At 42.5% G+C, this 57671-nt stretch carries 48 protein-coding genes; 27 read left to right on the top strand and 21 right to left on the bottom strand.

The window, feature by feature from the left end; translation table 11 throughout:
- Nucleotides 1–261 precede the first annotated feature (261 nt).
- From WR49_RS07635 to WR49_RS07625, 3 genes are all read left to right on the top strand, one after another.
- Nucleotides 262–507, top strand: coding sequence for a DUF2164 domain-containing protein (locus WR49_RS07635; RefSeq protein ID WP_017058334.1), 246 nt, complete (start codon nucleotides 262–264; stop codon nucleotides 505–507).
- 153 nt (nucleotides 508–660) lie between these two features.
- On the top strand, nucleotides 661–1200 hold the full coding sequence (locus WR49_RS07630; protein ID WP_046223614.1) for a cytochrome b: 540 nt from the start codon (nucleotides 661–663) through the stop codon (nucleotides 1198–1200).
- On the top strand, nucleotides 1197–1766 hold the full coding sequence (locus WR49_RS07625; protein WP_017058332.1) for a YceI family protein: 570 nt from the start codon (nucleotides 1197–1199) through the stop codon (nucleotides 1764–1766). Before WR49_RS07630 ends, WR49_RS07625 begins: the two co-directional genes overlap by 4 nt.
- A 353-nt stretch (nucleotides 1767–2119) precedes the next feature.
- On the opposite strand, the gene focA is transcribed toward WR49_RS07625, so the two are convergent.
- Nucleotides 2120–3571, bottom strand: coding sequence for a formate transporter FocA (gene focA / locus WR49_RS07620; RefSeq protein WP_046223613.1), 1452 nt, complete (start codon nucleotides 3569–3571; stop codon nucleotides 2120–2122).
- Between the two features lie 259 nt (nucleotides 3572–3830).
- On the opposite strand from focA, the gene WR49_RS07615 reads away from it, so the two are divergent.
- Both WR49_RS07615 and WR49_RS07610 read left to right on the top strand, forming a co-directional pair.
- Nucleotides 3831–4736: a LysR substrate-binding domain-containing protein gene (locus WR49_RS07615; protein ID WP_017058330.1), complete on the top strand. Its 906-nt coding sequence runs from the start codon at nucleotides 3831–3833 to the stop codon at nucleotides 4734–4736.
- A 206-nt stretch (nucleotides 4737–4942) separates the two neighbouring features.
- Nucleotides 4943–5437: a DUF1097 domain-containing protein gene (locus WR49_RS07610; RefSeq protein WP_046223612.1), complete on the top strand. Its 495-nt coding sequence runs from the start codon at nucleotides 4943–4945 to the stop codon at nucleotides 5435–5437.
- 131 nt (nucleotides 5438–5568) lie between these two features.
- Here WR49_RS07610 and WR49_RS07605 read toward each other — a convergent pair whose 3' ends face one another.
- Nucleotides 5569–7233 carry an ATP-dependent endonuclease gene (locus tag WR49_RS07605; RefSeq protein WP_046223611.1) on the bottom strand — a complete coding sequence of 555 codons (1665 nt, stop codon included), beginning with the start codon at nucleotides 7231–7233 and terminating at the stop codon, nucleotides 5569–5571.
- Between the two features lie 237 nt (nucleotides 7234–7470).
- On the opposite strand from WR49_RS07605, the gene WR49_RS07600 reads away from it, so the two are divergent.
- The 4 genes from WR49_RS07600 (at nucleotide 7471) to WR49_RS07580 (ending at nucleotide 12874) form a co-directional block, all read left to right on the top strand.
- A complete protein-coding gene (locus tag WR49_RS07600; RefSeq protein ID WP_046223610.1) occupies nucleotides 7471–9210 on the top strand; it encodes a bifunctional metallophosphatase/5'-nucleotidase in 1740 nt (579 codons plus the stop codon).
- A gap of 550 nt (nucleotides 9211–9760) precedes the next feature.
- Nucleotides 9761–10762 (top strand): TerC/Alx family metal homeostasis membrane protein, encoded by a 1002-nt coding sequence (locus tag WR49_RS07590; protein ID WP_046223608.1) that lies wholly within the window; start codon nucleotides 9761–9763, stop codon nucleotides 10760–10762.
- Nucleotides 10763–11075: 313 nt separating this feature from the next.
- Nucleotides 11076–11264 carry a hypothetical protein gene (locus tag WR49_RS07585; protein ID WP_017058324.1) on the top strand — a complete coding sequence of 63 codons (189 nt, stop codon included), beginning with the start codon at nucleotides 11076–11078 and terminating at the stop codon, nucleotides 11262–11264.
- 320 nt (nucleotides 11265–11584) lie between these two features.
- Nucleotides 11585–12874, top strand: coding sequence for a DEAD/DEAH box helicase (locus WR49_RS07580; protein WP_046223607.1), 1290 nt, complete (start codon nucleotides 11585–11587; stop codon nucleotides 12872–12874).
- A 122-nt stretch (nucleotides 12875–12996) separates the two neighbouring features.
- Here the strand turns inward: WR49_RS07580 and WR49_RS07575 are convergent, their stop codons facing one another.
- The 3 genes from WR49_RS07575 to WR49_RS07565 are packed head-to-tail and all read right to left on the bottom strand — an operon-like array spanning nucleotide 12997 to nucleotide 15449.
- Nucleotides 12997–14352, bottom strand: coding sequence for an FUSC family protein (locus tag WR49_RS07575; RefSeq protein WP_046223606.1), 1356 nt, complete (start codon nucleotides 14350–14352; stop codon nucleotides 12997–12999).
- A 13-nt stretch (nucleotides 14353–14365) separates the two neighbouring features.
- Nucleotides 14366–15226: an HlyD family secretion protein gene (locus WR49_RS07570; RefSeq protein WP_046223605.1), complete on the bottom strand. Its 861-nt coding sequence runs from the start codon at nucleotides 15224–15226 to the stop codon at nucleotides 14366–14368.
- Nucleotides 15227–15236: 10 nt separating this feature from the next.
- Nucleotides 15237–15449, bottom strand: coding sequence for a DUF1656 domain-containing protein (locus WR49_RS07565; RefSeq protein WP_046223604.1), 213 nt, complete (start codon nucleotides 15447–15449; stop codon nucleotides 15237–15239).
- A gap of 249 nt (nucleotides 15450–15698) precedes the next feature.
- Between WR49_RS07565 and WR49_RS07560 the strand changes: the two genes are divergently transcribed.
- Entirely contained in the window at nucleotides 15699–16613 is a 915-nt protein-coding gene (locus tag WR49_RS07560; RefSeq protein WP_017058319.1) for a LysR family transcriptional regulator, read from the top strand.
- A 93-nt stretch (nucleotides 16614–16706) separates the two neighbouring features.
- On the opposite strand, the gene WR49_RS07555 is transcribed toward WR49_RS07560, so the two are convergent.
- The 3 genes from WR49_RS07555 to WR49_RS07545 form a co-directional block, all read right to left on the bottom strand.
- A complete protein-coding gene (locus WR49_RS07555; protein WP_046223603.1) occupies nucleotides 16707–17264 on the bottom strand; it encodes a PhnA domain-containing protein in 558 nt (185 codons plus the stop codon).
- 306 nt (nucleotides 17265–17570) lie between these two features.
- Nucleotides 17571–19979 carry a VolA/Pla-1 family phospholipase gene (locus WR49_RS07550; RefSeq protein WP_046223602.1) on the bottom strand — a complete coding sequence of 803 codons (2409 nt, stop codon included), beginning with the start codon at nucleotides 19977–19979 and terminating at the stop codon, nucleotides 17571–17573.
- A gap of 23 nt (nucleotides 19980–20002) precedes the next feature.
- The gene (locus WR49_RS07545) at nucleotides 20003–21244 is read right to left on the bottom strand and encodes an outer membrane protein transport protein (protein ID WP_046223601.1); all 1242 of its coding nucleotides are present in this window, start codon (nucleotides 21242–21244) and stop codon (nucleotides 20003–20005) included.
- 357 nt (nucleotides 21245–21601) lie between these two features.
- On the opposite strand from WR49_RS07545, the gene WR49_RS07540 reads away from it, so the two are divergent.
- Complete coding sequence (locus tag WR49_RS07540; protein WP_046223600.1) at nucleotides 21602–22684, top strand: site-2 protease family protein; 1083 nt, start codon at nucleotides 21602–21604, stop codon at nucleotides 22682–22684.
- Nucleotides 22685–22768: 84 nt separating this feature from the next.
- Here WR49_RS07540 and WR49_RS07535 read toward each other — a convergent pair whose 3' ends face one another.
- Nucleotides 22769–23557, bottom strand: coding sequence for a M48 family metallopeptidase (locus WR49_RS07535; protein ID WP_046223599.1), 789 nt, complete (start codon nucleotides 23555–23557; stop codon nucleotides 22769–22771).
- 167 nt (nucleotides 23558–23724) lie between these two features.
- On the opposite strand from WR49_RS07535, the gene WR49_RS07530 reads away from it, so the two are divergent.
- The 5 genes from WR49_RS07530 (at nucleotide 23725) to WR49_RS07510 (ending at nucleotide 27543) form a co-directional block, all read left to right on the top strand.
- A complete protein-coding gene (locus WR49_RS07530; protein ID WP_017058313.1) occupies nucleotides 23725–24150 on the top strand; it encodes a hotdog fold thioesterase in 426 nt (141 codons plus the stop codon).
- Nucleotides 24151–24239: 89 nt separating this feature from the next.
- The gene (locus WR49_RS07525; protein ID WP_046223598.1) at nucleotides 24240–24473 is read left to right on the top strand and encodes a DUF3389 domain-containing protein; all 234 of its coding nucleotides are present in this window, start codon (nucleotides 24240–24242) and stop codon (nucleotides 24471–24473) included.
- 163 nt (nucleotides 24474–24636) lie between these two features.
- Nucleotides 24637–26328, top strand: a complete 1692-nt coding sequence (locus WR49_RS07520; RefSeq protein ID WP_046223597.1) for an SgrR family transcriptional regulator — start codon at nucleotides 24637–24639, stop codon at nucleotides 26326–26328.
- 30 nt (nucleotides 26329–26358) lie between these two features.
- Entirely contained in the window at nucleotides 26359–27270 is a 912-nt protein-coding gene (locus tag WR49_RS07515; RefSeq protein ID WP_046223596.1) for a DMT family transporter, read from the top strand.
- 21 nt (nucleotides 27271–27291) lie between these two features.
- Nucleotides 27292–27543: a hypothetical protein gene (locus WR49_RS07510; protein ID WP_017058310.1), complete on the top strand. Its 252-nt coding sequence runs from the start codon at nucleotides 27292–27294 to the stop codon at nucleotides 27541–27543.
- A gap of 69 nt (nucleotides 27544–27612) precedes the next feature.
- Here WR49_RS07510 and WR49_RS07505 read toward each other — a convergent pair whose 3' ends face one another.
- A complete protein-coding gene (locus WR49_RS07505; protein WP_046223595.1) occupies nucleotides 27613–28221 on the bottom strand; it encodes a DUF2238 domain-containing protein in 609 nt (202 codons plus the stop codon).
- A 199-nt stretch (nucleotides 28222–28420) separates the two neighbouring features.
- Between WR49_RS07505 and WR49_RS07500 the strand changes: the two genes are divergently transcribed.
- Nucleotides 28421–29260, top strand: a complete 840-nt coding sequence (locus tag WR49_RS07500) for an isopenicillin N synthase family dioxygenase (protein ID WP_046223594.1) — start codon at nucleotides 28421–28423, stop codon at nucleotides 29258–29260.
- Between the two features lie 165 nt (nucleotides 29261–29425).
- Nucleotides 29426–30064, top strand: a complete 639-nt coding sequence (locus WR49_RS07495) for a DNA-J related domain-containing protein (RefSeq protein WP_046223593.1) — start codon at nucleotides 29426–29428, stop codon at nucleotides 30062–30064.
- Nucleotides 30065–30145: 81 nt separating this feature from the next.
- On the opposite strand, the gene mrdA is transcribed toward WR49_RS07495, so the two are convergent.
- The 5 genes from mrdA to WR49_RS07470 form a co-directional block, all read right to left on the bottom strand.
- Nucleotides 30146–32044, bottom strand: coding sequence for a penicillin-binding protein 2 (mrdA, locus tag WR49_RS07490; protein WP_046223592.1), 1899 nt, complete (start codon nucleotides 32042–32044; stop codon nucleotides 30146–30148).
- A 290-nt stretch (nucleotides 32045–32334) separates the two neighbouring features.
- Nucleotides 32335–33990, bottom strand: a complete 1656-nt coding sequence (locus tag WR49_RS07485; RefSeq protein ID WP_046223591.1) for an ABC-ATPase domain-containing protein — start codon at nucleotides 33988–33990, stop codon at nucleotides 32335–32337.
- A 121-nt stretch (nucleotides 33991–34111) separates the two neighbouring features.
- Nucleotides 34112–36019 (bottom strand): sensor domain-containing phosphodiesterase, encoded by a 1908-nt coding sequence (locus tag WR49_RS07480; RefSeq protein ID WP_046223590.1) that lies wholly within the window; start codon nucleotides 36017–36019, stop codon nucleotides 34112–34114.
- Nucleotides 36020–36198: 179 nt separating this feature from the next.
- Nucleotides 36199–37398, bottom strand: a complete 1200-nt coding sequence (fabV, locus tag WR49_RS07475; RefSeq protein WP_046223589.1) for an enoyl-ACP reductase FabV — start codon at nucleotides 37396–37398, stop codon at nucleotides 36199–36201.
- An 81-nt stretch (nucleotides 37399–37479) separates the two neighbouring features.
- Nucleotides 37480–38121 carry an arylesterase gene (locus WR49_RS07470; protein WP_046223588.1) on the bottom strand — a complete coding sequence of 214 codons (642 nt, stop codon included), beginning with the start codon at nucleotides 38119–38121 and terminating at the stop codon, nucleotides 37480–37482.
- Here WR49_RS07470 and WR49_RS07465 point away from each other — a divergent pair.
- The 3 genes from WR49_RS07465 to WR49_RS07455 all read left to right on the top strand — a co-directional run bounded on the left by WR49_RS07465 (nucleotide 38120) and on the right by WR49_RS07455 (nucleotide 43220).
- Nucleotides 38120–38794 (top strand): ABC transporter ATP-binding protein, encoded by a 675-nt coding sequence (locus tag WR49_RS07465; protein WP_046223587.1) that lies wholly within the window; start codon nucleotides 38120–38122, stop codon nucleotides 38792–38794. The genes WR49_RS07470 and WR49_RS07465 overlap by 2 nt on opposite strands.
- A 1-nt stretch (nucleotide 38795) precedes the next feature.
- The gene (locus WR49_RS07460) at nucleotides 38796–41234 is read left to right on the top strand and encodes an ABC transporter permease (RefSeq protein ID WP_046223586.1); all 2439 of its coding nucleotides are present in this window, start codon (nucleotides 38796–38798) and stop codon (nucleotides 41232–41234) included.
- Nucleotides 41235–41765: 531 nt separating this feature from the next.
- Entirely contained in the window at nucleotides 41766–43220 is a 1455-nt protein-coding gene (locus WR49_RS07455; RefSeq protein ID WP_046223585.1) for an FAD-dependent oxidoreductase, read from the top strand.
- A 143-nt stretch (nucleotides 43221–43363) separates the two neighbouring features.
- Here the strand turns inward: WR49_RS07455 and WR49_RS07450 are convergent, their stop codons facing one another.
- The 3 genes from WR49_RS07450 to WR49_RS07440 form a co-directional block, all read right to left on the bottom strand.
- Nucleotides 43364–44314 carry a biotin-dependent carboxyltransferase family protein gene (locus WR49_RS07450; RefSeq protein ID WP_046223584.1) on the bottom strand — a complete coding sequence of 317 codons (951 nt, stop codon included), beginning with the start codon at nucleotides 44312–44314 and terminating at the stop codon, nucleotides 43364–43366.
- Entirely contained in the window at nucleotides 44307–45068 is a 762-nt protein-coding gene (locus WR49_RS07445) for a 5-oxoprolinase subunit B family protein (protein ID WP_046223583.1), read from the bottom strand. Before WR49_RS07445 ends, WR49_RS07450 begins: the two co-directional genes overlap by 8 nt.
- A gap of 139 nt (nucleotides 45069–45207) precedes the next feature.
- Nucleotides 45208–45951 (bottom strand): 5-oxoprolinase subunit PxpA, encoded by a 744-nt coding sequence (locus WR49_RS07440; RefSeq protein WP_017058296.1) that lies wholly within the window; start codon nucleotides 45949–45951, stop codon nucleotides 45208–45210.
- 429 nt (nucleotides 45952–46380) lie between these two features.
- Between WR49_RS07440 and galE the strand changes: the two genes are divergently transcribed.
- Nucleotides 46381–47394, top strand: a complete 1014-nt coding sequence (gene galE / locus WR49_RS07435) for a UDP-glucose 4-epimerase GalE (RefSeq protein WP_017058295.1) — start codon at nucleotides 46381–46383, stop codon at nucleotides 47392–47394.
- Between the two features lie 347 nt (nucleotides 47395–47741).
- Here galE and WR49_RS07430 read toward each other — a convergent pair whose 3' ends face one another.
- On the bottom strand, nucleotides 47742–49877 hold the full coding sequence (locus tag WR49_RS07430; RefSeq protein WP_046223582.1) for a TonB-dependent hemoglobin/transferrin/lactoferrin family receptor: 2136 nt from the start codon (nucleotides 49875–49877) through the stop codon (nucleotides 47742–47744).
- Between the two features lie 224 nt (nucleotides 49878–50101).
- Here WR49_RS07430 and WR49_RS07425 point away from each other — a divergent pair, with 224 nt between their 5' ends.
- Nucleotides 50102–50989, top strand: a complete 888-nt coding sequence (locus tag WR49_RS07425; protein WP_017058293.1) for a LysR family transcriptional regulator — start codon at nucleotides 50102–50104, stop codon at nucleotides 50987–50989.
- Here the strand turns inward: WR49_RS07425 and WR49_RS07420 are convergent.
- The gene (locus tag WR49_RS07420; protein WP_046223581.1) at nucleotides 50978–53662 is read right to left on the bottom strand and encodes a bifunctional acetate--CoA ligase family protein/GNAT family N-acetyltransferase; all 2685 of its coding nucleotides are present in this window, start codon (nucleotides 53660–53662) and stop codon (nucleotides 50978–50980) included. The genes WR49_RS07425 and WR49_RS07420 overlap by 12 nt on opposite strands.
- Before the next feature lie 216 nt (nucleotides 53663–53878).
- Here WR49_RS07420 and WR49_RS07415 point away from each other — a divergent pair, with 216 nt between their 5' ends.
- Complete coding sequence (locus WR49_RS07415; protein ID WP_017058291.1) at nucleotides 53879–54430, top strand: SPOR domain-containing protein; 552 nt, start codon at nucleotides 53879–53881, stop codon at nucleotides 54428–54430.
- Nucleotides 54431–54610: 180 nt separating this feature from the next.
- Nucleotides 54611–55606, top strand: coding sequence for a D-alanine--D-alanine ligase (locus tag WR49_RS07410; RefSeq protein ID WP_046223580.1), 996 nt, complete (start codon nucleotides 54611–54613; stop codon nucleotides 55604–55606).
- A 138-nt stretch (nucleotides 55607–55744) separates the two neighbouring features.
- Here the strand turns inward: WR49_RS07410 and WR49_RS07405 are convergent, their stop codons facing one another.
- Nucleotides 55745–56713, bottom strand: a complete 969-nt coding sequence (locus tag WR49_RS07405; RefSeq protein WP_046223579.1) for a tyrosine-type recombinase/integrase — start codon at nucleotides 56711–56713, stop codon at nucleotides 55745–55747.
- A gap of 100 nt (nucleotides 56714–56813) precedes the next feature.
- Between WR49_RS07405 and WR49_RS07400 the strand changes: the two genes are divergently transcribed.
- Together WR49_RS07400 and yciH are read left to right on the top strand one after the other, a co-directional pair.
- Nucleotides 56814–57182, top strand: coding sequence for a DUF3319 domain-containing protein (locus tag WR49_RS07400; protein ID WP_017058288.1), 369 nt, complete (start codon nucleotides 56814–56816; stop codon nucleotides 57180–57182).
- A gap of 3 nt (nucleotides 57183–57185) precedes the next feature.
- Nucleotides 57186–57497 carry a stress response translation initiation inhibitor YciH gene (yciH, locus tag WR49_RS07395; RefSeq protein WP_046223578.1) on the top strand — a complete coding sequence of 104 codons (312 nt, stop codon included), beginning with the start codon at nucleotides 57186–57188 and terminating at the stop codon, nucleotides 57495–57497.
- Nucleotides 57498–57671 lie beyond the last annotated feature (174 nt).

Here is a 57671-nt window from a genome sequence, read left to right as displayed (position 1 = left end):
ATTGATGGGCAATAGTACGGTAATTGTTGTGTCTTTACCTATTAGCAAAGTGTGAGTTCTTGATCTCTCTATCAAAATTAGCTATTCCTAGCCGTTTTTATGGATAGCACTGGCACTTAGCTGATCTGTATTCTAAATTATGAGGAATTCTAATCAGTTAGAAAGACTATAGCTAATTAGGAAATGTACATTGGGTTAGCGAAATTATAGTGTAGTCAGCTGATCTTGATTGACTTATTTACTCTTAACTTGGAAGTATTCATGACCATTCAATTAGATTCGAAACAAAAGTCTGAGCTAACCCATGCCCTTCAAAAGTACCTGCAAGATGAGCTTGATGTAGAACTTGGTCAGTTTGATACTGAGTTTTTGATTGATTTTATAAGTAAAAAGTTTGGGGCCATTTACTACAACAAGGGGGTAGAAGACGCTCAGAAAGTAATGGAACGTAAAATGTTAGACATATCAGACGAGCTCTATGAAATTGAGCAAATCGTTGAAATTTAACCTCTATGGCCAACTTGTTCAAAAAAGTTGAATAACTCGTTTAATTTGGAACGATGTAATTAATGTAAAGCTTGGTAAATAATATGTTACACAAACTTGGTGTAGGGTACGCTTTTCGAAACTACACTACTCGTTAATATTCGGAATAGATTCATGGACAATAACGTTAGAAATTACAACCCCTTAGCAAGAGCGATGCATTGGGTATCAGCCCTCGCGATTTTTGGACTATTTGGTGTAGGCTTGTGGATGGTTGATCTTTCATATTACAGCGAGTGGTACAAAACAGCGCCAGATTACCACCGTTCGGTAGGTATTCTTTTGGCTCTCGTTACTGTTATCCGCTTGCTTTGGAAGTTAGTTACCGCGTCACCTAAAGTGGAAGGTAAAGGCTACGAAGTTGCAGCAGCGAAGGTTGCTCACGGCTTTATGTACATCAATTTAGCGGTTTTATTTATTTCAGGTTATTTGATTTCTACATCAGATGGCCGCGGGATCGAAGTATTCAATTGGTTCACTGTACCAAGTATGGGTGAACTGTTTGCAAACCAATCTGATCTCGCAGGTACGGTTCACTACTATGCTGCATGGGTACTGATCATCATGGCATCAGTGCACGCCTTAGCGGCGATAAAACACCACGTTATCGACAAAGACGATACGCTACGAAAAATGATAGGAGCTTCAAAATGAAAAAGTCAATTATCGCTACAGGATTAGCATTTGCTATGGCAATGCCTTTCGCTGCGAACGCCGCTGATTACGTGATTGATACAAAAGGTGCGCATGCTTCAGTTAACTTTAAAGTTAGCCACCTAGGTTACAGTTTTATCCAAGGTCGTTTTAACACATTCTCAGGTGATTTCTCATTTGATGAAAGCAACGTTGAAGCATCAAAAGTAAACGTAATTATTGATACAACAAGCCTTGATTCAAACCACGCAGAACGTGACAAGCACATCCGTAGCTCTGACTTCATTGATGCAGGCAAATTCTCAGACGCAACATTCAACAGCACAAAAGTGGTTGATAAAGGTGACGGTAAACTAGAAGTAATGGGCGACCTTAAACTTCACGGCGTAACTAAGCCTATCGTTATTGAAGCTGAATTCATCGGTGCTGGTCAAGACCCGTGGGGCGGTGAGCGTGCTGGCTTCGTTGGTACAACTCGTCTAGAACTTGCTGACTTCAACATTCCAGTAATGGGCGCTTCAAGCTATGTAGATATGGAATTACACGTTGAAGGTGTAAAGAAATAATCTAGCTATAAATGCTGACTGGTATCAACCTTTATGTAGTATCAAAGTTCAGTAGATACTTAGAAAGCGGCAGTTAGAAATAGAGAAAGGCGCAAAGTTATCACTTTGCGCCTTTTTATTATGGTAAATGGTCACGCGTTTAGATCTGTTTTGTGTCAAATCTTTAGTTGCGCTTTAAGCCACCATTTACTTTTAGCCAGTCAACGTTGCCATGACTTATTTGTCTAGGCGAACAACTAATCCCTAATTGTTCAACCTTGTCCTAGTTACTAACCACTTCCTAGTCAAACAGTCGTTGGCTGCACGCTTCCTAGTTAAACCGTTGGTTACAAGTTAAATAAACCATTAACCAGTTAAGCCGTTTCTAGTTCCGCTTTTGGTACTGCGTTTAGGCGGTCACCGTAGATTGGGCGAAGTGCTTGCATCACCTCAATGCGAGTTAGAACCCCGACCATCACACCGTTTTCCAATACCGGCAGCATATGTGGTTGGCTCACTTTCATCGCTTTTGCACGCTCTTCTAGAGAAAGAGAAGTCAAGCGAGTTGCGAAGCCCATACTTGTCGTCGGGTACAGTTGTTCTTTGTCGATACAGAGGAACTCAGCCACATCAACCAACTTGTCGTTTGCGTCGATAGCTACAACATCACGGCTCATTAGGTCTACGACTTTCTGGCCTTTAGTTGGGATGTAGTCTTGGCACCAAAGGTCAACCATTACATCGTGAACAGAGAAGATACCCACTAGACGACCTTCAACATCGCAAACTGGAGCGCTAACAAGTTGAGCATCTAAAAGTGAATCAATTGCCACTGATGTAGGCATTTCTACGCTTAGTGTAATTGGTTGAGTGTTCATGATTTGCTTGATAGTCGTTGCTGTATTCATAGTGATTTCCTTAACTGACGTAATTTCTGTTGTTTGTGTAATTGTTGTAATTTTTGCTGCTGTAAGTTGTGGGCGACGATAAATGCTCCAATTGGCTAAGCCGACCAATACTGCACCACCGACTATGTTGCCGATTGTTACTGGCACCAAGTTTGCGGTGACAAATTTCATGATGTTTAGGTCTGCGTACTGGGTTGGTGCTGCGCCAATTTGCATCCAAAAACTTTCTGGTGCGAATGTTTGAATCGTGATGCCTAGTGGAACCATGAACATATTCGCCACACAGTGTTCAAAGCCTGAACTAACGAACATTGCTACGGGTAATACGGTCATCATCGCTTTGGTCATGGCGTTAGCAGAACTGAACGTTAACCAAATGGCTAAACACACCAATAAGTTACAAAGCACACCCAAAGCAAAAGCTTGAACAGGGCTGTGGTGTAGCTTGTGTTGGGCAATATTTAGAGCGTTTAAACCCCATTGCCCGCCATCTAATTGATACAAGCCTGCTGCACTTACTAGAGCCAAAAGGAACATGGCACCGATAAAATTGCCGACATAAACCTTGCCCCAAATAGACAGCATCTTAGTGAAAGTAATCTGTTTGTTAGCCCATGAGATGCTTGATAAAACTGAGCTGGTAAACAGCTCACCACCGCAAATCACAATCAAGATTAAACCCATACTGAATGCAAGACCGCCGGCTAAGCGACTCAACCCCCATCCAGCATTAGCGCTACCCGTGGTTACCGTGATGTAGAATAAGAAAGCCAGCCCTATAAATGCACCAGCCATGATCGCCAAACTCACTGTCATGCTGCTGGTTTTATTTGCTTTGCTTAAGGAAAACTTCTCTGCTTCCGCCATCATTTGTGCTGGTGAGAACAGTTGATAGTTTTCAGAAGTACTGGTTACCATATTCCCCCCTTGAACAATCCGTCATGTGTAATTCCTAGTGTTAATGACTCGGTTAATCCGTGATGTTTTGCAGGCTTCGTTGTGTCCTGCCATTCCAGATTAGGGAGTTGAGGAGTTGAGGTAAAATTGATAATTTTTAGAAACCACATCAAAATTATTGATATAGATTTGGTTACGCGTAGAATGAAATTGATTGCTCATCGGCTTAAAAAAAAACGAGCAGCAGGACACAAATAATTAAAAGCATTAAGGATGAATTTTGCGTTATTCATTAAAGCAACTCGCGGTATTTGATGCAGTGGCAGATTCCGGGAGTGTTAGTCATGCCGCAGACAAGTTGGCGTTGACTCAATCAGCGACAAGTATGTCTCTTGCACAGTTGGAAAAAATGCTCGGCAGGCCTTTATTTGAAAGGCAGGGTAAGCAAATGGCTCTTACTCATTGGGGTATGTGGCTAAGGCCAAAAGCGAAGCGTTTACTGCAAGATGCGCAGCAAATCGAAATGGGGTTCTACGAGCAGCATTTACTGAGTGGAGAGCTCAAATTAGGCGCGAGCCAAACCCCGGCAGAACACCTCGTTCCTGACCTCATCAGTATTATTGATAACGATTTTCCAGAGATGCGAATCTCGCTTGGGGTACAAAGTACCGATGCCGTTATCGATGGCGTATTAGATTATCAATATGACTTAGGTGTGATCGAAGGTCGTTGTGATGACAACCGAGTTCATCAAGAAGTGTGGTGTACTGACCATTTAACGGTCGTTGCATCCGCTCATCACCCTTTTGCGAAACGTGAACGTGTGAGTTTGGCGCAGTTAGAGCAAGCGAAGTGGGTATTGCGCGAACATGGTTCGGGTACTCGCAAAGTTTTTGATAGTTCTATTCATCATTTAATTGGTGATCTTGATGTGTGGCGAGAGTATGAACACGTTCCTGTTTTAAGAAGCTTAGTAGCAAACGGTCCATATTTAACGTGTTTACCTTATCTTGATGTCGAGCAGTTTGTTGAATCAGGTCAGCTTGTTACTTTGAATGTCCCAGAGCTTGAAATGGAGCGTACGCTTTCATTTATTTGGCGTGCTGACATGGCAGAAAATCCACTTGCCGAGTGTATTAAGCGCGAAGGTAAGCGCATGATGAAAGGCAAACCGTCAGTTCTCTAGCGATAAATTGATAATAATCATTGATAACTAAATATGTTGAATAAACGATTCCGGTCTCTATATAGTGATATGGGAACATTCGTGTACATTATTAATGTGATCACGATCAGCCAAAAGAAGGCGTTCTTACCATAATATGCTTACTTGATTTTAAGTGAGGCTAAATCCGGTTGCGTTCAATTGCGTAATTAGGCTTTAGAAATAGTATGAGTACATTAGTCGCGATTTCACTAACAACAGGTATTTTGTCAGGTCTGTGGGGATGGATTGCTGTCTCTTTGGGATTATTGTCATGGGCTGGCTTCTTAGGCTGCACCAGTTACTTTGCATCGCCAACAGGCGGCGTTAAAGGATTAGCAGGTAGCTTATTGACCAACATGACAGGCGTGTTCTGGGCAATGGTGATAATCGAAAGCTCGACCTTCGTAGGGTTAGAGGTTTTAGGCTATGTGATTACTGCTATTGTCGCTTTCTTTATGTGTATTCAAGCAAAACAAGCGTGGCTCGGTTATATCCCAGGAACTTTCATTGGTTGCTGTGCAACGTTTGCCGCAGGTGGCGATTGGCAACTTGTAGTACCATCTTTACTGCTTGGTGGTGTGTTTGGATACTTAATGAAAGCGACGGGGCTATGGCTTCACGAGAAATCAAGCAAATCTTCGGAAGTTGTTGAACAACACGCTAAGCAAGCGAAGGCTTAACTCGTTAAGTAGGTGCTGCTCTAGTGACGGTGAACTCTTGCAAGATAACCCCCAATTAATTTGTATAAATAGTTATACAGGCACACCTATTTTGGTGTGCCTTTTTTATTCCCTGGGGTAGGAAAATGATATTACGTGTTTCCATTAGCCATTGTAATCACACGTTTTAATGTCCACCTTAGTAGTATCGGAATACACTCTTGTCCCCGGCTTTCACAATTAGAAACGATGGCAAGAGCAAGGTCTGGTTTCGCGTGTTTTTTGAGAACTCTAGCGACGACTTTTTTCGGTGGGATAGGGTGATCGTAAGGTATCTTAACCATGTCACGAAAAAAGTTCTCAAACCCGTTCATATACAAATAATGTTCGATATCTTTATCTGGCAATTCAGTTAGACGGTGTCGTGCTTGATCGTTACCAAGCTTTGAGAGGACCGTTGCCGCATACTTTTTTCCTGCGGCATCACCATCGGTTACTACGTGCCAGTCTATACCAAATTCTTGTGCTACTTTGATGAGTGCTTTAAGCCCTGATTGAGCAAATTCGATTATCTGGACACCTTCTGCTGCAAGATTATACCCACATTGATTGGCTAACTCATTAAACAACCAAACTTCAGTTTCACCTTCTACCAGCAACCAGCATCGAGCAAATAAAGCACCAGGGCGGTGGAAGCGAAGATGGAAACCAATTCGTCTTAGTTCATCTTTGCTGAAGTGATTCATATTGAGTTTGTTCGCGATGGTTTTGTCAGACTGACGAACCAACCTGCGGATCGATTGAAGTGGTACAGCAGATAGTAATTCGCCACTGTTAGTCGTGAGCATTTTCTGCATGGGTAATTTTTGCATTAAACTCCAAGCTCTAGCTAAATGCGTTGGGTGCAAACGACCTTCTGGATCTTCAAGGATCAAAAGAGGGCGGGCACACCGTCTTAAGTCAGTCGGCCCCTTAGCTTGTAGATAGGCATTAAGTAAACCCATAAACAATAAGCGAGTTTGCTTACTTTTGGTCTCTTCGACAATCTGATGAATACTCTTTTCATTTGCTCCTGTAGAGTAACGTAAACCATCCCGTGGCTTCCTTGGATTATTGCGAGAAACGCTTTTAAATGAAAAATAATGCTCTATGAGGTTTTGCATCGACTCTAAGCTACTGCGCATTTCGCCTTTATTGACGTGACCGGGAATTGCCATAAGTCGACGGCAGGTGTTATCAATCCGTTTCTCTATTTTCGCCTGGCGACCATTGCCATTGTTGCCATGAGCCACGTTGCTGACTGCTTTGTGATGGAAAGGGCGATTAAAGTGTCTTGCATCTCGTAAGCGAATTACAGGGTGCAAGGTCATTAACTCTTGGGCAAACTTCTCTGAGTGGTGAAGCTTGAGCGGGTTTCCATCTAAGTCTAAAAATGCGTAATGTGTTGTCGTTTCATACTGTTCTAACGTTGCGCTGATTCGATAATAGATACGGTTGACACCAAATTCATCTTGAACCCAAATCGGTTTAAGTTTGCGATAACGACCCGCTTTAAGCTCGTTTTTGTCGTTGGCTTTTAACGCGAGAACAATTTGAAGGTGTTGAAACTGTGGGTGTGAAATCGAATAATCGACATGGAAATCAGTCATTTCGAATTGATATGGTACTCCGTCAGAGGGGAGAACGACGGAAAGGGCATCTAATAATGAAGACTTACCCCAAGTATTTTCACCAATAAGCGTGGTTAGTTCGTCAAACGCGAGTGACATACGCTTGACACCCCGAAAGCCAGAAATCTCAATTCTTTCTAGTTGCATAGACTTACTCCTAACGGAATGCTCTGCTAATTGTTTGAAAGCTAACAAATATCTTTAATCATAATCTAAAATTACTAGGCCGGTATGCCCACTGGTCACAAAAACTATTCTTTGTTTGTACGGTTCAAAATGAGATTTATAGCTATCTTGAGTATTTTTTTTCCGTTCAGTTTCATAAAATTCACGATTCTGTCATTATTCTCGACCTAGTATGAAGGGACAAAGAGAGAAGAAAATATGACTAAAAAGAACAAGCCAATAAAAATAGTGTTGGCACACATCAATGACACCCATTCATACTTTGAACCAACCTCATTACAGCTATCACTTAAAATGAACAACCACATCATTGAACCTTATGTCAGTACTGGTGGTTTTGCGCGAATTTCAACTCGATTTAAGCAAATTGAGCAAGACGCTAAACGTCAGAAGTTTGGTACTCTGTTTTTACACGCTGGAGACTGCTTTCAAGGCACTTTGTACTTTTCATTGTTTAAAGGAAAGGCTAATGCTGATTTGCTCAATGCGTTGAATATAGACGCAATGACGCTTGGTAATCATGAGTTAGACATGGGGAATGAACCGGTTGCGATTTTCGCGAAAAGAATTCAATTCCCACTGTTGGCTGGTAACTGGAATTTATCGAATGAGGATATCAATAAAACTCATACCCTAGCGGACAACGCAATTGTTAAGCCTTACCTAACTGAGACTCGAAGTGCTTCTTTTATAACGAAAGAGTTTGATGGCGAGAAAGTCGCCATATTCGGCTTAAGCATCGATAAGATGGCGAGCATTGCTAACCCAGATATTGATACCCCATTTGAAAATGCATTAGAAACCGCTAAAGCCACGATAGAACAGATTCACCAGGTGGGCATCAACAAGATTGTGTTACTGAGCCACCTTGGTTATGAAGCTGATTTGGAATTAGCAGCAAATGTAACAGGAATCGGCGTGATCGTGGGTGGCCATAGTCACCGCTTGCAAGGCGACTTCTCTGATATCGGTTTAGTGAAAGACGATGATTACGGCGTAAAAATTGGCGACACCTATGTTGTACAAGCGGGTTTCCATGCAATGAGCATAGGTCACTGTGAAATAGAGTTCGATACAGAAGGTAAAGTCACTCACTTTAATGGTAAGAACGAACTGCTATTAGGACGTCGGCTATTTATCGACGCAAAATTGAGTGAAGTTGGACAAGACGATGCCCACGATATGGCATGTGAGTTCTTGAACAACCATACTAATATCGTGGTGTGCAAAAAAGATCCTGAACTTCAAAGTATCTTGACCGATAAGTACCAACCTCAAGTTAGAAAGTTGCAGCAACAAGTTATCACTTACGTCGAGAATAACTTGCGCCATGTACGAATTCCCGATGAACAAGGCCCAAGTCAACTAGCACCGTTAGTCGCACAATCATTTCACTACCTAATGAATAAAAAAGGGCATGAAGTCGAGTTTGCTATCCATAATTCTGGAGGAGTCAGAAACTCGCTAAATAGTGGTGATGTCTCGGTTGCCGACATTGCCGGAAAATTACTACCGTTTGCCGTACCTATTGGTATGTACAAAGTGAGAGGAAAAACGATTGCCGACATGCTTGAAGGGGCTATTAACAATGCTTTGGACAATGGAGTGATTGGTACTGGGTCGGGTAGTTTCCCTTATACTCATAACTTGAGGTTTTGTTATTACAAAGAGGCACCGCTAGGCCATCGTATTCACCACTTGGAAATTTATTCAGAATCTTCCGGGTGGCAAACCGTGAACCGCGATCGAGTGTATAAAGGTACTTCTTCTGCCTATACCATGAAAGGGAAGGAGGGCTATGACGCCGTTTTAGGTATGTTAGGTAACGGAACTGTCACGACAGATTCAATGGCAGACTGTTTCATCGAGTTTCTTCAGGATCATCCTGAGTCATTACAACAACATGAAACGATGAATTGCTTAGAATGTTCTAAGTAATGCAAAGTAGTATGTCACTATTGATTGATTTATAAAATTGGCACTATTTATGCGTTATTCCTGCAGGTGTGTTTCCTGTGGGGGATAAAAATGGATAAGCAAGATTGGTTGGATGCGGCAGCGGTTGTTGGTTGGGTATCGGTTTGGTCTGCATTGGTATACTTAGTACCTATGGCCGGTTTATAAAAGTAGTCGGTGATTAATAAGTGCTCGCTGTTGAGTAACAGTGGAGTCAGCATTTGCAATGCGTGCAACATCATCAGCATATTACAGACATAAAAAAGGAGCAGATAGCTCCTTTTTTGCTTTTTATGTCAATTTTCTATAGACGAAATACGACGAGATGATTATGATCGTCGCGTTTGGGGAGTAGTTAGCGCAAGTTTACATATCGTCATCTCGTTAGGCCAAGTGTCTATCCGGTATGTAAAGGTGAAATCCCATATTTCACTTCAACGAGACCAACGCAATCACAGTCAAGATCCGTAATGGAACCTGATATGCTTTGTTTGCGGAAGGTCTTTATACAGTTCTTCCGCCCGGAGGAATAATGAACTCAACTCAATCTCTATTATCTACCAACAGTGAATCCTTTTTTTCCTCGCCGATTATGACGACTTATGCGGGCTTTTTTCTGCTGACGATTATTCTCGTATCTATTGATATCTATCAGACTCGTGGCGGTAACGTCACCATTAAGAAAGCGGCAATCTGGAGTGTTTTCTGGTTTGTACTTGCGTTTTTGTTTGCTGGCTCTATTTACCTATTTTGGGACATTTATGCGCCGAACAGTGACTACACAGCGCAAAAAGCAACAGTGTCATTCATTACGGGTTACTTGTTAGAGAAATCACTGAGCGTAGATAACTTGTTTGTCTTCGCGATGATCTTTGCTCAATACCAAGTTCCTGAGCATCTACGACCTCGTGCGCTACTGTGGGGCGTGATTGGTGCATTAATGCTTCGTGCAATTATGATCGCACTAGGCGCACAGCTATTGGCGGAATACCACTGGGTACTTTACGTGTTTGCTGCGTTCTTGATTGGTACGGGTATTAAACTGGCATTAGACAAGGGCGAAGAAGAGAGTGTGAATACACTGCCTGAAAAGCTACTTCGTAAAGTGATGCCGGTAACCGAGGGTTTCCATGGCCCTGCATTAATGGTTAAACAGGGTGCTAAATGGGCATTCACTCCAATGATGTTGGTGATTGGTGCGATTGCAGTCATGGACGTGATGTTTGCATTGGACTCTATCCCTGCAATCTTTGCGGTAACACAAGAACCGTTCTTGGTATTAGCGGCAAACGTATTTGCGTTACTTGGCCTTCGTTCGTTGTATTTTGTACTGCAAGGTATGATGGACAAGTTCATCTACTTGAAACCGGCACTGGCATTCATAATGGTGTTCATCGGTGTGAAAATGCTATTGGTTGACAGTGAGTGGGCTATCCCAACGTATTGGTCTCTAGCGGTGCTGATTTCGACTATGATGATTGCGGTTATAGCGTCGATTTATGCGAAGAAGCCAGGCATTGAACAAGTAAATTAAAAACAAATATAACTTATCGAAAAGTCGATAATGAACACGTGGCTGATGAAGTGGAAAATTTATTTATGTAAATTTTCTGTGACATTGGCCACTGTTGTTTGTGGGGTATTTGTACTAAATGCATGATTTAAACACTATATTGAATTGATACTCACATAGCGTGCATATCTATTTTATGGCATTGTTAATGGTTTGTTTTATTAGAAAAACTAATTCGAATATCCAATTTTAGTCATTTTTTAACCTGCAAAAGATCACCTATTATTATTGTCATCAGAACGAAACACACAAACACATTTATAGAGAGGCAATCATGGCTCAAGCAGTACAAATGAATACTATCGCTGTTCCTAACTCTATGGATAAGAAGACCTACGCGGTTAACTTCAAAGGATTGATTGCACACATTTTCGATATTCTTTTCGTAGACAACTCTCCACGCAGTTACTACGCAAGCGACTTATCTGGTCACATGCAACGCGATATCGGTATCAACCGTTAATTTTAGCGTAAACGCATAGAATTAAAGAAATACAGAATTTAAAACGCCAGCTTCAGAAGCTGGCGTTTTTGTATCTGAAAGAAGGGGACCTGAATTTGAGTGCACGTTTACAAAATTGGTTCTCAAAAGAGGCAAGCGACATAAACGTGAAGCTGATACCGTGTTCACAACTCACTTGAAATCGATTACTTCATATCTTGGACTGCTTTGTTGGGGCTTAATCGCTTAAACCTTTGGGAAAGGGGGCAAATTAGTTACGTAATACTGCTGAAATACGTTAATATAGCGCGCTATTATTTTAGCTTTGAGTTCCGCAATTAATGACTAACACCACGACACCAACCAACTTCTCTGATCTTGGCTTAATCTCACCTTTGATGGCTCGTTTATCTGAGCTTGAATACCAACAGCCAACGCCTATCCAAGCGCAAGTTATTCCAAGTGTGTTAGCAGGACGCGATTTAATTGCAGGCGCAAATACCGGTTCAGGTAAAACCGCAGCATTTGCACTTCCACTGTTACAAAAGATTCATGAAGATGCACCTCTGGACCGTCGTTCAGGCAAAGGTAACTTTGTTTCTGGCCTTATCTTGGTTCCTACGCGTGAACTTGCTAAGCAAGTAGCAGACAGCGTTAAATCTTACGCTGTGCATTTCAATGGCGCGATTAAAACGGTTTGTTTGTTTGGTGGTGTATCAGTAAATACTCAGATGCAGGCGCTACGTGGCGGCACAGATATCTTGGTGGCAACACCGGGTCGTCTACTTGATCTCATTTCAAGCAACGCAATCAAGCTAGACAAAGTAAAAACGTTAGTGCTTGATGAAGCTGACCGAATGCTAAGCCTTGGTTTTACAGAAGAACTCGACGCGATCTTGAAACTATTGCCGAGCAAGAAGCAAACCTTGTTGTTCTCTGCGACGTTCCCTGAGCAAGTTAAAACATTAACTCACGAACTATTGAATGATCCGATTGAAGTGCAACTTCAAAGTGCCAACGCGAGCACATTGGTTCAGCGTGTATTTGAAGTAGAAAAAGGCCGTAAGACAGCATTGCTAGCGCACCTAATTCAGCAACACGAATGGCGCCAAGCTTTGATTTTCGTCAATGCGAAAAACAGCTGTGAGCACCTAGCAGATAAGCTATACAAACGCGGCATCATTGCAGAAGTCTTCCACGGCGATAAAGGGCAGGGTTCACGTACTCGTATCCTTGAAGATTTTAAATCTGGCGAGATCGACGTTCTGATCGCAACTGACATCGCGGCACGTGGTCTGGATATCGAAAAGCTTCCAGTAGTAATCAACTTTGACTTACCGCGTAGCCCATCAGACTACATGCACCGTATCGGCCGAAGTGGTCGTGCAGGTGAAGTTGGCCTTGCGTTATCGCTGATCGATCACGAAGACTACCATCACTTCACCATCATCGAGAAGAAGAACAAAATTCGACTTGAGCGTGAGCAAATCGAAGGCTTTGAAGTGGATGAAGAAACAACCGCTGAACTGGTTGCAGCATTGAAACCCGTTGCGCCACCGGCTGGCACAGGTAAAAAGAAGAAAAAGAAAAAAGCACAAACTAATCAAGATGTGTGGCTGAACAACAACTGATCGAGAGTCAGTAAACAAGACATTCAAAAGGCGCTTAATTGCGCCTTTTGTGTTTTTATTGTACCGATATACATCGCTGCTTTGCTAAACGCTTAGAGCTTAGACTTGGTGAGTAATTCCAATTAGCAATTGGATTTTACTCTAAATAGATCAGTGAATAGCTTGGAGATCATCAATAAGATTAGGATAGTGGTTAACATCAGCAATGGTGTTTCAATCTGGTATATTGGCGTGAGGTTGAGAGCACCAGATGTCAGAACAACCAACAAGTTAATGCCAAGTATTCTATGAATCATAAGCTTAGGTGTTGCGAACACCTTCCATATCACCACGCAATTAATGAAATAGAATAGTGCTAACTGCCATAGCTCACTCATCATCGGCATAATAAAGATGTATTGAAGCAAAATAATAGTTCCAGTACCTAGCACACCGAAAAAAGCATCCTTGATAACACTGGGTGGCATCGTCGGTAACACGGAAGAAAATACTCCTGCAATCATTGGGAAGATAAAACCACCCGGTACTGGTAAATATATCCAAATCAATAGAGACGTTACAAACATTGATACACCTTGTAATACTTTTCTCCCATCCTCATTCAGATGCTGAACAAAGGTACGATGTTCGTAATGCCAAGTGAAGTCTCGACTCTTACAGGCTACATTCGACACATCACCAATCAATGACAACTTCGGTGCGATTAACTCTAGTCTCTCCATATTTTTAATCAGACTTGACCAGTCAATAATGGGCTCGAGCTCATCAGAAGCAAGCTCAAGTAGTCGAGCCTGAATGTGAGCCATTTCATTAATGCGTAAACGCCAGTCTTTAATGTTCTCTTTGAGATGATAACTGCCATTTAATGGTAAATCTAAAAGCTGATAAAGTTTATCAATATTAGCGATATTGGATTCTAAGGCTTCTATATCTAAGCTTTCTGTATTGCGCATTGCTGTAATCAATGTTTCTCTACTCACTTCAAAGCGCTGCACAAAGTTTTGCTCCGTATTTACAGGCCACACTAAGCGATAAATAATGGAGAAAGTTATAACGCCAAGCAGCGTTTCTTGTATACGTAAGACCGCAAAGTAGAACGTTACTTGGCTATCGAAACCGCCCATACAAGAGATGATCGAACATACAGCGAACCCTATCGAGAATATGTATCCATACTTTTCGTCACTCGACATGAAAATACATACTCCTAGAAACAAAGTAAAAAACGTTAGGAATAGAAAGCGATCTTGTGAAAACATCGCAATTAAGAAAAAGGCATAACCAGTCCCTAGCAGGGTTCCCATTAACCGGTTATGACCTTTGTTAATTGAGTGGGCAAAGCTTTCGTTCAATGCCATTACTGCAACGGCAATCGCTGCCCAATAGGGTTTCTCCCATTGGAACCATAGAGCGAGACAAATCGCGATAACAATTGAAAGGGCGGCTTTAATTGCTTCTTTTGTAGACGTACTGAACATAAGCATCACCCAATTACTTGATAATTTTGATAGAGGCAGTCATGCCAACGCGCAGTTGTATGTCTTTGGGTACCTTGTCCAGCTCGACTTTAATAGGAATGCGTTGAGCAAGACGTATCCATTGGAAGTTAGGGTTAACATTAGGCAACAGATCATTGCCTGTGCTGCCATCTTGTTTAGCAATACCAAATCCAATGCTTTTAATATGACCCTTCAATTGAACGTTTTTGTACATCATGAGTGTGACCATTGCTTTATCTTGCGGATTTACCCCTACGAGATCGGTCTCTTTAAAATAACCTTCAATCCAAAAACTATCTTCATCGATTAATGCTACAACTGGCGAGTTTGCAACCACTTGAGAGCCTTCACGTAAGTTTAAGTTAGTAATGTAACCGTTGGTTGGCGCGTAGACTTTTGTGTATTCAAGGTTCAAACCCGCTTCTTCAACGTTGGCTTTTGCTAGTTCGACGTTTGCGCTGCTTGTTTGAACGGCATTGTTTAAGTTGTTGAGAGTTAGTACGGACACGGCACCTGGTGTTCTTTTCTCTAAGTTCAACGCTCGTTGCTCTTCGTTCTTTGCTTTGGCGAGCAAGGCAAGCGCCTGTTTTTGTGTTGCGAGTGCTTTTCGATAAGCCGCTTTATAGATGCTAGGGTCTATTTCAAAAAGAAGGTCACCTTTAGACACCTTAGAGTTGTCATCCACGTGGATTTTGACAGCTTGCCCAGTGACTCGTGGAGTAATAGAAACGATGAAGGCACTGACTTGTCCATCTCTTGTCCAAGGGTTACTGGTATAAGATTGGTAATAGCTATAAACCACAAAGCCTGCAGCAACGAACAATAGTAATGTGATGAGATAACGTTTAATCAAGGAGAAGGCCTTATAAAATGGGAATGAATTGGCCAATAACGCCAGTAAAAATAACGATTAAGCTCAATTCCGCTAATGCAGGAAACGCGACATACTTATGTAGTCCGAGCCTAACTGCGATTGAGCCTGTTAAGACCGTCAACATATAAGCGAGTGCGATAACCAGTAACAGCGGTGGAAAGTAGATTTCCCCCCACACGAGTTCATGTGGCATTGTGTTCATTGTGTTGTTCTCTATTCGCTCCGATAGATATGACGATAATGCAGTTGGTGTAATTTCAATAATCGCTTATAGAGGATTGGGTCCATCAAAAGTCGCCGAATTATGGTCGCTATAGATGAGGGTCGGTTGCAAATTATACAAATTAAGCTCGTTTAGCCTGTCGAATTTGACTTTATTCTTGTCAAAAAGTAGTAAACTGATCTTTTCGTCATAGATGAAATTGATAATCAAGGAAGCCAGTACAATAGAATGAATTTTAGTATTGAACAACTTCTCGCGTTTGTGACCGTTTATGAGCAATTGTCATTTAGTAAAGCAGCAGTAAAGCTTAATAAGCACCGAACAACCATTGGACAAGTTATTACTAACTTGGAAGATCACCTCGCCGTCACTCTTTTTAAAAGAGTGGGTCGCTCTGTTGAGCCAACCGACGATGGGCATCTGCTCTACCACTATGCAAAACAGACGATTGAGCAAGCGAGGACTTTTGATAAGGTTGCGTTAAGCCTGTCTTATGGTGGATTGGAGAACATTACTATTGCTTACTCGAGTGTCATTCCACAACGCGTACTCGTTGATATTCGTAAGCAGTTAAAACTCGACTTTCCGATGATGCGAGTAAATTTTTTGGTTAAGAATAAGAACGAAATTAAGGAAGGGATACAAAGTGGAGAATATCACTTTGGACTTGTGAATGTTCACCATAGTAGGGCAATGCATAGTCTAGATTCTACATTCCTAGGGCACTTTGAGTTTTACCCATTCGGGCAAAGAGGCGGAGAGCTCTCTAATGTAAACAGAGATGAGGTCTTAGTGGCACTCAGGAATTCTAAACAGTTCGTATTAAAATCTCTAATTGATGAAGGGCTGTCTGAAAAGGTTATCGTGAGCTCTGACTACGAAGAAATTGATCAGCTCGCGTTAGTTATTAAAATGCTTGAAGAGGGTCTAGGATGGGCACTACTTCCTAAGGCATTTTTTACTGATTCTGAATTTTCGAAACACTCAATCGAGCCGATTTATTCTGCGCAGATGGTGGAAGGGTTCAAGTTTGGTTTTGCCTTATGGTGTCCGCATTCAAAACAGATCTGCGACATAAAAGGCTCTTTGGTGTCAGTTATCAAACGCTATCGAGAGCACCTTATTGATAGCTTTAATGGGTAAGAATGTTAACTGCTTTAATTTGTTGGCAATTTAGAATGTAAAAAAGGCGCTCATTAGCGCCTTTTCATTTTCTATCACTTTCTTGAAGTAAGATTACTTCTTACGACAGAACTCAGCGATTACGTACATTGATTGACCGCCGTTTGTTTTACCAGAAACAAGCTTAGGATCGTCACCAACGCTGATACCACGGATAACAGTACCTTGCTTAATCACTTGGTTAGTACCTTTGATTGGCAGGTCTTTGATTACTGTTACGTCGTCACCTTTCTTAAGTTCAACGCCGTTCACGTCAAGAGGCTTGTCATCAGCAGACATGCCGATTTGTGCCCAAACTGATGTTTCTTCTTCAAGGTACATCATGTCTAGCGCGTCTTGAGCCCAGCTTTCCGTGTTCAGACGAGTAAGTTGACGCCACGCCATTACTTGAACTGGCGCTTCCTGGCTCCACATGCTGTCATTTAGGCAACGCCAGTGGTTGATGTCTTTAGGATCGTCGATCTCACCAAGACATTTGTCACATACCATGATGCCGTGATCCACTGTTACGTGGCTGTGTGGCGGTACTGCGTATGCAGTAAGAGAAGAATCAGAACCACATAGTTCACATTTAGATTGGCAGCGTTCTAGCATCGTAGCTTCAGAAGACATAATGGACTCACATTAGTAATGTTTTTTGGTGGCGGTATTATCCACTTTATCCCGAAAAATAAAAGGGTATTAAAGAATTAAAAGCGAGATCCTACAATATTCTAACTCAAGAGGATCCGAGATGTAAGATATTAGCTGATACCGCAAGCGGCAAGAAGTAGTGAAGTAGCAATTAAGGTCGATACGCGCATAGATATTTTTGTCTTAGAACAAGTGAGTTAGACAAAGAAGAAATATTAGTGGGTTTGAGTAGCGATGAAATGAAAAGCCCAGTCCGAAACTGGGCTTTGGTATAGCTAGATATACTTACTTAAGTACTGAGGTATTGGTGATACCAATTAGCAAATCATCCACTAGGAAGTCAGCATTTTCCATCTGCATTTCTACATGATGGTCTAAGTCAGCTAGTGTTCCCCCAGGGGATGCAAACGTACTGTGTGTTGCTGTCGCATCAAACTGAACAAAGCTAGCAGAAGGAGATACCGTCGTGCTAGCACTGTTCACTATTGTTAATCCAAGTTTAGCCGCAAGAGGTTCAGTACCCGCAAATGGTGCTTTTGCAACATTGTTTGGTACGGTATTGTCACCATCTACTTCTGTCATGAAGAATGGTGTTGATAGTGAGCCACTTGAGACAAGGTCACTTGCATTGGTAAATGGATCAACTGTATCCAGCGTAGTTTGCGCAGCATAGATAAAGCTAGAGAAACCAGTATTCAGTGCCGCTAGTTGGGCTTCGCTCGCTACTTGTTCAAATGCCTCATAACACGCTTTGTCAGACAAGTCTGCACATGATGCATCTGCATAGCTCGCGTAATCTGTTGAAGCTGCGTACGCTAGGTTATGCTTGATTTGGGGTCCAAAGTTAGGCGACCCAAGTAGCAGGTTACCAATTTGACCACCCGCGTTTTGGATAGATGCACCGCTGAACGTGTAAAGTGCATCAGCTGTCGGGCTACCCAACGTATTGTTTGCGGCTGCAACTGCTGAAGTGCCAACGATACCGCCAAGCGAATGGCCAAGCATTTTAACTTTTGAACCAGCCATTGGATTGAAGCCGCTAAGTGGGCTTTTAGCTAATAAGCCAGCTTGCGCAGAAACGACCAAGCTTGCTCGTAAACCCAGTACATCGAGTACGCTTTGGCGAAGGTTATCACGCGCCACTGCAAGGTTAGAAAGATTCAGGTAAGCCAGTACATCTACGTTGGCGGAGCGTTGATCATCTAAACTACGAGTACCATGGATTGGTAGATCGATTGCAATAACAGCAACACCTGCTTTTACCATATTAAACGCAAAAGAGTACGCATTTTCTTTTGCTGATGTAATACCGTGTTGATAAATCACGACATCTGTAGGTGTGCCAGTTTGCGGTGTAAACAACAAGAACTCGACGTCTTCGAGTGATTTGACCACTGGTACAGGTGAATAACGACTGATAATACGGTCACTATCCAGCTGTGTTCCGTCCGTTAGATACAGAGTCGAACCAACAAGCTTTAACTGCTCTGTCGGTTCCGTAGCTAACTTAGTGACATCTACAGGGTCATCGGCAAATACACCTGTAGAAAGCTGTTGAACCATATTTGCCTGTTCGCTTTCATCCGCTAGTGCAGCACTGACTTTTGCAAGGCTAGGCATTGCAGAAACCATTGGTTGCATGTTCCAGTCAGCACCTTTCTGTATATAATGAGGCAGTTTTGCCACACCTTGCGTCACATTCACCGCAACAGCGGCGCCAGCATATAAGCCTTTGATTGCTGTTTTAGCTGCATCCAAGTCACTAACGTACTTGTTAAAGTCTTCATCAGCATCAAGTGCTGTAATAAAATCTTGTGTCGTCCCCATTGTCAGAGTATATGCAGTAGAAAGGTCAATTGCACCTTCATTTGCGTCGTTTTTGTACACAGTATTTAACGTATTAGCACCAGTAGCAAAACCGGTTGCCGTGACGCCTTTTACTGCGGCAAGCGTATCGCCTACAGATTGTGTGCTGAACCATGATGAGTAAACAATATCAGCAGGGTTGACACTTGCGAGTCCAAAAATACCCTCAACTGCTGTCGTGGCTGCCTGTACTGAAGCTAGGTCACCAGTCTCATAAACGATCTCTTTCGTTTTACCTGTTGCGTAGCTTCCTGATGTACCAATAGGATTTCCGTTTACGTCTTGAATCGCTTGAGTTACCGCGAAGATGTACTCGCCAGATTCGTCCAAAGAGTTCATAAATTGAATGTATAGAGAATTACCGCTCGCTTGTACAACATAGTCCGTACCCAGCGTAAGTACTTTTTCGATTGGGTTTGAAGCGCCATCCCAATCGGTAAGACGTTGGTTTATTTTAATAACGCTGACACCAGAAGTAACAAGGCCGTCAGCAAAACCATCGCCATTGAAGTTAAGAACGATTGGCATAGACGTAGACCAACCATCCATTGTGTTCATGGCTGCGAGGGGATTGGTCAACGCATCATCACCACCTGTTGGAAGGCCAAGTGTTCCGTCTGCGCTATCCATCAATAAATAAGATGGTGCAGGAACGTCTGCATCTGCACCTTGCAATGTAAAGCTAATCGATGTGTTGCGGTCAAGAAGCGCTTGAACCTCTGGTTCAAACGTAACGGTATCAGAAGTGCCTGAACTAGAGGTATCGTCACCACAACCTGTAAGTAGGATTGCAGAACAAAGCAGCGATAGTTTAAACGTATGTTTCATTGGTTTTACTCCGTTAATCCTAATTAATTGAAGGTGTAGTTCATTTGTACGGAACTGATGTACGCTGTACCTTCTGAATCAAAGGTGATCTCTTGATCTGCGGCATCGGTTTCAGTAAATGAACCAGACTTACTTTTAATGAAAGCAAAACCAGCATCAAAGGTCAGGTTTTCTGTCATTGCGTAAGTCACGCCTGCGCTGTACCAAAAACGATCGCTATCAGGGATACTCAATGTAGCTTCACCGGCTTGTTCGTCATAGGCGATACCCGCACGAAGTGTCCATTGATTGTTCAGAGTATATGTACCACCGAAGGAGTATCTGTTGTTGTCTTCGTATTTTTCAGGTTTGAAGAGGCACACTCCACCAGCACAATCTTTACTGGTTGCTTTTAATTCTTTAAATGTGCTCCAGTCTGTTTGTTGCCAGCCGTAGTGGATCGCCCACGCTTCGTTTAACTGATGGAATGCCGAAAGTTCGATAATAGACGGAAGAGAAATCTGCAAACGGCCATCTACTTTTGCAGCGTTGGCGATACCAGAGTCATAACTGCTGAATTCACCGTCATCAAAGTCAAGGTCCACTTTAGAGCGATAACCAAAGCCAAAACGGTTGTTTTCATTCAGCTCGTATAACGCGCCAATGTTCCAACCCCAAGCAAACGTGTCGCCCTCCATACCAATAAGGTTGTCTGACTTCTTGCTGCCAGGGCCAAATAGCGGGGCAAGTGAGCCTTTGTGGCGAGTTAACTCTGCGTGTGCATATACCAAGTTAATACCACCACCCACACTGAATTGTTCATTAATGCGGTAAGCTACATTAGGGTTGATATTGACTGAAAGGAGTGAAGTATCGCCAGCCATATCACCAACAGAAATATCATCTGGGTAATCGGTTGCAACACCATAAGTTGTAAACATACCGATACCCCAAGCCCAGTTATCATTGATAGGGCTGATATAATAGGCTGCTGGAACGACTTGTAGTGGTGCTACATCTTTTGAGTGTTCGTTATTGTCCACGTCATACACATTAACCTCTGGATCAACGATAGAAACCGCGCCTGAAAATTGGGCTGTATCAAATAGGGTCATTGCGGCGGGGTTTCTCGCTAGTACACTCGCGTTATCGGCTACAGCGCCTTCACCTGAGAATGCGCGCCCAAGACCTGAGGCAGAATGCTCAGCAACTTGGAAGCCAGCCGCAAGTGAATTGCATGCAAATAGCACAGAAAGCGAAACGAGAGAGCGTTGTATTGTTTTCATCCTTGACCCTCCTAGGGCATCGAATTTCGTTATTATGGTTTGAAAACACACTGAGCATTGTTGGTGTTGAAGCTCTAATGTAAATGGCATGTTAAAATCATGTTTAATATAAAGTCAAAGAAATAGTTGTGATTTTGTGAGGTTATGTTTTAAAGGGGCGGCACTTTAACATCGATAATACAAATATAATCAATAGTTTATTAATGATTGGAGGTGTGACCAGAGTGTTTATGCATCGTTGCGGTACGAATAGTGCTCAATAGCTCAATATGTAACAAATTTGTTTGTGTTTACCGCTAATCGCTAAATCGGCATAATGCTCTTTTATTTAGAAAGTCATTAAATTGGAATTTTAGTTTGGAATTACTCGCGATAGAGTTTCTTGGTAAACCACTTCGTTTAGAAGGGTCAATGGCAGGGTGGCAACAGTTGTATTGGGACAATACTTTGGTGTCCCAATTAGACGCAACCACAGATCAAGATGACGCTCGAACCCATGCATTTACTCTGCGCGCAGGTGAAGAAACGTTGCAGTGTCACGTTGAGGCGGCAGTTCAGTGGCAACCGTTTGAGATGACCTATAAAGCGACCGTGAATGGCCAAACCGTTACCGAAGGCAATAGAAACACCAAAGATATCGAGCAACAAACCCCGGTTGTCGCACCAAAACCAGAGAAGCGTTTTAGCTTAATCGGGTTGGTGTCGCTGGGAATGAAAGCCCTCAAGAGTGCCAAGTTAATCAAGGTGGTGCTTGCCTCTGCGAGTTTAGCCGCTTACTCATGGCTATTTTCAATTCAGTTCGCTTTAGCCTTGATTGCTTGTTTAATGTTCCATGAATATGGGCACATCAGAGCAATGAAATACTTTGGAATGAAGACCAAGGGCATTTATTTGATACCATTCCTTGGTGGTTTGGCATTATCTGATGAAAAGATTAATACACGCTGGCAAGATGTGGTTATCTCAATCATGGGACCATTGTTTGGCTTGATATTGTCATTGATATTTATGGTGTTGTACTGGGCGACTGGCGAAATGTTCTTCGCGGGGCTTGCGGTATTTAACGCTTTATTAAACCTGTTTAATCTATTACCGATTTTGCCTCTCGATGGCGGACATGTACTAAAAAGTATCAGTTTTTCGATGAACAGTGTGCTTGGTATTGTCCTGTGTGTTGCAGCCGCTATTGCTGGCGTGGTACTGAGTTATCAGTTGAATTTGACCCTGTTTGGCTTCTTATTGATTATGGGCAGTGTGGAAATACTATTCGAATGGAAAGGGCGTTACCACAGTCACTTGTTGCCATTAGACAAATACGGTCAAGTCGTGTCGTTTGTTTGGTATGTGGGTCTAGTGAGTAGCTTGATCGGTGTTATCTGGTATTTTGCATCTACTGGTGATCAGCTATTAAGCCTACCATTGCAAATTCTTGGCACTTAACAAGAATCAAAAACAAAAAATGCCCTAACCAATATGGATAGGGCATTTTTGTATTCGAAGTTTAGCGTCTAAACAAATGTTAGATTACGCTTTGCAATTTGGTCTTGGTGAACCCGATTGAGGTAACGTCTTTATCGTCGCCTGTAGATCTTTGATACGTGTACTGTGGGAAGGGTGCGTAGACAGCAATTCTGGCGGTTGGCTACCACCTGATGCTTTCGCCATGTTTTGCCACAAGTCGACGCTCTGTTTAGGATCGAACCCTGCCTGAGCCATATATTCTAAACCAACAACATCGGCTTCTGATTCCTGAGTTCGGCCATACGGTAGAATAACCCCGTATTGAACACCTAAACCTAGGGCTGCCATTGTCATTCCTTGGTACTGTTTGTATTCTGATGCTCCTAACGCAACACTGGTAATTGATAAACCAGTATTAGCGATTTGAGACTGAGATAAACGCTCATTACTGTGGTCCGCCAAAACGTGTGCAACTTCGTGTCCGATAACCGTTGCCAGTTGGTCTTGGTTTATCGCAACATTAAGCAAACCCGTGTATACGCCAATTTTTCCGCCAGGTAGGGCAAACGCATTCACTTGGTCGCTATCAAACACAACAACTTCCCATTCACTAAAACCTTGTTTAGGAATATATTGAGTGATGCTGTTCGCTACGCACTGTACATAAGCGTTAGTTTTGGCATCTTTGCTGATGGGTTGTTCTTTTTTCATTTGTTCAAAAGACTGTGCTCCAAGCTGAGACATATCTTTATCTGAAAAAAGAAGTAGTTGGTTTCTTCCTGTCGGGGAAGCGCTACACGCAGTTAGGCCTGCAAGAGTGAAAAGCGAGGCAAACTTCGTCCATGACGTCATACAATATCCTCTGTGTATTCGGTTTTTATGCATGTTAACATCAACTTGCGTAATAACTAATAGCTGTAAGATAACTATTGTCTTTAAGACCATTATTATCGCTAGAACACCATTAGTGTTAATCAAAGAGGCTCACGCACTAACAAAGTAATAATTAAGGAACCCACATGAGTATTTGGAAAAAGCCCGTTGATCTAGAGATCTTCAACGCGACCTCAAAAAATACCTTAATTGAGCACCTCAACATTGTTTACACTGAGGTTAACGATAACTCCTTGGTGGCAACCATGCCGGTTTGTCATTTCACCCACCAACCACTCGGTATGCTTCATGGCGGCGCATCGGTAGTTTTAGCCGAAACGCTGGGGTCACTAGCAGCAAACTTCTGCGTACCCGATGGTTACTATTGCGTAGGGCTAGACATCAACGCTAACCATGTAAGATCAATGCGCGAAGGGCACGTTATCGGCACTGCCGAGCCTATTCACTTGGGCGTATCTACTCAAGTATGGCAGATAAACATCACTGATGAACGTCAACGCTTGGTTTGCACAAGCCGTTTGACCATCGCAGTGAAAAAGCATAAACGTTAGTTCTGCGAGCAAGGTGAGGCATAGTAATCATCCTAACCACACCTGATTAAACCTCATTTACACACTGTTTATTTTAGTTAGAGAAATCCATGGTCATAACGTTTAAAAGTGGAAAAGTCATCGCAACGGCGCATGAGTTGGTTGTTCGTTTGGATGGAGAGTATCGAGTCACATTGCAAGCTCAAGTTGATGCAATTCAGCTGATCGGAAAAGGGGCAAACGTGATTTCGGATAATGGCTCTGAGTGCAAATGGTCAATAAAATTAGACAACGAACAACAGCTTCGTGACATCGCCAATGAAATCGGCTGCGATGTGATGTAATTACTGGTTATAACTGCGTTTATTTCCGCTTTTTCCTCTCTATAAAGGCCACTAAACTAAACCATATTCACAATATCTCCGTAAAATAGCATAAGTCCGATTGATTTTGGCTCATAAAATAGGGAAACTGAATTCAATATCCTTTGAATAAGTTTTCCTCTTTATGAGCAGCCCAAGACTTCGCGTTCAATTTGAAACTCTGTTTGAATACTTCGATGGTAAAGATTCTGATGTTCAGCTCGACGACATAACAGATGTGCTCTGTTGTACGCGTCGTAATGCCAGAATGGTACTGAACAAGCTTGAAGAAGAAGGTTGGGTAGAGTGGTTACCTGCAGCGGGTCGCGGTAAATTGTCTCAACTTATCTTTAAGCAAAATCGGTGCGATGTTAGTGAAAACTTAGCACGCCGCTACTTAGAAGAAGGTAAAATCGGGCAAGCGCTATCGGTACTTGACCACAATGCCGCAAAGCTTACTCAAGTTATTCAAAATTACCTGGGCGTTCAGTACCAAGAAGGTGAACAAGTTATTCGTTTACCTTACTACCGTCCGCTCTCCATGCTCAATCCAACCAAATCGATGCGACGTTCTGAGCAACACATCGCTTGTCAGGTATTCAGTGGGTTAACTCGCTTAGATGAGAACGATCAGCTACAGCCTGATCTCGCGCATTCATGGCAAAAGATTAACGACAATCAATGGCGATTCTTCTTGCGGCCGGGCGTCCGTTTTCATAATGGCGAACCGCTATTGACGAGTCACGTCGTGGACACGCTGCTTTTACTCGAACCGCTCAATATGTTCTCTCATATTAAAGATGTCTCATCACCTGCAAATTGTGTGGTTGATGTCTTTCTAACGCGTCCAGATAAATATTTCCCCCTCGCGCTCACCGAATCAGTCGCAAAAGTGACTCTGCCGATGATTTTACGTGGTGAAGATTACGATATTCGTCCAATTGGTACTGGCCCATATCGCATTGAAAAGAATGACGAAAAACAACTCGTTCTAACGGCTTTCAATGGATACTTTGGTTTTAGGCCGTTGATCGATCGGGTGGAAGTTTGGGTTGTTGATGAAGCCTATTCGTCGATGGTTTACCCAAGCCTTTCTAAACCAATAATGGCTGATCGTGGTGATAGCGATGAAGTAGAGCTTGATCCGGGCTGTACGTATTTGCTGTTGAATAGAAAAAAGGGCATTGCACAAGATCCAGCATGGGCAGAGTTTCTGTCGAACGCGTTGAATGCCTCTGACTTGTTTGTACATATTCCAAAAGAGACAGTTATAGACTTGGGAGTGTTACATGCTTACGGGATCAAACCCGGTTGGTATGACATCAAGTTAAAGGTACCTGTTTGTCCACCAGCAAGTGTTAAACCAAGCATAAAATTGGCGTATCAATGCCAACACCCAATGTTCCCAACACTTGCTAAAGCCATTTTCACTGTATTGAAGCAATACAATGTTGATGTTGAACTTTTCGGTTACGAAACCGATCCTCCACATGCCGACAATGTTGATATCTGGATTAACCCAATGGGTATTGCCAACAACCGAGATGACGCGTTGGCCTGCTGGTTGATGGATTACAGCTTTCTGGATGAATCGAGCCCTGCGGAAGATTTTGATCAGTGGTGCCATATGATTGATCGTTGGCGATCCGGTGAGTTTGAACAATTCCCAGCAAGACAACTTGGTAAACAACTCGTACAAAGTAATCAATTGATACCGATGTTCCACTGTTGGTTAGGCGTAAACAAAGACCAATGCGGTACACTGCAAAACGCTAAGTGTAATGCATTAGGGTGGTTCGACTTTAGCCAAGTTTGGGTAAAACCTGAAGTTGATTGAAACCCGAGACAACTCGATTAGGACAACACAATGCAAACCGTGATTATTACATTCATTACGCTGGTGGCATTTGCGGCCAATTCAGTATTGTGTCGTTGGGCTTTAGTGGATCAAACGATTGATCCTTTGAGTTTTTCGATCGTGCGTATGTTATCGGGAGCACTCACTTTGTTGATTTTATTAACCTTATCTTCAAACGCTAAGCGCAAACAAGTTAAAGCATCAGACAGTAACACATCGATCTATACCAAGGTTCGCACTCAGTTTGATCTAACCGCGATATTGACTCTACTGGTTTATATGTTCGGCTTCTCGTTTGCTTACTTAACGCTAGGAGCAGGGCTTGGTGCTTTGGTGTTGTTTGTCGCGGTGCAATTCACAATGATTGCTGCACACCTGTTAGCTGGTAACAGAATGTCATCGCTTGAGTGGGTTGGGTGTTTATTGTCTGTTGCGGGGCTCATTTACTTATTAATGCCGACAGAGTCGACAGGCTCATCGGATCTAATCTCCATAATATTAGTGGCTTTAGCTGGGGTTGGGTGGGGCATTTACACACTGGCAGGCAAGAAATCGACAAACGCACTTCAATCGACTACGGCCAATTTTGGTTTTGGTTCGTTAGTCATTCTTGCATTGTTAAGTCTCCTAGCCTTCATTCCGAGCGTCACGGAACAAATATCCATAACCAAACAAGGTTTGATTTACGCAGTATTGTCGGGAGCCGTGGCCTCTGGCGTGGGTTATAGCTTGTGGTATTACGTTGTGAAGAAACTAAACACCGTTGCTGCATCCATCGCGCAACTCTCTGTTCCTGTTATCGCAACACTTGGTGGGGTCTTACTCTTGTCCGAGCCGGTCACTATGCAATTTGTTATCTCTTCGACCGTCATTTTACTGGGGATAAGCTTGATTCTTGTCGCCCCTAAACTTAAGAAATAAAGAGTTAAATCATTAACTGCTATGGCTAAACCAAACAAGAAACAACCGACCAAAACGGTCCAGATTTTCTGCGCAAAATGTAAGGCACAACTTTTTAAGTACCGGAAAGGTGGTAAAGGTGCACTCGTAAAGTGCTTTAAAGAACGCATCGTCGAAGATTACACGACTGAGCCATGTACTTGCCCTGATTGTGGTATCGAGTTCGCACGCGATACCTTAGTTCGAGGCACGCCAGCCTACAAATTTGTTGGCGGTAAAGTAACGATGAAATAAAAATGCCACGACACTAATTGTGTGTGGCATTTCAGACCTGTTATTGAAGTTCTGAATCAAAGACTAGTATCAATGAACTCTAACTCGCTCTTGAAGCTTGAGAAGTAACAACGAGACTATCGCTCCAGTTGTATCGCAAAGCATGTCTTTCTGAGCATCCCAAATATCACCTTGTGACCCAAGGAATGCGATACCTTCATCGCCACCTGCAATTTCCGCGTACCACCACTCAATAATCTCATAACCTGCTGCAACACTCATGATGGCAAACAGAGCAAAGAAACACGCCAACACTGGTTGAGCTAGTTTCTTACGAATCAAATATTCAGCGAGCGGGTAAGCATAAAGACCAATAGCAAAATGAGCGACTCGATCAAAATTATTGCGATCAGAGCCTATCATGTTGTTAAACCAATCAAAGGGCACTTCTGCGAAGGTGTATTTGGCACCAATTGTGTGTAGAGCTAGCCAAATAAACATTAAAACGTAAGCCGTCTTTGAAAAGGTGAGCTTGGTAGAAAGCCACCATATACCGGCAAGAATACCAAGGGCGGGGGTGATTTCTGCAATCCATACCGCTCTTGAAAAAGGTTCAATAGCAGAGAATAGAAATACAGTAAGGTAAAGAGCTGTCAGTGACAGCAAGGGGATATTTTTAGCAAGAGGCGTTGTTGTCATATCAATCTCTCGTAGAATTTTTAGATATAGTTACATAATAATGAACGCTGTTCAATTGGGTTTGATTTACCAAACCTGTTGAAAATAAGCGTTATAGCCCAGTATCTAGACAAACGATTGCGAGAGTTTCACAAAAGTTTGATTTACAGCAAAGCGAACCATAAAATCCCTGAATCACTACATAACAAGAAAGAAAGCCATGAAACTGGAAACTGTCGATTATCTTGCTGACGACGCAGCGGAACAATTTGTTCGCTCCCTACGTGAAACTGGATTTGGCGTACTAAAAAACCACCCGATCCCAAAAGAGCTTGTTGAGTCAATTTACGAAAACTGGTACCAATTCTTCATTTCTGAAGAGAAAGAAAACTTCCACTTTAATGTTGAAACACAAGATGGATATTTTCCCCCTTCAGTGTCGGAAGTTGCAAAGGGACACACTGTAAAAGATATTAAAGAGTACTTTCATGTTTACCCGTGGGGTCAGGTTCCTGAACAGCTGAAAGAACAGATTCTAGATTACTACCAACGCGCAAACGCATTTGCTCAAGAGCTTCTAGGCTGGGTTGAAGCGCACGCACCACAAGAAGTACAAGAGAAGTTCTCAATCGCACTTTCTGAAATGATCAATGGTAGTCAACAGACCTTGCTTCGCGTACTTCACTACCCACCAATGCAAGGTGATGAAGAACCAGGTGCAATCCGTGCTGCTGCTCATGAAGACATTAACCTACTGACTATCCTTCCTGCATCGAACGAGCCTGGCCTACAAGTTAAAGCACAGAATGATGAGTGGTTAGATGTGCCATGTGATTTCGGCAACATGATCATCAACATTGGTGATATGCTTCAAGAAGCATCAGGTGGTTACTTCCCATCGACAACTCATCGCGTAATTAACCCATCGGGTGCGCGTCAAGAGAAATCACGTATTTCTCTACCACTTTTCCTTCATCCGAAACCAGAAGTGGTACTCTCTGAAAAGTACACGGCGAACGAATACCTAATGGAGCGATTAAGAGAACTTGGTGTTATCTAATTCGTCTTAATTGTATATTGTAAGGAGCCAGCGTAAAGCTGGCTTTTTTGATTTTCACACATCTAACTGTGTGAAATTTAATTTGTTTGAACCTCGACAAGTGACCATGAATCGATTTCAATTAACAAGTTACTTCAATATATACGTCAATAGGCTTACTTAATTATGTCTGACAAAGCAGCTACATCAAATCATCAAGGTATTAGGTCCACTTTTCAGGCACATATGGAGAATCCTTTGCTTTGGCCTATTCTGGAGGTGCTTAAGCAACAACCGAGTGGATGGAAAGTGCATACCTTGGCGGCGCATCTCAACGATCTCGGCTTGGTGCCAGTCTTAGATCCCGTGCCTGAAAAAGAGCTATTCAAAAAAAACTTCTTAATCATGAATGCCCTCTATCAGTTGCAAGACACCTTATACCCTGACAGCTGGCTTCAGGTTCAAGCCATGGACATTGAATTGATGAACGGACGTTATCATGGCAGCACTCATACAATCGATCTTGAAGACCCACTGCGTGATTACTATGTCAATTGGCTTAACTATGAAGCTGATGAGGGTGAAGTAAAGCGACTGTTGAATGAGTTTTGGACGCGCTACAAGAAGTTTGTCGGTGGCAGCGAAACGGATATGGACAGAAGCAATGCGCTCAGTTTATTCGAGTTACCACTGGATGCGACTCAACAAGATATTCGAAAGCGATGGAGACGCCTTGCACTGCGTTGGCATCCGGATAGAGATGAGGGCAATACCTCCAAGTTTCAGACGCTCTGTGAAGCATGGCACGTACTACGAAGTTCATAATTGAAAAGCACTTACCTGCGTGAGTTACCTCTAATAGAAAGCCCCCCATTGTGAGTGATACCAATGGGGGCTTTGTTTTCACTACGAGTGATCTTTTCTTTCGCCACTTTTATGCTCAAATGCGTAATCGAGTACCTTACGAATGTATGGCGCACCCACTTTTGAGCCACCGTTACCATGCTCGATAACCACTGTCGCAACATATTCAGGGTTATCATAAGGTGCAAACGCGGTATAAAGCGCGTGGTCGAGTAGGTGACGTGCTAGCTTCTTCGAGTTATAGACCTGATCCTTTGCCAAGTCGAAAACCTGTGCCGTACCCGATTTACCACCGCTTACATACTCAGCGCCCTTGAAGGCTCTTCGACCACTGCCTCGACTGCCATTGTTTACCAGTCTCATTGCATTAATTGGTACGTCCCAAATCTCATCGGGTACCTCTTCAATTGATTCCATCTGTTTTGGCACAACGGGGGTTTGCGTATCAAAATCTTCACCGTGATCTAGTGTTGCTCTTAAAATATGTGGAGGCATTACCTTGCCATGATTAACCAAAACAGAGGTCGCTTTAGCCAATTGCAGAGGAGTAGAAGTCCAATAACCTTGTCCAATACCGACAGGAACAGTATCACCTTGGTACCAAGGCGTGCGATAACGCATCATCTTCCAATCACGAGTCGGCATATTGGCGTTACTTTCTTCATAGATATCGATGCCTGTCGGTTTACCAAAACCAAAACGGTTCATCCAAGTAGAAATGCGGTCGATGCCCAAATCAAAGGCCGTTTGATAGAAGAACGAATCTACAGATTCTTCAATCGCTCGAGTTACATCAACAGGCCCGTGTCCCCAACGTTTCCAGTCTCGCCAAGCTTTCGAGTTTGCTTTGGAACCGGGAATTCGCCATATACCATGGTCGTTACGCACTGTGTTTTCCGAAATGACATGTTCTTGTAAGCCTGCAACGGCCATAAAGGGTTTGACGGTCGAAGCGGGCGGGTACACGCCTAAGGTTGTTCTATTCACCAGTGGGCGGGCTGGATCGTTTAATAAGGCTTGGTAGTCTTTACTAGAAATACCATCGACAAAGAGATTAGGATCATAGCTAGGACTAGATGCCATCGCCAATACGCTGTTGTCTTTTGGGTCGAGAATGACCGCGCTTCCGGTTCTGTGATTAAGTTGTTCAAAGACGTATTTTTGCAGCTCAAGGTCAATATTTAACACGATATCTTTGCCAGCAACAGGCGGCACGTACTCAATGGTGCGGACTATTCGCCCACGGCTATTTACTTCGACCTCTTGATAACCTTTGATGCCATGAAGTATGTCTTCGTAATATCGCTCAACGCCAAGCTTACCGATGACGGTCGTCGCTTGATAATTTGCTTCTATACCTTGTTCTCCCAACTTTCTAAGATCGCTATCATTGATGTGCGCCACATACCCTAAGATATGAGTAAGAACCTCACCATTTGGATAAAAGCGTTTCAAACTGGTATCGATAGATAGACCGGGGAATTGATATTGATGAACGGAGAACTTTGCAATCTCTTTTTCAGTTAGGTTCTCCAATATAGTCACAGATTTAAAACGACGTGTGTTGTGATAACGTTTTTTGAAACGAGTAATCTGTTCAGGGTCACGCGGGATGAATTTCTGGAGTTTTTCGAGCATTAAGTCAACGTCATCAGTTTGCTCTGGAATCATGGTCAAATCAAAGACGAGTTGGTTTTCCGCCAGTAACACGCCATTGCGATCATATATCAGCCCACGAGCAGGAGCGATAGGCAGTACTTTGATTCTGTTACCATCCGCTCGGGTTTGGTAGCTTTCGAAGTTTTTTACTTGGAGACTATATAGGTTTCCAACTAAGACGAAGGTGAAAATAAAAATCCCAATAAATGCGACGATAACTCGGTTTCGAAACAAGTTTATTTCGCTTTTATGGTCACGAATTCTTACGCCTTTGTGGTTCATCAATATCTCGACTTGTTACATTTAGTTACACTTTCCAAGGCTGAACTTTATCTGAATATCACTAGGGCATTGTAAAAGCTGTGTCATGATTTGGATTGTCTGGGATAACTTAGTTAATTGAAAGATATCGGCTTAAGTCACACCCAATAAGTAAGCTGTTAACGACGTAAAAAATAGCGTTATTGATGTATTAATCGTTATAGAGTTTGTATTGCAAGGAGGGACACCATATAAAAACGGCCCTCATTAATGAGAGCCGCAAGTTGAAACAGTGCTACCTTGTAGACAACCTAGTCAGAAGATTTGAACTGAGACTTACGCATACGGTTCAAAGCAGCCATTATGTCCAACGTTCTTGGTTTTGCTAAATCACCGTATTTCGGCATGTTAGCGTGCCACTCGTTTTCTAAAATGGTGTTGAACTCTTTCGCTGGATTATTTGACCAACCTGGCGTTTGTGCAAACTGAAACCAAGCCCAACCGATCGCATTTACCTCTGATGTTGACTCAAGTTGCTCTAATGCAGAAAGGTCTGCGAACTCTTTACCAAAACGCAGTGATTCTTTGCCCTTCGCGCTAACACGGAACTTGCCGTCCATAAGAATGTTCATCAGTGATACGCGGTTCAATGAACGCGGTGCAAACATCTCTAAAGCCGTTTCACATTCATTAGTACGTTGAGTAGGGTGCTGAACAATCACATCTTTTGCTTTTTCAGTCACGTCTACCGCTTGGTAGTCGTGCATTTGAATTACAGTGTTTGCTACGTCTAGGTAATCACCAGAACCACCCATTACCACGATGGTTGAGATATCCATCTCTTCACGTAGTTGCCCGATACGATCAACAAGCGGTGTGATTGGCTCGTCCCCTTTAGAGACTAAAGCCTGCATACGCTCATCACGAATCATGAAGTTAGTCGCTGACGTATCTTCATCGATAAGTAGAGTTTGTACACCGGCTTCAATTGACTCTTGTAACCAAGCCGCTTGAGACGTAGAGCCAGACGCATCTTGAGTACTGAAATCACACGTGTCTTTCTTCATTGGTAAATGGTTGATGTAGTTTGACAAGTTCAAGCTGTGTACACATCGGCCATCTTCCGCACGAATCTTCATCGTATCAATGGCAGTCACAATACCCTCGCGACCATCACCAGGAATATGGTTGTAGATAGAACGTTCAACAGCGTTCAATAGCGTCGATTTACCGTGGAAACCACCGCCAACGATCAAAGTGATGCCTTTAGGAATGCCTAGGCCAGTCACATCACCTTGGTTTGGCGTGTTTAGTGTTACGCTCAATGATTCTGGCGCTGTAAAAGGAACTGCATCTTTCATTGGAAGATCACAGTTACCCGCGATACGGGGTAGCACACTGCCGTTAGCAACGAATGACGCTAGATTATTTTCGTTTAATTGAGCACGTAGCGCTTCTTGGTCTTCAATAGCTTCACAATGTTCGATCATCGCATCGATGTTCAGTTCACGCTCAAGCGTTGCACGGCGAATAAACTTCGGTAAGTAGAAAGTGATGATGTTGAGCGCTTTCTTAGCAAGAATGCTACGTCCATCTGCAGGTAGGTTGATACGGAAACGAAGTTCGATACCGTGCTCAGTGAAGACAACCGATGTACTGTCTAAAACCGTTTGGCCAGTCAAAGCGATAGAGATGGAAGATTCTTGTTTAGCGAATTCAGAGAAGCTACGTGCAATAAAATCACGAGCCGCTACTTGGTATTCGTAAGACTTTTCTTTAAGCCAATCTAACCCAGTTAACGACCACGCGCGTGTTGCGCGAAAACGAGAAGCTGACGCGTACGGGTCACCTTGAATGTGGTCGATGTGTAATTCAAAATCAGCAAAGTCGTATTGACCTTTAATTTGTTGATATGCACGGTAGTTTTGTTTTTCGAGCTTTTTAAGCTTTGCAGTCAACTGATCCATAACGAGGAATGCCTATATAAGGGGGAAAGATAAAAACAGAAAGGCGGCGATTATAAAAATCACCACCTATAGAGTAAAGAGAAAGTAGGCCTAAATCGAAAACTAACTACTCTTTCGCGCTTTAAGCGTATCGAGTTGTCCCTAAATAGTTTTGATTGATTAAGCTGTGTTCGAATTCTTTACTCGGCATCGGTTTACCATAGAGGTAGCCTTGGCCTATATCACAGCCTTCATCAATAATAAATTGTTCCTGAACTTCGGATTCTATGCCTTCAATAATCACTTTTAAGTCTAATTTCTTAGCGATTTGAACAATCGAACGAACTATTTCAGAGTCTTCATTTGAGTTCAGCATCTGATCTATGAAGCTCTTATCGATTTTAATTGAGTCAAATGGGAATTTTTTAAGGTAACTGAAAGAGGCGTAGCCTGTACCAAAATCATCTAGTGACAATGTAACACCAATGTCGTGTAATAGTTCTAAAGTGTTTTTAGCAACAACTTCATCTGCGATAAGGCCACTCTCGGTAACTTCGAGTTCCAGGAAGCTAGGCTCAAGGTGGTAAGTTTCTAATAAATGGACAACTTGTTCCGCAAAGTGCGCATTCTTAAGTTGTATCGCTGATACATTAACGGCCATCTTGAAATCATCAACGTATTCAGACCACTCTTTGGCTTTTTCGATGGCATGACGTAGAACAAAGCTACCAACTTCAAAAATCAAACCATTTTGTTCAGCCATGTGTATCAAGGTTTCGTTGGAGATATCACCTAAAATCGGATGGCGCCAGCGTAGTAAGGCTTCTGCACCTAACCAACGATGAGTCAAAGGGCAGACCTTAGGTTGAAAATAGAGCATGAGGTCATCATTACGAACGGCTTGTAATAAATATCCTTCTATCTTATTGATGTGGCTTTGTTCTTCTGTGTGAGACTGAGCGTAGTAAGCAAACTTTTGTCCGGAATCTTTACAGGCGAGCATCGCTTCTGAGGATTTTTGGAGAATGCTTTCTGCATGATCTTCTTTATCAGTAATCGCAATCCCAATAAATGCATGCAAATGAACTTTGTCATTTTCGATTAAGAATTCTGAATGGCCGACCTTAACTAAAGTTTGGCAGAGCTCTTCGAGGCGGTGGTGTACATCCTTAACGCTAAAAGCAAGAACGAGATCGACAGAAGTAGGGCGTGCAGTTAATACCTCAATATCGGCAATGTTGTTTATTCGTTTTCGGTACTCGACAAGAACTTGATCTAAGGCATTATAGCCATAACGTGCTTGTATACGTCTGCCATTAGTAAATCCAATATGAATTACAGCAAACGAACAACCAGTCAGCCTTCGTTGTGATAATAACTTTTGATTTAAACGAGACTCAAATGCATTTCGGTTCAAAAAACCGGTTCCGAGATCGTGATTCTTTTGGAAGTTTATTTTTTGTTCGGCGGCTCTGCGTTTATCAATTTCTAGGTTTAATGAATAGTTAAGACTGGCGAGATCTTTAGTTCTACTATAGACGCGGTTTTTTAACTCACGGTTCACTTGAGTAAGCTTAGCGTGCTGAAATAAAGTTTTGAGCTGAGACTCTATCGAAGTACGGAAGCTTTCTAATAACTTGATATAGGTAGGAGTATAGTGGTTCTCTTTAGAGTCCAAAATACAAATAGTGCCAAAGAGTTCACCATTAGGCCAAAGTAATGGGATACCACAGTATGAGACTAAACCAAGCTCTATATCTGGGTTATTTTCCCATTGAGGGTCACTTAAAGCATTGGGCACAATCAACTGTTGCTGAGACTGCATCACGCTTTCGCAATAAAGCCCATTCCCTAAGGTTTCTGAATCCCCTTTAGTGTAGGGATTGTATTGACTGTTACTGGTTGAAAATACTTCTATAGAATTGGCATGAACGCGCATGATCAGTGCTGCTGGCGTTTGAGTCAGTTCTGCCAAAAGGTCGACGATGTTCTGCCAGCCAGACTTCATGTCGTCTGGAATATCTAGATCGAGAGTTTGTATTTTCTTCATATGACTCCGAGTCAATTATGCTGAATGCATCAACACATCCTGTGTTAACCACAATGAATCCAAAAAACCTATAAATATATCATTTAATAAGTATAAGAAAAGTTATAGAAAAAAACCTCTGCAATTAAGCAGAGGTTCTCGAATGTGAATACGTGTCTCAGTATTAAGATAATTTTATCTTAAGGCACTAATTTTATGAAATCAGAGGTGTTAAGTTGCTGACTATAGTCTACCGATTGTTGGGCAAAACCATTTAACTGCAAAAACTCTTGTTTGAACCCTTGATAGTCGCCCAACGCTTGAAAGTTGCTTTCATCCATGCTTTTAAGAATTTCTGTAACATGAGATTGAGTCTCTTCATCAAGTTCCAAGTCATCCATTCGAATTAAGCGCTCACCATCAAGCGGTATCTTTTCTTGGCCATACAGTTTAGAGCTAAACAAGCGCTGCATTTGTTGAATACATCCTTCATGTGTCCCTTTGTCTTTCATTACTTTATACAAAGCGAGCAGGTAAGGGCTTAACCCCGGAATAAATACGCTGGCCTTAGTGACCAGAGCTTTACAGACCGTAGCATAAGCATTACCACCAAAGTTCGCTAATTCAAGATTGAGCGCATGGCTTGTTTGATGAAGGTCTATCTTGGCGCGGCCTAAAGTACCATCTAAGTAAATAGGGTGAGTTACTTCTGGACCAACATAAGAAAACGCAATCGTTTTGCATCCTGGAGCGATAGATTCCGCGTTGATTAGCTCGTCTATCCAGCTTTCCCAATCTTCTCCGCCCATGACTTTGAGTGTACTTTGTGCTTCTTCTTCCGTCGCCGCTTCGAGAGTGTTGGTTACCCAGCTATCGTGTTCAAGTGAAATCGTAGCTCCGGTGACACTTTCTCCGATTGGTTTAATAGCAGATCGCCAAAACTCCTCGGAACCCGGCTTAGGTCTGACGGCAGTAGCTAAGCTGTAGATAATCAGGTCGACTTCACCTTCGAAGTAGGTTTCGATGGCTTCGACAACTTGAGATCGAGTCTCTTGGGAGAAGGCGTCACCAACGATGTTGACAGCGATACGTTGTTCTCGTTCGGCTTCTTTCTTGAAGTAGATGTTATTGTACCAACCGGCAGTCCCTAGCGATTTTTCATTAGGACCACGTTCGAATGAAACGCCGATGGTGTCAGCTTTTGCCCCCCCAAAGGTAAGGGCGATACGAGCGGCAAGGCCGAAACCAGAGGAAGCACCGATGATCAGTACTCGTTTAGGACCGTCTTTAATTTGAGCAGCACTCTTAACAAACTTAATTTGTTGCTTTACGGCTTCTTGGCAGCCTAATGGGTGCGCGTTTTTGGCCACCACACCCTTGATAATAGGTTCGATCAGCATAAATAACCTTGCAGTTTACAATGATATGCACTCAGATTAACGTAAAACTGTGTAAAATTTATTGAGCTAGACCATTAAAACCTAAAGATACTGATATAATTCTCCGGCGACGAATTCCGCAATCCAAGGTTGGGCCTCTGGTTTTGGATGGAGTCCATCGTTCATCATCCACTCTGGTTTAAGAATGATATGTTCCAGAAAAAACGGAAGAAGTGGTACCTTTTTTTGATCGGCAATAGACGCAAACACGTATTCAAATTGCTGGTTGTAACGCTTACCGTAATTAGGCGGGATTCTAATTTGCATAATAATAGGTTTGGCACCTGCGGCCTTTATTTGTTCAATGATTTTGTCTAAATTTGCAGACATCAACTTAGGTGGAAAACCGCGAAGCCCATCATTCGCTCCTAGTTCAATGAGAACACTGTCAGGAGCATGCTCTTCAAGAAGTTGTGGTAGACGAGCTAAGCCGTTGCCAGTTGTGTCACCAGAAATACTTCCGTTAACCACGGTAACCTCTTTATTGTGCTTCGCTAGCGCCTCAGGTAACAAACTTGGCCAGCTCTGTTTGATATCCATGTTGTAACCAGCACTCAAGCTATCGCCGAGGATCAATAGAGTCGCTTTTGGAGTTAACGTAGGATTTCTGACTAGCTCACTATTTTGGGCTAGACACGCGGTTGAAATAAAAATAAAGAATAAAAAGGAAATTAGTCGAGTCATGCATACATCCATCATAAAAGCAGAAGCTGTTTCTAAGACAGTGTCTACTAAACACGAACATTTAACAATCTTAGAGCATGTTGATATCGATATTCGTGAAGGCGAAACTGTCGCTATTGTTGGAACGTCTGGTGCAGGTAAATCGACCTTAATGACGTTACTCGCAGGTCTTGATGTACCAACGAAAGGTGAGATTAGTTTATTAGGGCAGCCACTCTCGCGACTTGATGATGAAGCAAGGGCTAAGATCCGCAGTGAATCCGTAGGGTTTGTCTTTCAAAGCTTCTTATTAATCCCAAGCCTTTCTGCGCTACAAAATGTCACGCTGCCTTGTTTGTTGAAGGGAGAAGACGAAGACACCGAACGTGCAACTGCTCTGCTTGAATCAGTAGGCTTGAAAGACAGGCTTGATCATTTACCGTCTCAGCTATCTGGTGGTGAGCAACAGAGGGTCGCTTTGGCCCGCGCGTTCATGATTAAGCCTAAGATCCTATTTGCAGATGAACCAACGGGTAACCTAGACCAACAAACAGCAGCCAAAATTATTGAATTGTTGTTTGAACTAAACTCATCACACGGCACAACACTGATCTTGGTAACGCACGATCCTAAGCTTGCACAACGTTGTCAGCGAACTCTCAAAATGCATGTCGGTCAGATAGAGGAAGTCTAAATTGAATTCACCAAATGGACTGAATAAGCGATTATTGTCATGGAGCATCGAAGAAATTCGACATGGTCAACTTTGGCCAGTGTCCATCGCTTTGACGTTAATTATTGCCTGTGTATTCGCGTTGTCAGCGTTGGCAGAGCGTATGGAGCAAGTCATTGTTAAACAGGGTAAAGATGCTTTAACAGCAGACAGTGTGTTTATCTCAGCAAATCCAATTCCACAACCTTTACTCGACCTCACTCAGGTTGAGCAGTTGGAAAGCTCTGAACTAACCCGTTTTTCCACCATGGCATTCAGTGATAACTCAATGCAGTTGGTGACGGTGAAAGCGGTTGAGAGTAACTATCCATTGCGCGGTGAAATGATATTAGAGGGCGCTAATGATGCGTCTCGTAATCATGTTGAACCGGGTGAGCTTTGGCTGGATGAACGTATATTTGCACAGCTAGAAGTTGAAATGGGTGACAATGTCACAATTGGTGATGCGGATTTAACAATAACAGGGCGCATCACTCAAGAACCCGGGTTGAGCTTTAACCCATTTCAGCAAATGCCTGCGGTATTGATACATAAAAGTGATATCGATGCGACTGGTGCCATTCAACCGGGAAGCCGTGTGAGTTTCAGGCTATTTTTGAATGGTGATGATGACAAACTAAAAGCTGCACAAGACAGTATCGAGCTAACACCAAGTGATCGCTGGCGCACGCAAGATTCAGCAAGCCGCACCAACGAGATGTTTGAAAGCACAACGCAATACCTGTCACTCACCGTCGCCATCGTCGTGATCATGGCTGCAACGACTTTAGTGCTCACTTGCCAGCACTATGTGGCGAGTCGTCGTAAAACCATCGCGATGCTAAAAAGTTTGGGGGCGAGCAAGCCGTGGATCATTAAATGGCTTTCGGTTCAGGTATCTCTATTAGTCGTGATTGGCGCCGTGTTAGGTATTGCGATTGGTATCGGTTTAGAATTTTTGCTTCGAATCCCACTGGGTGACTTATTGCCATCGCCACTTCCGAGCTATGGCATCGAGCCCGCTGTGTTAGCTATTCTATCAAGCATTCTGATAGGGGTGCCTGCATTAGGTATACCATTAATCGGCTTGGTCAACACATCGGCTATTAGTGTTATCCAATCAAGTCATAAGGCACACGACAGCTACAAAAAATTCGCATTGTTGCTTGTACCTATTATTCCTATGATGTTGATGTATGGCGACAATCTGTTGGTATGGATTGTGTTAGCCGGTATTGCGTGTCTGTTCTTAGTGTTAGCTATTGTAAGCACGGCTGTTCTGCGCCTGTTTGGCAAGCTACCAACTACAACATCAATGCGCTTAGCGTTAAGCCGAATCAATCGAACTCCGCTAGCAACAGGTATTCAGTTTGGCTCGTTAGCTCTTTCGTTGATGCTATTGTCGATTATCTGGTTGGTGAGAAGTGATCTGCTATCAGATTGGCAACAAACGTTACCAGAAAATGCACCCAATGCTTTCGCGCTTAACATTGCTGATTATGAGAAAGAGAACTATCTAGCGACCATTGATTCGAATCAAGTAGAACGCACCCAAGCGTTTCCAATTATTCGAGGTCGGCTCACCACGATCAACAAGGTAGAAGCGGCTGAATACAGTAATACGTCAGACAAGACCGATGCTCTTCGACGTGAAATCAACTTCACTTGGGGCGATAGCTTGCCTGAGTACAATGAAGTACTCGAAGGAAGCTGGACACAAGAGCAAGGCGTGTCTGTTGAATCTGATGTTGCAAAAGAGCTTGGCTTACAAATTGGTGATGAACTCACATTTACGATAAACAGCCAAAATGTTGCAGCCAAGGTTAATAGCATACGAAAAGTTGAGTGGCGTGAAATGAAGCCAAACTTTTATTTCATATTTACTCCAGATGTATTGAGCTCGATTCCGTCAACTTGGTTGGTGAGCTTTAGACTCGAAGATAAACACAATCAGATGCTCAATGAACTATCTCGAAATCACCCAACAGTGAGTTTGATGGATATTCGTAAGATGGGCAGCAAAATCCAAGAACTGCTTAAACAGATTGTTTGGTCAATCACTGTACTTGCAGCGCTTGGCGTGGTTGCTGGACTGTTACTTATCTTCACACTGTTACGATTGAGCTTATCTCAAAGGCAGCAAGAAATTCGTTTGTATCGCACGTTAGGCGCGAGTAAGAAACGGATTCTGAATACGATTTGGTGCGAGTATGGGTTAATGGCATTAGTGGCGGGCTCTATCGCGGCGTTCGGTTCAGAGCTCAGCGTAGCGGGAGTGATGAGCTTTGGCTTCGAACTGCCCCCTTCGTTTCACCCCACGTTGTGGGCTGCTTTACCTGTGCTGACTTTTATAATGCTAGCCGCCGTAGTTAACAGCTTGATTAAACGTTTATTAGCCCCGGCAAGTAAGGACTTCAGCTAGACATACTGCTTACCACTGACACAACTTGTAAAATGGACTAATTGTGAATGTTTATACTTAGTCACAAACGAGTTATAGAAACCATCATTTGGTCTTTTTTATTTAACCAGCGAGTACCGTGAAAAGGAAATTTCACACTTTAAAATCATTGGTTTTCAGCATTTTTTAAAACTAATTGTGCAATTATGCCGATTTAATGAACAACGGTTAGTCCCTGTAAACAAAGGGTTTGCGCAACTTAGCAAGAACGTTATCAACAGTTATCCACAAAAACGGTGGATAACTTTAGGGATAAGTTAATACCTGTGTTTTAAGAGTACTGAGACAGCCTTTATGTGGCGTCACTTAGGGCAAATATGACTGTTAGAATAACCTTTAAAACTCTATCTGGGGTAATTGAGTCAAGAGGTTATTTATATTTTTTACATAGATATTAATTAACGCCAAGCTTAGACCTTGATAAAAATGTGTTTTAATTCATCGCAGAACAAAAGTAGAATAGCGTCAGTTAATCTTATTCTACAGAACACGATGAACCACAACAAAACGGATAAAAATCAAGCTTCTATTACCATTGTTGGTGGTGGTATTGCGGGGACAACAAGCGCTATTCACTTTAGTGAGTTGGGCTTTAATGTCACTATTTTGGAAAAAGGGCCGAGTTTAGTTAATGGCCCGCCAATTTGCCATTTACACGCTGGTGGCAATTTGTATCGAGATATTTCTGTAGAGCAATGTCTTCAATTGCTCATACAGTCAATTGATACTGTCCGCCTATTTCCTCACACGATCAATATTCGACCGACAGTCATTGCGGTTCCGCATAGTGATGGAGGGGAACCGATGGATCTTCTTCCTCGCCTTAAGGTGATTAAGGATGCTTATGCTGAGCTTGTTAAACAAGATAAAAGCAACCAAGTACTTGGTGACCCTGATGAGTACTACAAGCTCTACAGCAAAGAAGATCTGTTGGAGATAGCTGAAAGAACTCAACCACTAAAACCAATGTCACTCGATGATTGGTGTATCCCTTTTGCTAAACATACTGATTTAGACACGCTCAAATATCCTGTCGCCATGGTTCAAGAGTATGGATGGAGTGTATTTCGACTCTCTGCGACCGCTCAACTATCTTTAGGCCAGCAACCTAATTGTACGGTATTAACCAACAGTCGCTTAGAATCCGTTGAAGCTATAGAGCAAGGTTGGTCTTTGACTTATACAGACCATGAAAATCAAAGCCATATTTTAACAACCGACTATTTGATTAATGCGAGTGGTTTCGAAACCGGTATTGTTGATGACTTTGTCGGCTCTAAGCAGCAAAGGCTTGTTGAATTTAAAGCTGCGTACGTCACAGAGTGGCCTTACTCACAAGAATGTAAAGAAGAGTGGCCCGAGGTTATCTTCCATGGGCCGAGAGGCACACCGCAAGGCATGGCTCAATTAACGCCGTATACTGACGGCGTGTTTCAACTCCACGGTATGACGGAAGGGATTACTCTGTTTGAGGGAGGGTTGGTTTCCTCTTCAACAAACTCATCACAACCGCTGTTGCCGTCTAAGCTGTTAAAGAAAATCGTATCAGGTTGGAGTGAAGAGCAGCTTGAATTGAGAACTCGCGCGGCAATTACCCATATGTCTCAATTCATTCCAAGTTTTAGCTCTGCACAGGTTGGCGGCAAACCTTTGTTCGGTGCACAACAAATACCAGGAACCGACCCTAGCCTTAGGGCGTCAGATGTTTCATTTTGTGGTGAGCGTTATGCTCGACTTGAAGTGGTTAAAGCGTCTTCAACATTAGAGGCCGCGCAAAAAGTTGCTGAGCAATGGTTTGATATTACTGAAGCCGTATCGATTGAAGACGCCCACTCCATGACAATGTCACTCAATGTGAACGATATTGAAAACAGGGCGATAGGCTTGACCAAGGAGCGAGGTTATCCAGACGCGCTTGCTAAGGTATCAGGACAAGAACACTGTTAAAAACGCTCTAATTCGCTTAATACCTAATACAAGATCTCAAAAAAAAACACAATCCAGCTTACGATTTACAGTAAGCTGGATTTTTTCAATTTAACATCTTATTTGGCTATTTTAATCGAGGAGTATCCATCCAAAGATGTGTATCAATAACCAAAAAACTTCGCCCACTGACACCACAAATCTTGTAATCCCAATCGCTCGCCTTTACTAAAAGATATCTCATGGCCAGGTTTAGCTTGTGCTAAACGCGGTAAGTCGATTCTTGCAACGCAGCCAATCTTAGGATAACCACCAATAGTTTGTCTGTCATTGAGCAACACAATAGGCTGCCCATCTTGTGGGATTTGAATAGCACCAAGTGCAATGCCTTCAGACAGTAAGGAGCTATCAGGAGAAGTAACAGGTTTACCATTGAGTCTGTAGCCCATTCGATTCGAGTTTTGGTCAACGATATATTGGGCATTGTAAAAAGTCTCTTTTGCTGACTCTGAAAATAGCTCGCTCTGATAGCCTTCAATCACGCGTAAATTGACTGGCAAATTGTAATCGGGTTTGTATCTAAAGGTAACGCTCAGAGCCTTAAAAGGGGTAGAGAGGTCATGTTGAGTAAAACTTATCTTTTGGCCTTTTTGGCAAGGTTGCCCGTCTTGCGTGAGACCTCCAATTTTTTCACGTGTTACGGTAGAACAGCTATTGAGCGTAAGAGGAACGTCGAAGCCTCCCTTAACCGCTAAATATGCGCGTAGCCCGTTCTTAGGTAGTCCGAATGATAGCAGTTGTCCTTTAAAAGCTTGGAAAGAGCTCCAATTATCCAGCGGGCTACCGTCAAGTGTTGCTTGTAAATCCCCCCCACAGATTGCCATCTCGCAATCGAAGTCAACTTTTAAAACACATTGCCCAAGGGTTATTTCTAACGCAGCTTGGTTAACGGTATTTCCTAGCAGGTAATTGGCCCAACTATAAGAGTAACCGTCAACAGGGCCACCTTGTGTAAGTCCGAGGTGAGCAACGCCAAAACGGCCAAAGTCTTGGATCAGACTCAATGGGCCGGGTTTGATTACGGTAAGGGTTGGATTAGCCTTTAACTTACTCATGAGCGCCACCTCCACTAATCTCCATAGACCTAAGCTCCATAAACTCCTGTTTTGATATCGATTTGAAACGCACACTGTCTCCGACATTAAGTAGGGATAATGGACCTGGTGTGATATCTGCCTTCTTCAATTGGCTATGGGAAAACAGTGATAAAGGACAGTTACCAATAATGTTCCAACCACCTGGTGAATCAGATGGGTAAACCGCGGTTTTGGAGTCTGCAATCGCGATGCTGCCTTTAGGAACGCTTAAACGTGGTGTTGAGTGACGAGGTAAAGCCAGTTCACTAACCACATCCGACATAAAAGCAAAACCGGGAATGAATCCTATCGCACTGACACTGTATATCTCTGAGGTGTGATATTGGATGATATCGTCCAGAGATAAGCCTTTCTCTTGATATCTACCTAAATCGAGTGCTGTTTCAGATGCATAATAAGCGGGGAGCTCAATAATATTCGTCGTGTCGGTGGTGTTTGAAAATGAGGGTAAGGCCTGAGTTAACAGTGAGCTTAGCTGGGTTATCAGCTGCTGTTCTGAAATTCGATAAGGTAGATAATCAACTAATATGGTGTGGTAAGCCGGTGTCACATTCATCAACACGGGCGTTAGATTCTGGCGAATAACATCAGAAAAGTGCGCCATATACTGAGCATCGATAGCACTAGAGTGAGGGTTTAAAGGTATTAGCGTAACGAGAACACTGCATTCAGCAACGGGCTCTATATTGAATTCAATCTGATTTTTCGTCATTTCCTTTCCATACATTTATTCCAACTTCCATGTTTAGAGCAGTATCAGCTTGTAAGTTGTTCTTAGCCAACAAGTAGAAATTCGCTCAAGTCACACTGATATAAATTGAAAGCAGTGATATTAATTAAAAGCAGTGATATTAATTAAAAGCGTTGAGGTCTTGTCGGATTTTTCTAATTAATGCGATGGCTTGAGGGTTATCTCCGTGTACACAGATGGTATCAGCTTCAATAGGCAGTCGTTCCCCCTCAATTGTTGTGACGGAGCCATAGTTAATGATTTGCATGACTTGATTATAGATATCGTCTTGATGCACGTACACCGAGCCTTTTTGTGTGCGAGGTGCTAACTGCCCGTTGTTCAAGTAAGCTCGGTCTGCAAATGCCTCAAACAAAAGGGGTAAGTCATGATCATCAGCGATGTCTAAATATTGTTGATTGTCAGACGAAGAAAGAATCATGAGAGGGATATTAAATTCAGCCACCGCTTGAGCGACTGCATTAAAAACATCAGTGTTCGCCATCATATCGTTATAAAGGGCACCATGAGGTTTCACATATCCAACCGAGGTATGATGATAGCGGCAAAGGGCTTGTAAGGCCCCAACTTGGTAACATACTAACTCACTGATCTCATCCATAGTATGTGGAATGGAACGACGTCCAAATCCAACTAAATCTTGGTACCCTGGGTGAGCACCGATTTGAGTATGGTAGTGTTGAGCAAGTTTGATGGTTTTGGACATTACGTGTGGATCCGACGCATGAAAGCCACAAGCGATATTTGCCATATCGACCCATTCCATGACCGATTCATCATCACCCATTTTCCAATTGCCGAAGCTTTCTCCCATGTCACAATTAAGCAAAATCTTCGTTGTCACTTATGTAGTCCTTTTAAGTTGTGTTAGTTAGGAGCTGCCGACCTTAAAGACGTTCGTATAATTAGCACAATTAAACAGTGATTTAACTCAAAGTTTTAGCACTCCCACCCATTAACACCTCATTAATACAATATTAAAACTTCAATAAAAAATGTCAGGTCACACTAATAATAAAGTAGCGCATCCGGCTTGAAGGTAAATACTCTGAACTATTAAATAATTCTCTTACATAAGAAAGGCAAAGAGGCACGATCTCATTGAGGAAGTAACCGTGGTCTAAGGGGAGTAAGCTATCGAGCAAAACACATAAGAACGGTCAATTCGTGTTTTCTTATGAACATCAAAAGAGATCGAGGTTTGTGGCTTCGCTCTAAATTGCGGTATCATAGGCTATAAGTTGAATATTTCTAATAAAAAGGTCTACTAAACATGAATGTTTTAGTCACAGGTGGCATGGGCTACATTGGCAGCCATACAAGTATCCAGATGATTAACGCAGGAATGACGCCTGTACTTTTCGATAACTTGTACAACAGCAAGCCAAGCGTTCTTGATCGCATTGAGAAAGTATCTGGCGTTCGCCCTAATTTCATTGAAGGTGATATTCGCGATAAAGCACTTTTGACTGAAGCGATGAAGCAGAACAATATCGAAGCGGTTATCCATTTTGCAGGACTAAAAGCAGTAGGCGAATCGGTTGCTAAGCCTCTTGAATACTACGACAACAATGTGAACGGCACTTTAGTTCTTGTTGATGCGATGCGCGAAGCTAATGTAAAAACCTTAGTATTCAGTTCATCAGCAACGGTCTACGGCGATCCTGCTAGTGTGCCAATTACAGAAGACTTCCCAACAAGTGCGACTAACCCTTATGGCCGTAGCAAGCTAATGGTTGAAGAGTGCTTAACCGATTTCCAACAAGCGAATCCAGATTGGAGCATTACATTGCTGCGTTACTTTAACCCAGTAGGTTCACATCCAAGTGGCGAGTTAGGCGAAGACCCGCAAGGTATCCCAAACAACCTAATGCCATTTGTCTCTCAAGTTGCAGTAGGCCGACGTGAGTTCCTATCGGTATTTGGTAACGATTACCCAACAAAAGACGGTACTGGCGTTCGTGATTATATCCACGTTATGGATCTATCTGATGGACACATCGCAGCTCTTGAAAAAGTAGGGCGCAAAGCTGGTCTTCATATCTACAATCTTGGTACAGGCAACGGTTCAAGCGTACTAGATATGGTTAAAGCGTTTGAAAAAGCGAGCGGTAAAGAAATCCCATACAAACTGGTTGAGCGCCGCCCTGGCGATATCGCAGAATGCTGGGCAGATCCGGCTAAAGCGCAGAAAGAACTAGGTTGGAATGCGACACGTACACTGAATGAAATGACCGAAGATACATGGCGCTGGCAGTCAACAAACCCTGATGGTTTCCCGGGCTAAACGAGTAGTTTCATGGTCAGTTAACATACAAAAAGATGCTTTAGGGCATCTTTTTTGATCTAACAAGAATAAAAAATGAACTTTTCGGTTAAAATGTATCATTCTGTATTTGTTGTGTTACTATACGCGCGAATTATATGTTTAATGTTAATTTTCCTTGGAGTTAATCATGGAACTAGGCCTAATTATCACTTTCATCATTGCTGCTACAGTAATGGTTAAGAAAGAAATGGCAGAAAAGTAAGACACAATTTCACTTATTCCTTTTTGATGCAATTTTTAGTGAAATAGATAAAAGCCAGCATTAAGCTGGCTTTTTAGTTTCTGCAATTTGGGTTTGTAACAAATTAAAATTCGTATTTAGCGGTGACTGACCAGTTACGACCCGCTTGCGTGTAATCTTTATCTTCTTGTGAAAACCCACGAACGTCATTCCACGAATAGTACTCTTCATCCGTAACGTTGAAAAGACCAGCTCTAAGCGTAAGGTCCTTCATTGGCAAGTAGTATGCAGTTAGGTCAACTACTGTTGCAGAATCAGTCGGTAGAATTTCGTCTTTTAGACCCGCGCTATTTATATCACTAGACTTCTTGCCAGCTGTATAACTAATGTTAAGTGATGTACCCCATAACGCTGAAGGAGCATCATAGTTAAATCCAACGACAGCATTCCAAGGGTTCACGCTGTTAAGAGGGTTACCTTCACCGTCTTCGCCTTCTGTGTACGTGGCTGCAACACGAGTACTCACACCTTGTACCGGCATGAAGTTATTCCAAGACAACGTGTTTGAAGCCTCGATACCTTTGATTACTGCTTCATCAATATTTACATTTTTATATACTGTTGGATCCATAGGAGTGGCTGAACCACTAACAGCTACATTATCAATGAAGTTATCGTAGTCGCTGTAGAAGATAGCGATTTCGCTTGATGAATAATTTGTGTTGTGACGCCAACCTAGCTCGTATGAAATACTTTCTTCAGCTTCTAAGTCTGGGTTAGGGGCATTAACATAACCGTGAGCAGGATTACCAAATGAATAGTAAAGCTCTTGGAAATCAGGAGCTCTGAAGCCTTGGCTGATTTGACCGAAGATCTTATTTTCGTCATTAAGCGTGTAAGTTGTACCTAAGCGTCCGGTAACAGCTGAGTCTGAATATTTTGCATAAGATTCTTCAGGGTTCCCACTTGGGTTTTGGCTTGTATCACCAGGATCTGTTTCAAAGCCGTCAAAACGAACCCCCGGAGTAATCATCCAATTTCCGATCGTCATTTCATTTTGTGCAAAGAATCCATACTTTCTTTCTGATGCAGAAGGAATATAGAAGATAACTTGGTCTGCACTGATTGAGTTATATTCGTTATTAACGTTTTTAATATCTTTGTCTGAATATGAAGCACCATAGATAAAGTAATTTTCTACATTACCTGTCATGAAGAACTTATCGAATTGCACATCAAGCTGATAGCCTTCATCTTCGTAGATATAGTCCTTTTTCTGAACGTTACCAGCTGGCGGTAAGAACATACTACCACCCTTAGATGTACGATTAGTTACGCCATTTTCTTCTTTGCTCAACCAGTCAGCTTGCCAAGTAATAGTATCTGCAAACGCTAGGTCAGCATCCCAAATATGTTTGATACCGATTTGCTGTTGGCTAGTTGTGTCTTCGCCAGTGTAGTCGGTATAACTTGCACTATTTAAATCGGTATCACCAGAATTCTCAATGAAGTTACCAGAAAACTCTAATCGGTGTTGTTCGTTTAATTGGTACTGAAGCTTAACCAACAAGTTGTTGTTCTGAGTATCTTGCTCATCAGGTGTACCAAAGTTATCAGTTTGCTCACCGTCTCTGCGAGTATAAGCAACTAACGTTTCTAGGTCGCCAATACGATTTGCTAAAGCAACCGATTCGCTAAAGGTATTATCAGATGAAGAGTAGTTGAACTTCGCGTGGCCACCGAAGTCTTTGTCTTTTAAAAAGTCACTTGGGTCTTTTGTTTCGAATGCAGCAATACCGCCAATAGCGTCTGAACCATACAGAGAAGAAGCTGCACCTTTAACAATCTCTACAGACTTCAACATATCCGTATCAACATCAATGCGTGAAGAGTTGATGAAATTGTATGACTGAGTACCACTTGGCGTAAATTGGCTAGTTTGTGATACACCATCAACGATAACCTTTACTCGGTTACCTTCCATACCACGAATGTTAATACCTTGAATCCCTTGGCGGGAATTCGTAGTCACCGTGACGCCTGGTGTGTACCTAAATAAGTCTTCTACATCAGTTACCATGTTTTTTTCGATATCTTTATCGTTAATCACAGTTACCGACGCAGCAACATCTTCAAGTTGTTGATTAGTACGCGTTGCCGATACAACAACCTCGTCAAATAGGGCATAATCTTCAGCAAAGGCTGAGGTTGATGAAAGCGCTAAAATGATTGAAGCAGAGAGTAGGGATTGCTTATACATCTGATAGTTACCTTAATTCCATAGTATTATCTTGATTTGCGAAAGATAATATTGGATCTAAATGATAATTACTATTATTTGCATTTAATTAATTTTTATTTTTATCAACTGATTCATAATTAACATTCTTAAACATCTGTATTAAAAAGACTTTTACAGTTCCATTCACGTGGCGAATGCTTCTGTTTTTGTGACTAAAGTCTCATTTGTAAAGTAGGAAAGCTATGCATAGCCCAATAACACTTGAAGCATTACACATATTAGATGCCATAGAGCGACGTGGAAGTTTCGCCGCTGCGGCAAATGAAATGGATAGAGCCCCTTCATCACTCAGCTATCAAATTCAAAAGCTAGAGCAAGACTTAGACATCATGATCTTTGATCGATCCGGCCACCGTGCAAACTTCACAGAAGCGGGGCAATTGATATTAGAACAAGGCAGAGTGATTCTTGGTGCGACGGAAAAATTAGTAAACGAAGCCAGTATTCTTGCAAATGGTTGGGAGCTCGACTTAACAATAGCCTTTGATGGTATTATTCCGGTTGCTAATTTCTTCCCACTCGTGGATGAACTAGGAAAAATCAGTAAGACACGCGTTCGATTACAAGAAGAGATCCTTGCCGGTTGTTGGGAATCACTGACCGATGACCGCGCAGATTTACTGGTTTGCCCAAAAGTCGACACTATTCCAAATGACATGAAAAGTGACGTAATTGGTAAAATGGAAATGGTTTGGGTAGCGTCATCAAAACACTACGTTCACAAACGTTCAGGTGAATTTGACCAGAAGGCAAGAGAAAGTTACAGGGTAATTGCAATTGCGGATACAGCCCGTGATCAACCAGCATTAAGTATCAATATTTTAGAAAAACAACCGCGATTAACCGTGACAAGCTTTTCTGCAAAAGTAGAAGCGTTAACCACTGGTTTAGGTATTGGTACTTTACCAAGTAGTGTTGCTGAACCTTTGATCGAGTCTGGCGTCCTACAGAAAATTTCAGGGACTGAGCCACAACCTATCGATATCGTGATGGCTTGGCGACGCAACAAAATGGGCGACGCCAAATCTTGGTGTATTCAGCACCTTAAAAAGACATGGTCACTCAAATAGCGGCAACACCATATCTGCAGTACCATCTTCAAAACTGATATCTAGCTTAAAACCGAGTTTTCGAGCTAGTGTCAGCATTCCTCTGTTCGTTGGCATCGTCATCCCAGACATTTGCTTAGTCTGTTTTGCTCGGCAGTAATCGATTACCTTAGTCATCAAAATCCGACCTAAGCCGGCGCCTTTCAGATCAGAGCGTATCAGTATTGCAAACTCAGCGTCCGTGTTCTCTGGGTTTATCAAGGCTCTGGAAACACCGATGATCGCAGGAAGGCCTTGCTCCTTACGCACAACAACAAAAGCAATCTCTCTATCAAAATCGATCTGAGTAAAATTCGCCAATGCCTCGTGATTGAATTCACCGACATCACTAAAGAAGCGTTTATAAAGATCTTCTTTGGAGACCCGGTTAATAAAGTCTGCGTGAAGCGGCTCATCTTCCGGAAGGATAGGGCGTAGCAGCACCTCAGTACCGTCTCTCAACTGTATTGTCTCTTCAAGTTCAACTGGATACGGGCGAATCGCGAGTCTTTCTTGCGGATCTCCCTCATACGCTTTCAAAATAATATCGGCGTCCAATATAGTGAACTTATCTCCATTGGCAAGCACTGGATGAATATCTAAATCATGTATCTCAGGACAATTAACCACCATTTGAGATATACGAACTAATAGTTCAGAAAGCCCCTCAATATCGATCGGATTAGGCAACTTTTGCAGACGAATCTTGCCACTTTTTATCGCTCGAATAATCAAGTATCGAGCCAGTGTCATGTTAAGCGGTGGGAATGCAGCTGCCGCATCAATGGATTCATCCCATTCAGATCCACCTTGACCAAGCAGAATAATTGGTCCAAAGGTTTCATCGGTTGTTACTTTCACGCGCAGCTCTTGACCACCTGCGAGCTTGGCCATTCCTTGAATCAACAAACCATGAATATGAGCGGTAGGGAACGACAATTGCGATCGATCGAGAATCGCTTGAGCTGCATTTGCTACCTCACTGCTGTTTCGCAGATTGAGCATCACACCTTGTACATCTGACTTATGTGCGATGTCTGGTGAACGGAGTTTTACTGCAACGGGATAACCAATCGTTTCTGCAATATGTACCGCCTCGCTTGGGTCAGAAGCGATCCAAGTCGGAAGAACATCCAAATTGAAGTGTCTAAAAAATTGGCTGTTTTGATGGGTATCAAGACTAACTGTATCTTTATCCAGTAGTTGACGTTTAATCCAATTCTTCGCATCTGCCAAGTCTTCAATGTGTACTTTTTCTGCAGTCGTTGGGGTTTCCATTAACTGACGCTGGTTGCGTCGGTACTCGACCAAGTGCATGAAGGCAACCACAGAACTTTCTGGCGTTCGATAGGTAGGAATTCCCGCTTCAGTAAACCGCTTTCTCGCGGGCCGGGCTGTTAATTCGCCAGACCAATTAGTTAAGATATTGAATCGTTTGTGGCGAGGGTGCTTCTTGATCACTTCAATAATTCGTTCCGCTGTTTGAGCGGAATGCGCGACAGCAGAGGGGCTGTGCATGATAAGAATGGCATCAGCTTCGTCACCATCAAGCAGTATGTTGATAGTATCGATATAACGCTGATCGCCGGCATCACCAACAATATCTATAGGATTGCTATGGGACCAACTCGCTGGCAAAACTCTGCTTAATCTATCAAGTGTTTCATCGGATAATTCTGCTAACTTACCGCCACGATCAAAAAGCGTGTCTACAGCCATAATCGCAGGGCCTCCACCATTAGTGACAATAGCGAGACGCTCACCACGCAGTGGCACCGAGTGAGTCAGTGTCTCTACCGCGGCAAACAACTCATGTAAGTTCTTAACTCTCAGCATGCCACTGCGTCGGATTGCCGAATCGTAAATAATGTCTAGAGTGTCTGCACCGCCTGTGTGTGCCATAGCAGCCGCTCTTCCTTTCGCTGTTCGACCGCCTTTTAATACTAGGATTCGTCGGTTACGCGACGCTGCACGTGCTGCAGAGATAAAGCGCCTTGCATCCGTAATGCTGTCAATGTAAAGCAAGATCGCTTCGGTGTGAGAATCGGTACTCAGATAATCTAAAAGCTCTGAGAATTCAATATCACTGCCATTACCAATTGAGATAAACGCAGAGAAACCAATCTGCTTGTCGTTCGCCCAATCAAGAATAGTGGTACAAACTGCTGCAGACTGGGAAACAAACGCAATTTTTCCGGGAAGCGCAGTAACAGGAGAGAAAGAGGCATTTAAGTTTAGCCATGGAACAATAATCCCTAAGCTGTTTGAACCGAGCACGCGAATATTGTGTTTTTTGGCAATCGCTAGGCATCTTTCATCAAATGTCTCACCATTATCGCTTAGCTGTTGCATGTCGGAGGAAAGTACAATTACTGACGCGATGCCTTTCTCGGCCAATTCTTCAAAAATGGCGACGTTGCGTTTCGCATTCGTACACAAAATCGCAAGGTCTGGAACGATAGGTAGGGATAGAATTTTCTTATAAGAGAGTACGCCAGCCACTGAGTCGTATTTCGGTGTAACTGGCATCACCGCACCTTTAAAATCCCCGTGCAACAAATTATTCATAACAATATAGCCCGCACGCGTTTCTCGTTGCGAAGCACCGACAACAGCGATAGAGCGGGGTTTAAGTAGGGGATCAAGATGATTCATAGACATATCCTAGCAATGCACGTAAGTTCATCGTAACTTACTTTTCACTGATAGGTTGATGGCAAATTCACCGAATTCAGACGAATAAGCAGACACTGCATAAAGTTTGTGAAATAGGTCACCCACTAATGGTGTATAATCTCAAAGTTAACTTGATTCTAAACCGACGTATCGGCATGATTTATAGTAATTATTATTAAGGACATAGAGCTTTCCATGAAAAAAATTGCAATTGCGACTTTGCCTCTGCTCTTGGCTGCATGTGTATCTGAAAACTACATTACGGATGTGACTTCAGATAGCTATCAAGAAGAGTACAAAACAGCCAAAGTTGAAGCTCCAGTTGTATCTCAATCTGAGCAAGCAGTCGTTGTAGAAGAGAACGTTGTTAACGTTATCAGAACAGAACCTGTCACCCAAACAACTAAGGTTAAGCCAGTTACAAGCGTGACGGGGCCAACGAAAAAACAACAAGACATGAATCAACGCTTTGGCTATACGGTTCAAGTTGTTGCTGTTGGCAGCCAAAGTAAAGTCGACTCTTTCGTGAAAATGCTACCACCGACTTCTCAACCAGTTTGGGAAAACTACAAAATGGTTAACGGTACTAAGTGGTTCACCGTACTTTACGGTGACTACGCAACACGCTTAGAAGCCAAAAAGGCGATTTCAAAACTGCCAACCACTTTTCAAAACTTAAAGCCGTTCGTTAAAAGCATTGATGACATCAAGAATTCTGAATACCCAACGCTTAACAAGTTAAACTAAGTTTTGATTCATAAAAGAGGGAGCAAATGCTCCTTCTTTTGTTTTAAGACTATCGGTTTTGTTTAATAGTTAATCGCTCGATCTTTCGGATGCAATTTTAACAATCAAAACACTGTACCTATCTCGACTTTTGTTTATCATTGAAGTCAGTACTCCTAGTTTCAAGGACCGATTTTACCCATGAGCACCACAAACATTCTTCTACTTTGCGGCGGTGGATCTTCAGAGCATGAAGTGTCTTTAGTTTCAGCTAATTACCTTTTTGAACAACTCAATAGCGTTGCAGATTTTAACGTTTTAAGAGTTGAGATTAAGAGTGAAGGCTGGTGTATTGATTCCGGTGAATTAGTTTACCTTGATATTAATGAGCAAACTCTACGTGGCGACAATATAGAATCAAAAGTCGACTTTATTGTGCCGTGTATTCATGGTTTCCCAGGTGAAACGGGTGATATTCAGTCACTGTTTGAAATGGCTAAACTTCCATACCTAGGTTGTGGCTCTGAAGCAAGCAACAACAGCTTCAACAAAATCACATCAAAACTTTGGTATGACGCACTTGGTATTCCAAATACACCATACTTATTCTTATCTGACAACACGGAACAAGCTCACTCACAAGCGACTCAAGCTTTTGAAAAGTGGGGGAAAGTGTTCGTGAAGGCTGCACGTCAAGGCTCTTCCGTTGGCTGTTATCAAGTGAACCAAGTAGAAGACTTAGACGAAGCCATCAACAAAGCGTTTACGTTCTCAGATCAAGTACTTGTTGAGAAGTCAGTCGTACCACGAGAACTAGAAGTCGCTGCCTATCAAATCGACGGTGAGCTACACATTAGCAAGCCGGGCGAGGTGATAGCACCAAATGGCGCATTTTACTCTTATGAAGAAAAGTACAGTGCAGACAGCCACTCAATCACTGAAGTTGAAGCAAGTAATCTGACTGATGAACAATGTGAATTAATCGCAGACAGTGCACGCAAAGTTTTCACTCAAATGAAGCTACGTCACTTATCTCGAATTGATTTTTTCTTAACCCAAGACAACGAAATCTACCTGAACGAAGTAAATACTTTTCCAGGTATGACTCCAATTTCCATGTTCCCTAAAATGGTGGAGCATAATGGGCACAAGTTTAGTCAATTCTTGGAGAACTGCGTTAGAACGAGCCTTGCTTAGTTTATCGAATCGTTATTTCTGTTTTTGACCCTGACAACATAATGCCTTGAGCTTTTCTGCCAAGGCATTATTGTTTTTTAGAAGCCGATATTTTTAACGCCGACGATGCTACTAGTTTACTGGCTTGACGACAAAAGTTTATTGCCACGGTATTAAGGCTTTGAATTTCATTTTCTCCTTCTCAGCTGTGCCCGTATACCCCACATATTGCGCAGGCATGGCAGGGCTGAGCCAACGACCAAAATCCTGAATTTCTTTTACCTTAAGACCTTGTTTAGAAAGCTCTTGTGCAGCACCAACACGAATCGAGTTACCTGAGAAATGGTGGTTTTCCGCCAGTTGTAGTAAATCGCTTGCTCTGCGCAGGATTCGATAGATAGACGAATCGTCCAAAGGTTGACGTCCAATGTTTTCATGCTTGTCTATTGCACGGAACACAGGTAAATCCTCTTGTACCCCAGCATACGAAAGCCAACGCTCAAGTGCGACACTCGCGACTTGTGAAAGCTGGTATACAGAATTTTTAATAATGATCTGATAATCACTATCGGTGCTCTCAACATCGGCGGTTGATAACAGCTTAAGTTCTGAACGCTTTAAAGCACACTCGAACATCACATTATAAATGGCAATGTCACGAATCTCTTTTAAGTTGGCCTTGTCATGCGAAAGCAATATGTTCAATTCAGTGAGGTGTGCGGACGTCATGGCGTTGGTTTGCTTAGCATCACCGGCCATTCTGGCTTGCAAGTGGAGTAGAGTAAAGCGAACTTGTCGGTGCTTGATAGGGTTGGCGAGACCAAGCACAATGTGCAATAAACTAAGCGTTGCAGTGTAACGTTTTAGAGATGCATATTTTCTGTCGTTGGATTCAGTCTCTAAAAAACGACGAATAGCCGTAACAGATGCTGGAAGTGTATTGATACGGTTTTTAGTACAAAACGCGTGGTAGCGATTCCAGTCACTGTAGATGCCTAAGAGTGAATTACGCGAGTATTGGTATCCTGTTAATTCATCTATAATTTCAATTGACACATTACTGTTCAACTTTTCAACAAACAAATTAACTGTCACAGAATCAGATAAAATAGGGACTTTTTTTCTCAAATTACCGTACCTTAACAGGTGTTTTTACCATATTATGCTTGATATCATTAAAAGTATACTTATGATTAATATAGTGAAAACAAAAAGATGATCAATAGATATGGCTAATTCAATTTACCGGAGCGTCCATCTTCAATCGATAGATGCTAATCACACGGTCTGGCGTGCGAAGTTAAAAAACAATGTTATTCAAGGTAACCTAGCTGCTGTTAAGAAAAGTATTGATTGGTGGATTGAAACCGCATCTATTATTGATCCAAAAGAATTCACAGCATTAAATAAGTCGAGAGGAACTGGTGGCTCAACTGAAAACTTCAACGGTTACCAAATCAAGAATGACACCGGTGAGCCTAATGCGTGGTATTGCATGTTTAACGGACGCCTAATTAAGGGCGGAAAAATTGCAATTCAACGTCATATAGAAGCTTACTTACTCGCAAAACAAAAAGCAGAGCAACAAAAGAAGTAAATTATGAGCCTAGTATATTCAACAGAAACAGGTCGTATTGAGCCTGAAGAAGAGAAACTCCAACGTCCTAAAGGCGATGGTATCGTTCGAATCCAAAAAGAAACTAAAGGCCGTAAAGGCAAAGGTGTTTCTGTCGTAACTGGCTTAGACCTAGATGACGCACCATTAAAACTAATGGCAGCAGAGCTCAAAAAAGTTTGCGGCTGCGGTGGCTCAGTAAAAGATGGCAACATAGAAATTCAAGGGGACGCGCGCGACAAGATCAAAGCGCACCTTGAAAAGAAAGGCTACAAAGTTAAATTTGCTGGCGGCTAATCTCTAACTAATACCAGGGTTAAAATCGAAGATTATTATCACTGGTTATTAGATATTTTATGGTAAATAGCCAATATGGTTAAATACACAGTATAAATTAGAGACTATCGACACAATACAAAGGCAGGGCATCACACAAAGATACCTGCCTTATAAACACCAAAACCAATTTAA

It is taken from the genome of Vibrio sp. ECSMB14106, assembly GCF_000972265.1.
In the GTDB taxonomy this organism is placed as follows: domain Bacteria; phylum Pseudomonadota; class Gammaproteobacteria; order Enterobacterales; family Vibrionaceae; genus Vibrio; species Vibrio kanaloae.
The sequence above is the reverse complement of the archived record's forward strand: the minus strand, read 5'-3'. Positions and strand labels throughout refer to the sequence as shown.

Excerpts from the sequence above, each read along its gene's own strand:
- WR49_RS07635 (WP_017058334.1), top strand. The coding sequence starts at position 262 with ATGACCATTCAATTAGATTCGAAACAAAAGTCTGAGCTAACCCATGCC.
- WR49_RS07630 (WP_046223614.1), top strand. The coding sequence starts at position 661 with ATGGACAATAACGTTAGAAATTACAACCCCTTAGCAAGAGCGATGCAT.
- WR49_RS07625 (WP_017058332.1), top strand. The coding sequence starts at position 1,197 with ATGAAAAAGTCAATTATCGCTACAGGATTAGCATTTGCTATGGCAATG.
- focA (WP_046223613.1), bottom strand. The coding sequence starts at position 3,571 with ATGGTAACCAGTACTTCTGAAAACTATCAACTGTTCTCACCAGCACAA.
- WR49_RS07610 (WP_046223612.1), top strand. The coding sequence starts at position 4,943 with ATGAGTACATTAGTCGCGATTTCACTAACAACAGGTATTTTGTCAGGT.
- WR49_RS07605 (WP_046223611.1), bottom strand. The coding sequence starts at position 7,233 with ATGCAACTAGAAAGAATTGAGATTTCTGGCTTTCGGGGTGTCAAGCGT.
- WR49_RS07600 (WP_046223610.1), top strand. The coding sequence starts at position 7,471 with ATGACTAAAAAGAACAAGCCAATAAAAATAGTGTTGGCACACATCAAT.
- WR49_RS07590 (WP_046223608.1), top strand. The coding sequence starts at position 9,761 with ATGAACTCAACTCAATCTCTATTATCTACCAACAGTGAATCCTTTTTT.
- WR49_RS07585 (WP_017058324.1), top strand. The coding sequence starts at position 11,076 with ATGGCTCAAGCAGTACAAATGAATACTATCGCTGTTCCTAACTCTATG.
- WR49_RS07580 (WP_046223607.1), top strand. The coding sequence starts at position 11,585 with ATGACTAACACCACGACACCAACCAACTTCTCTGATCTTGGCTTAATC.
- WR49_RS07575 (WP_046223606.1), bottom strand. The coding sequence starts at position 14,352 with ATGTTCAGTACGTCTACAAAAGAAGCAATTAAAGCCGCCCTTTCAATT.
- WR49_RS07565 (WP_046223604.1), bottom strand. The coding sequence starts at position 15,449 with ATGAACACAATGCCACATGAACTCGTGTGGGGGGAAATCTACTTTCCA.
- WR49_RS07560 (WP_017058319.1), top strand. The coding sequence starts at position 15,699 with ATGAATTTTAGTATTGAACAACTTCTCGCGTTTGTGACCGTTTATGAG.
- WR49_RS07555 (WP_046223603.1), bottom strand. The coding sequence starts at position 17,264 with ATGTCTTCTGAAGCTACGATGCTAGAACGCTGCCAATCTAAATGTGAA.
- WR49_RS07550 (WP_046223602.1), bottom strand. The coding sequence starts at position 19,979 with ATGAAACATACGTTTAAACTATCGCTGCTTTGTTCTGCAATCCTACTT.
- WR49_RS07545 (WP_046223601.1), bottom strand. The coding sequence starts at position 21,244 with ATGAAAACAATACAACGCTCTCTCGTTTCGCTTTCTGTGCTATTTGCA.
- WR49_RS07535 (WP_046223599.1), bottom strand. The coding sequence starts at position 23,557 with ATGACGTCATGGACGAAGTTTGCCTCGCTTTTCACTCTTGCAGGCCTA.
- WR49_RS07530 (WP_017058313.1), top strand. The coding sequence starts at position 23,725 with ATGAGTATTTGGAAAAAGCCCGTTGATCTAGAGATCTTCAACGCGACC.
- WR49_RS07525 (WP_046223598.1), top strand. The coding sequence starts at position 24,240 with ATGGTCATAACGTTTAAAAGTGGAAAAGTCATCGCAACGGCGCATGAG.
- WR49_RS07520 (WP_046223597.1), top strand. The coding sequence starts at position 24,637 with ATGAGCAGCCCAAGACTTCGCGTTCAATTTGAAACTCTGTTTGAATAC.
- WR49_RS07515 (WP_046223596.1), top strand. The coding sequence starts at position 26,359 with ATGCAAACCGTGATTATTACATTCATTACGCTGGTGGCATTTGCGGCC.
- WR49_RS07510 (WP_017058310.1), top strand. The coding sequence starts at position 27,292 with ATGGCTAAACCAAACAAGAAACAACCGACCAAAACGGTCCAGATTTTC.
- WR49_RS07505 (WP_046223595.1), bottom strand. The coding sequence starts at position 28,221 with ATGACAACAACGCCTCTTGCTAAAAATATCCCCTTGCTGTCACTGACA.
- WR49_RS07500 (WP_046223594.1), top strand. The coding sequence starts at position 28,421 with ATGAAACTGGAAACTGTCGATTATCTTGCTGACGACGCAGCGGAACAA.
- WR49_RS07495 (WP_046223593.1), top strand. The coding sequence starts at position 29,426 with ATGTCTGACAAAGCAGCTACATCAAATCATCAAGGTATTAGGTCCACT.
- mrdA (WP_046223592.1), bottom strand. The coding sequence starts at position 32,044 with ATGAACCACAAAGGCGTAAGAATTCGTGACCATAAAAGCGAAATAAAC.
- WR49_RS07485 (WP_046223591.1), bottom strand. The coding sequence starts at position 33,990 with ATGGATCAGTTGACTGCAAAGCTTAAAAAGCTCGAAAAACAAAACTAC.
- WR49_RS07480 (WP_046223590.1), bottom strand. The coding sequence starts at position 36,019 with ATGAAGAAAATACAAACTCTCGATCTAGATATTCCAGACGACATGAAG.
- fabV (WP_046223589.1), bottom strand. The coding sequence starts at position 37,398 with ATGCTGATCGAACCTATTATCAAGGGTGTGGTGGCCAAAAACGCGCAC.
- WR49_RS07465 (WP_046223587.1), top strand. The coding sequence starts at position 38,120 with ATGCATACATCCATCATAAAAGCAGAAGCTGTTTCTAAGACAGTGTCT.
- WR49_RS07470 (WP_046223588.1), bottom strand. The coding sequence starts at position 38,121 with ATGACTCGACTAATTTCCTTTTTATTCTTTATTTTTATTTCAACCGCG.
- WR49_RS07455 (WP_046223585.1), top strand. The coding sequence starts at position 41,766 with ATGAACCACAACAAAACGGATAAAAATCAAGCTTCTATTACCATTGTT.
- WR49_RS07450 (WP_046223584.1), bottom strand. The coding sequence starts at position 44,314 with ATGAGTAAGTTAAAGGCTAATCCAACCCTTACCGTAATCAAACCCGGC.
- WR49_RS07445 (WP_046223583.1), bottom strand. The coding sequence starts at position 45,068 with ATGACGAAAAATCAGATTGAATTCAATATAGAGCCCGTTGCTGAATGC.
- galE (WP_017058295.1), top strand. The coding sequence starts at position 46,381 with ATGAATGTTTTAGTCACAGGTGGCATGGGCTACATTGGCAGCCATACA.
- WR49_RS07430 (WP_046223582.1), bottom strand. The coding sequence starts at position 49,877 with ATGTATAAGCAATCCCTACTCTCTGCTTCAATCATTTTAGCGCTTTCA.
- WR49_RS07425 (WP_017058293.1), top strand. The coding sequence starts at position 50,102 with ATGCATAGCCCAATAACACTTGAAGCATTACACATATTAGATGCCATA.
- WR49_RS07420 (WP_046223581.1), bottom strand. The coding sequence starts at position 53,662 with ATGAATCATCTTGATCCCCTACTTAAACCCCGCTCTATCGCTGTTGTC.
- WR49_RS07415 (WP_017058291.1), top strand. The coding sequence starts at position 53,879 with ATGAAAAAAATTGCAATTGCGACTTTGCCTCTGCTCTTGGCTGCATGT.
- WR49_RS07410 (WP_046223580.1), top strand. The coding sequence starts at position 54,611 with ATGAGCACCACAAACATTCTTCTACTTTGCGGCGGTGGATCTTCAGAG.
- WR49_RS07400 (WP_017058288.1), top strand. The coding sequence starts at position 56,814 with ATGGCTAATTCAATTTACCGGAGCGTCCATCTTCAATCGATAGATGCT.
- yciH (WP_046223578.1), top strand. The coding sequence starts at position 57,186 with ATGAGCCTAGTATATTCAACAGAAACAGGTCGTATTGAGCCTGAAGAA.